Source organism: Flavobacterium adiutor (genome assembly GCF_048282555.1).
GTDB lineage: Bacteria > Bacteroidota > Bacteroidia > Flavobacteriales > Flavobacteriaceae > Flavobacterium.
In genome coordinates this window covers 3,282,501-3,340,171 of record NZ_CP182487.1, presented here as the reverse complement: position 1 = coordinate 3,340,171, position 57,671 = coordinate 3,282,501, and the positions used below count along the sequence as shown (strand labels likewise).

Genomic DNA, 57,671 nt, shown 5'->3' with positions numbered 1-57,671 from the left:
TTTAGAATATCTTCTGCATCATTTTCAACTTTGTTCATTTCTGAATTATATGTATTCCAAATACCAACACTATTAAAATTTTTCAAAGATTCACTATTTGGGAATTTTGTTGGCAGTTCTTTAGAAATATCGGTCAGTACTTTTCCAACTAATGTTAGGTTCTCGTGAATTTTCTTTTCAAATTCATTTATTTTTTCTTTAAGTTCTTCAGGTAAAAGAGGTGAGGCTGACAAGTTTTTTAATTTCTCAATTTCCTCACTATATTTAATTGTGAAATCAATTTTACCATATTCATATTCATTCCACTCATTCAAAATTATTGCTGGATTTGTAATTTCAATTTTCTCTTTTTTGCTTTCTTTTTCGTGGTAATTAGGTTTAGTAAAATGCTTTTCCATAAACTTTTGCGTAACAACTGAACCTGCTGAATTTTTGAGCATTTCATCAACTTTTTCAGCATCGATTTCTATTTCCTTTTTAAAAAAATGTTCAATAAAATCCAATTGTAAAAGTTGTGCATTTATTTTCAAAATGTTATCAATATCAAATTGATTTGTAAAATCTGTTTCACCTTTATTTTGAAAGAATAATAATATTTCTTCAAATGCTTTAATTTGCATTTTAAAAGTCTCAGTTTTAATCGGTGTAAACAATGACTTTTTTGCTTGTAAATAACTTAAAATTGTAATTGTTAAAACGCCACCAAAGAATAAAATGTTAAATAAATCTTTTAATGTTGTAACAAAAAAAGAAATTTCAATATTACTTAATTTTCCTTCACAATATATTTTGTAAATAATTTCAAAAAATAAAAGGAATATTGTCAGGAATAATATTGAGTAAGTAATAATTCTAAACATTTTTTCATTCCATATTTTTTTCAAAAAGTTCTTTATTTTCATAATGTTGTTTTTAAGCTTGCACACAACTAATTTATATGCGAATAAATTCAACATGTTTTATTCCAAATTGGTATGTTATGCGCATGTTTTGGTTCGTATTATTTTTTCAAATATAATTTATTTATAACGAAAATTCATCAAATAAATCTTTAAAGTATTATTTTACAATAACGGTTTTATGAAACCAAAAACCCTAGCCCTGATAGAAGGGAAAATCCTTTTGTGCCGGGGTTCGGCACAAAAGATTGGAATGATAGCAGGAATCAGCTCCATAAAAAAATGCTGCAAAACCTAAGTCTTACAGCACTTTCAAACAAATCAATAATTAATTAAAGCGTACAGGTTATTCGTTTATGACATCGCCTTCCTTAATTTCTTCGCTGGCGATTTTTATCAGTTTGTCTTTCGGGTTCAGGTCTCCAAATATTTCAATTTTATCGTCTATTTCCCTTCCTTTTTTTACATCCACTCTTGTGGCTTTGTGATTGACCACTTTGATGACAAACATCCCTTCGGCAGAACTCACCAAAGCCGATTTTGGTACTACAAACGTACTGTCTTTCGCGTTAAGCGGCAATAAAACTTCGGCTACCATTCCGGGTAATAAATTGCCTTTGGTGTTGTGCACATCCATTTCGACACGTTCAGAACGTAATTTCAAATCCAATGCTCCTGACATTCTGGTGATTGTCGCTTTAAACGTTTCCGGCAATGATTTTACGTTAAAACTCATTTCGTCGCCATTGTGTAAATAGCCGGTGTACAATTCGGGAACAGAAACTGCCAGACGCAATTTGTTTTGCTGCTGAATCGTCAATAATGGCGAACTTGAACTAGGACCAACAAAGGTTCCTAAATTCACGTTTCTGGATGCCACAACTCCATCAAACGGAGCACGGATTTCAAGATAACTTCTCATGATTTTTACCTCTTTATGCGCTGCAACGGCTGCCTGATATTGTGCGTAGTCAGAGTTCTTTTTTCCGCTAGCCATTTCCAGGTCGTTTTTAGAAATCGTTCCTTCGACCTTGCTCGTTTCGTACAAACGGTTGTAGGTACTTTTGCTGGTCGCATAAATCGCTTCCATAGATTTCAGCCTTGATTCGGCTGCAGCCAGTTGTGAACTGATTTCCGGAGCTTCCAGAACAATCAAAAGCTGTCCTTTGGTTACTTTTGAACCAATATCTACTTTTAATGTTTTTACGAAACTGCTCACTTTGGCATACAAATCTACCTGTTGGAAACCGGTTAATTCGGCCGGTAAACGCAATTCGGTAGTCAGTTTTTCTTTCTCTAAAAGAAACGTTTCTGTTTTAGGTTCGATTGCTGCCGTAACCACTTCTTCCTTTTTGGAATTACAGCTGTTCAGGAAAAATAATGCTGCAAAAAACAGCGGGCTGTATTTTATAATTTTAGTTTTCATTTTTTGGTTTTATATAAAATATGATATAATGTCTTATTTAAACTGTTGGGTATAATTAGTTTTGGATGATAATTTTTCGTCAGTTCGAGTGATCCCGATTTTTCATCGGGATTGTATCGAGAACAGAAAAGTTATCATTAAAAACGGTTCTCGATATATTTTTTGTTCCGTTTCTCTGCACAAAAAACACTCGAACTGACGTTTTTAATAATTACACCCAACGGATTTCTTATTTAATAAAATAAAAGGAAAAGATAAAAGTCTGTCGAAGAACTTGCACCACCAAGTGACTTTCGACTTATAACTTTTTACTTTTCACTCTTCACTTTAGACTTATTTAAAGATGAAATATAATGAATGCTTTCTTCGTCTTCAGGATCAAGAGAAACAGATTGTGTCGTGGTATGTTCCTGCGCCCAGGCGAAAATCAACGGTAAAATCAATAATACGGCAAAGGTCGAAAATAATAGTCCGCCAATTACGGCTCTTCCCAACGGAGAAACCTGATCGCCTCCTTCGCCATGACCGATTGCCATAGGTAACATTCCGGCAATCATCGCCACCGAAGTCATGATAATTGGACGCAAACGCAGTGCTGCAGCCTCACGGGCCGACTCTAAGGCGTTTCCGTTTATTTTTCGCAATTGTTCGGCATTGGTAACCAGTAAAACGGCGTTCGCAATCGAAACCCCAACGGACATGATGATGCCCATGTAGGATTGTAAATTTAAGGTTGAACCTGTAATCGTCAGCATTAACAACGCTCCTAAAACTACCGCCGGAACTGTGGTTAAAATCACCAGCGAAACCTTGAACGACTGGAAATTAGCGGCCAACATTAAGAAGATTACAAAGATGGCAACCAATAATCCTACTTGTAAACTACTTAATGTTTCCTCCAATACTTTACTCAGTCCAATTGGCGTGACAAACAAGCCACGTGGTAATTCGCCTAATGAACGGATTGTTGCATTAACATCTTTCGCTGCCGTCCCCAAATCGGTTTGATTGATGTTTGCTGTAACTGTAATGTATGGCATTGCCCCTAAATTGTCATTTTCACCGCTCACAAAGCCGGGTGTAATTTTGGCTACGTCACTTAAAACTGGACGAAGCGAGTTTTTCAATACCGGAATTTCACCGATATCGGTTTTGCTTTTCATTTGGTTTAACGGAACCTGAACCTGAACGTTTACAGATAAACCGGTTCGTTCGTCAATCCACGTATTTTTTTCAGTATATCGCGATGATGAGGTCGAAGCAATCAGCGAACGTGAAATGTCATTCATATCCACGCCTAATTCGGCAGCACGGGTTCTGTCAATATCAATGTTCATCGCCGGATAATGAATCGGCTGACCAATCTGCACATCACGGAAATAGTCTATTTTCTGTAATTTTTCAACGATTTGATTCGCATATAATTCATTTCGTTTTTTGTCTTTCCCTGCGATTCGGATTTCGATTGGAGTAGGAGACCCCTGACTCAAAACCTTATCCGTTAATTCGATAGGTTCAAAAGTTAGTTTGACATCAGGAAGCACTTTTTTGATTCTCGCTCTGAATTCGTCTTTAAAATCATCCATGTCGGTATGATATTCTTTTAAACTCACCTGAAAAACAGCTTCATGCGAGCCTGCCATGAACAAATAAATTGGGTTAATCGAAAACAGTGATGGGTGCTGACCCACATATACAGAAGATATTCCGATATGTTCATTTCTGACCATTTTCTTGAGTTCTTTCAGTACCAAAATGGCTTTTTCTTCGGTACGTTCCAAACGAGTTCCGTCGGGAGCACGCATTCTCAGCTGAAACTGACTTGAATTTACTTTCGGGAAAACATCTTTTCCAATAAATGATATAAATAAAACGGCAAGCGTCGTAGCTAAAATCAAATACGTTAAAGCAGCTGCTTTTTTGAACGGAAACAATCGGTCCAATGTTCGCATAAATCGGATTCGGAATCGTTCAAACGCACTTATTTTTCCGTTTCCATCCGTATCCGTTCTTTCAACATAATCCTTTTTTTGAGTAATCAGTTGTTTTTCAGATTCCGGGGTTAATCCGCAAGCGTTAAATTCGGCTTCATCGTCTGTAATTTCAGGTGTATGTTCGTGTTTTGGATGCGCTTTCATCAGCCAGTTGGCCATTACAGGTACAAATGTCTGCGACAATAAAAATGAAATAATCATCGAAAATCCAATCGCCAAAGCCAACGGCAAAAACAAAGCTCCCGGAATTCCGACCATCGTAAAGGCAGGTGCAAAAACCGCCAGAATACAAAGCAGAATCAATAATTTTGGCAACGCAATTTCCTGACAGGCATCCCAAATTGCAAGTGCCTTTGGTTTGCCCATGTCAAGATGTTGGTGGATATTTTCAATAGTTACGGTACTTTCATCCACAAGAATTCCAATCGCCAGCGCCAGTCCGCTTAAAGACATTAAATTGATGGTTTGTCCGAATAATTTCAGGAATAAAACACCCGAAATAATCGAAATTGGAATGGTCAGGATTACGATTAACGCTGCACGCCTGTCACCTAAGAATAATAAAACCATTAATCCGGTTAAAACCGCTCCGATGATTCCTTCGGTAATCAAACTTTTAACCGAGTTGATGACATAAACCGACTGGTCAAATTCGTATGATAATTGTACATCTTCAGGAAGTGTGCTCTGAATTTTAGGCAATTCCGACTTTAATTTCTGAACCACATCCCAGGTCGAAGCGTCTCCGGCCTTTGCAATACTGATATAAACCGAACGTTTTCCGTTGACCAAAGCATATCCGTTGGTCACATCGGCACCGTCTTTAACAGTGGCTACATCACCTAATTTCAGATTTTGAACCCCGCCTTTAAACAACGGAATCTGCTCAAAATCCTTAATTTCTTTAATCGTATTATTGGTTGGCGAAATGTAGTTGATATCGCCAATTCTCACGTTTCCGGATGGAGCCGTCTGATTGTTGATACGAATCGCTTCCACAATCTGATCGGGCGTCATATTATGTGAACGCAATAAATCAGGATCTACATTAACTTCGACTGTTCTTGGGCTTCCGCCAAAGGGAGCTGGAGATAATAAACCCGGAATCGAAGTAAACGACGCACGTACATAAACGTTCGCTAAATCCTGCAATTCGTTGTTCGAACGTATTTTACTGCTCAAAACCAATTGTCCGATTGGTAATGACGAAGCATCAAAACGAATGATAAACGGAGGCTGAGTTCCTGGAGGGAAAGCCGCCTGAATCCGGTTCGAAAGCGCTCCTAATTCGGCAGCAGCCTGCGCCATATTGGTGTTTTCGTAATAGGTTAATTTCATAATCATTAACCCCTGAATGTTCTTGGTTTCTACCGATTTTATACCATTGGCAAAAGGGAGGATGTTCACGTAATTTTTGGCAAAATAAGCCTCCATCTGATCCGGTGTGTAACCACCAAAAGGATGCGCAATATAAATTACCGGCAAATTCATCTTTGGAAGAATATCTACCTTGATGTCTTTGATGGCACCAATTCCGAAGAAAAATAAACCGGCCACCAATACTAATATGGAGATGGGTTTGCGGAGTGCAAAACGTATTAAATTCATTAGGCGCTATAATTAAAATTCATTTATAAATAAGTCAAAATTGCCTGTTGCGGCTACTTTTAGCAAATATGATTGCCACACATTATTATTGACAATGTCACGGTCGATTTCGGCGCGGTTTAGCGTGTAAATCGTCTGGGTCAGGTCGGTAAGATCTGTCAATCCGTTTTTGTATAAAGTCGATTTTTGCAGATATGCCCTTTGCGCTGCATTGACCTGAATGGGTGCTTCTGCATAATTTTCCAGTGTGATTTTTATTTTATCCTCGGCAAAATTCAATTGCGACTTCAATTCCCTGTCGGCCTGATTGTATTCTTCCTGCAAAGCCTGAGAAACAAATTTTTCTGCGCTGACCTGTTTGCTCATTCGGAACGGTGTGGTCAGATTCCACGTAATTCCAACTCCAATCAAATAATTGGTACGATCTGGATTTACGCCATCCCAGTAATTTCGATTAAAGGCTGTCTGGTCTGTTGCGTAAGCCGAGTCAAACCCCGAGGCTCTTGTCTGCAAAATCCCAAAAGCACTCATGGTTGGATAATAAAATCGCTTGTATAATTTCGTCTGCTGATTGCTGTAATCGATTCTGGTTTTATATAATTGCAATAACGGGTGGAGGCTGTCAGTTGTTTTTTCGGCCAATAATAAGGCTTTCGGAATCTGCGTAACAAAAAGGGTATCAGTGACAAAATCCTGAGGCGTAACGCCCATTAAATCGACCAGTTTATTGTTTTGCTCTTTAATGAAATTTTTAGCCAGATTCAACGCCATTTTAGCTTTCGAAACTTCGGCTGTAGCCAAAGTCGAATCCACTCCGGCCAGTAATCCGTTTTTAACTCTGGCTGCTGCGGTTCTTTTGAAAACTTCGGCGCGGTTTAAATTCTTTTGTTGTGAAATGAGTAATCTTTGGCTTGCCAGTAAATTGAGATAAGCGGCTGAGATTTTAATTTCCAGCTGGAATTTCTCCTGATTCAGATCCTTTTCTTTGGCCTGAACGTCAATTTTAGACAGGTTGATTTTTTCTTTTGCTTTTCCGAAAGTGAAAAAATCCCAGTTCATATTTACTAAATAAAGCGCCCCAAAAGCCGAATTCCAGTTTTGTTCCGGAAGCGGCAATCCTGATGAAGCGACTCCCAATCCTCCGAAGCCATAAAGCGGACCGTTTTGCCCGTTTACGGTTCCGTAATCCTGCTGTGCCGATAAATTAAGGTTGGGCAGGTAATCGCGTTTGGACTGTTTTAGTGTTTCCCGTGAAGCATTCGTATAATTGGTTTTTGCTCTGATCGATCCGTAATTTTCAAGGCCTGTTTTAATAGCGTCCTTTAAAGACAACGTTTGTGAATAACCGATTGAGGCAAAAATCAAGAAAAATAAGAAAGTAACTCCAAAAACGTCAGTTCGAGTGTTTTTTGTGGAGGGAAACGGAATAAAAAATGTATCGAGAACCGTTTTTAGTTTTAATTTTTCTTGTCCTCGATACATTTTTGTATCGAAAAACACTCGAACTGACGAAAAATTAAAACTAAAAACTAATCGTATCCAGGGAGTTAAAGTAGTTTTTTTGAAATACATATAATTTAGATGTGATATTACACTCCAAAATTATTTCAGTTACATCGATAAAAACCTTTATAAATGATGTACTGCAATAATAAATGACGAATTGAATTGGTCATTTTTTGGAAAAAATAATTAAATATTTGTTCGTACTTTGTAAACTATTTAAGTGCAGAACATGAATAAAAAGCTGAGTAACATGATGGAAAACAAATGGTGGCAGGAAATTGCCGTTGTTCTTTTTTCATTCACGGTTTATACCCTAAAAAATGACTGGATGCTGTTTAGTTCTTTCATTTCTATTTTGATGGGGATATTTTTTTACTGTATTTTATACATGCATGCCCAGTTCAACCGGTTTTTTATACTTCCGGTTTTATTCAAAAACAAAAGACCGGTAACATACGTTTTTTTAACGCTTTTGGGAGTATTTCTTTTTTCAGTTGTTTTGTACCAGATTACTTCTTTGAGTATTTTTGCAAATTGTCGTTTATACCAGAATTCGCATCAACGGAGCTATATCTATCAATTGGCCAGTGTTTTAGGAACTTTAGTTTGTATTTTGAGTCCGATTATTGTTTTTAAATTTTACAGAATCAATAAAAAACAGACAGACGAAACCTTGCTTTTCAACCAGATGCAGCTGAATTCGCTAAAAGGACAACTAAACCCGCATTTTTTATTCAACACCTTTAATACGCTTTACGGAATTAGTTTAGAGTTTCCCGAAAGAACACCAGATCTGATCATGAAAGTATCACAACTGATGCGTTATCAGCTGGAAAGTAATAACAAACAATGTGTGTCTCTTGAGGCGGAACTGGAATTTATAAACAGTTATGTGCAGCTTGAAAAAGAGCGCGTAGGCTATCGCTGCGATATTACATACGATTGTAAAATCGATAACAAAAACGCCTATAAAATATCGCCAATGTTACTGATTGCCTTTATAGAAAATGCTTTCAAGCACGGAACCTGCGCCATCGAAAAATGTTTTGTTCGCATTATTATTACAGTAGAAAACGGATTGCTGCACCTGCATGTTGTCAATTCCATTCCGAAGAAAACGGATGTCGTTTCGACTAAAATTGGCTTGAAAAACACTGTAGAAAGATTAAATCTGATTTACGGAAAAGAATATAAATTAAACATTCAGGAAGATAACAACACTTATATAGCAGATTTGAAAATACAACTGAAAAAGTTGGTATGATGAAGGAAACCAAAAAATGTATTATCGTTGATGATGAGCCGGCAGCACATTATGTCCTGGCCAATTATATCAAACAGAATCCACAGATGGAACTCGTTTTTCAGGGCTATAATGGCGTTGAAGCGATGGATTATCTACGCGAAAACAGAGTCGATCTGATGTTTCTCGATATCAATATGCCTGAAATCTCAGGAATGGAACTGCTGAAGATTATTCCAACGCATCCCAAAACCATTTTAACTACAGCTTATTCTGAATTTGCATTGGAGAGTTATGATTACGGCGTTATCGATTATGTGTTGAAGCCCATTTATTTCCCCCGATTTTTAAAAGCGATTGACCGTTTTTTTGCAGCAGAAAATGTAAAAAGCAGGGAAGAGGAAGTAGTCAATTCTGTTAATGTAAAAGTAGATGGTTATTTTATGGATATCGAATTAGACCAGCTTTTGTTTGCCCAAAGTTTTGGCAATTACGTAAAAATCCACACTTTAAAAAGAACCTATCTGGCTTCTATCACTACAATCGAACTGGAAAAATGCCTGCCAGAAAAAAACTTCATGCGTATTCATAAATCCTATATCGTAGCATTGGATAAAATCGAAGAAAGTGAAAAGGATTTTGTAATCATAAAAAATGAAAAACTTCCGGTTGGAATTACCTATCGGCGAGAACTGACTGACCGACTAAAAAATTAAGACCCTACTATAAGAGTTTAGAAATAAGTGCTTACTAATTCAGTTATTTCAAAAAAGAGCCTGCTAAGATTCATTTCCTGCAGGCTTTTTAGATGCTGATTTTATTTCAGATTAATTAACGGTTAACTTTTCTTTCCAAACATGAAGATTTACACCTTTAAAAATAAGCCATAAGCTAAGCGCTAATTCTGCGATAAGGCAAGGCATCAATAATAGAATACTGGAAAGCTTCGGAAACAGAATTAAAGCAAAACTGTTTGTTAAATAGCAGAATCCTGCAATTGACATCAGTACTCCAAATATTTTTGGAAAATAGCCTGACTTGTAAATTAAATATCCTTCGATCAGGCATACAAACCCAAAAAAGATTAATCCAACGCCGAAGCCAAAGTCGTGTAATTTTATAGAAAGATAAGACATCGTATGCAATTGATCGGTACTAAAGGATTTTAAATAAGCAGCATCACCCAAAAAGAATAAGGCTGCCAGCAGGTTTAATTTGTTAGCCACTAAAACAGCTGTCTGGATGAGATTAAAAGAAAGATTTAAAAGTGCCAGTTTTTTGTTTACAGGTCTAAGTAAATAATAAAGAATTATCATTACAGGCAGATCACAAATCTGCATGATCAGATCTGCGGTAATGCCAATTTTCCATAAAAATTCAGAATGTATAATGTTGTTTGCAGTAGCAGTTGCATCTCCATAAACAACTAGTTTATTTCGGACAAAGGTTTCAGCAAAAGCACCGGCTATGATGATGAGTAAATAAAATAACCCTGCGATTCGGGCATAAAGTTGTGGAGAAGTTTCGAATTTTGTATTGTCTTTCATTGTTTATGATTTGGTTTGAAAATTAGACGGGTAATAGGGGGAAAAGTTACCTGCTTAACTTAATAAAATCATATTAATTTTTTATTCAGGCTTAAATTTTCATTGCATCTTTATTTTTAATTCATTTATAAGTAGTAAATTTATTACCTTTTTTTCTGGATTATTAATTTTAATGATTGAAAAATGAGAAGAGTATCTTTAATTTTTGCATTGTTTAGCTTCAGTTTTTTAGTGGCACAGGAAGGAACGAATATGAAAAAAACAGTAACACCTCCTGAAGTGGTAAAAGTTGCTTTTGAAAAAGAATACCCTGGAAAAATACCGGTCTGGTCTGAAGAATATGTGGGTGATGATAATGATGAAATACGCTATGAAGCGAAATACAACGTAAACAAGACAACAAAAGCACTAGCGGTTTATGATAACTCTGGAAATATGAAAGCGTATGAACTCCAGATTCCGTTAAGTAAACTCCCGCCAAAAACACAAGCTTATCTGAAAAAAAATTACCCGTCAAAAGCAATAAAAGAAATTGCAGTAGTGGTTGATGATAAAAATCAAACTACTTATGAAGTGGGAGTCGAAAAAGATTCAAAGTTTTACGATCTCATTTTTGATAAAAACGGAGGATTCGATGTCAGTATCGAAAAAAATTAAATGTGCTTACTTACTAATTCAGATATTTAAACGACAAACCCGATAAGTTTTTGCTTATCGGGTTTTGTTTTTTATAAAATTAATTATTAGGTTAAATCTTCAAATGATTCACTTTCTAACCTCTAACATTTTACAAAATCAAAACAAACTTCCCTGTACAAACTCAGGCTGTGTATTTCCATTAAAAGTAAAAGTATCAATAACAAAAAACTGTTTTTTAACAGAGTCCAGCTCACGTAAAACAATTTCTTTACATAAAAAATCAATTTCAATAGTAGTAAAAAGTTGTGAAGCTATTTTGAGATTTGCAGCTGTGAGTTTTCTTCCAATCGACAGGTGCGGATCATCACTTTTTTTTAGTTTTAAAGATTTCAAAGTTTCCTGAATCTTTTTCATGACTGGTTTCAGCTTATTTTTCGAAACTTCATTTGGGGCAATAAAAAAGGCTCCGCTATTTTCATAAGAAGAAAAATGATCCAGATAAACGGGGAAAGGCATAAAAGTATCGCAGGTTTTAAAAAGTTTTTGTTTAAAAATATCGATTTGAGAATCGTCAATTGTGAATTCGCAAATCGTAATATGTGTTACAGAATTACAACTGTTATACCAGTTGATTTTGCTTTTTAAATACTCCTTCATTGTTTTGACAGCATCAATAACATCCTGCGAAGGATAAATCGCAACTGAATACTTTTTCTCCATTTTTTAAAGTTCCCCTTTTTTAAATAGACGATCATAAATTTCTGACTGCAATAATCCACTACCGCCACCAAAATGTTCAATGATTTCAACTCCTGGATGGGCTTGTAAACAAAATGCAGCAAATTCTTTTTCGACATGGTCTTCAATAGCAGAACTTAATAAAACAAAATCGACCTTGTGCTGTAAAAAATAATCCTTGGCCAATTCTTCATCATGAAACCCAACGGCATTCCAGTTCTCATTAGCATTTACCAGCCTAAGCAAAATTTCAAGTATAGACTGATTTTTACCCAATATTAAAAAGTCATATTTTTTCATGATAACATGTTTAGACCACAAAAATAATCTATATAAGTGAAAACCAACTTAATCTATATTAAGAATAACATTCGATAGAGATAAAAAAATAATGTTTTGAGTTAATCGAATTCTTGTTAAAATATGAAATTTGAGTAACAAACAAAATCAGTATTAACTAATAAAATCAATATTATGTTACGTTGGACAGTCATTTTTATTATTCTGGCGATAGTAGCCGGAATATTTGGTTTCGGAGGAATAGCTGCCGGAGCTGCAAGTATCGCAAAAGTATTATTCTTTATATTTATCGTATTGTTCCTGTTGTCTTTGATTAGCGGCAGAAGAAAAATTTAGAGCAATATTTCGAAATAATCTTAAAAACGGCACATATATTTCGGTAAATGTGTCGTTTTCAATTTAAAAAATTAAATGCTTTAAAAGTGGAATTGGAGCAACGTAAAATCAAGGATGTAAATGTAACGAATGATCATTCTTTTTTAACAGCTATGATTGCAAGGGCTCATAAGAAAGAAAGCCTGACGTATTATAAAAGATCAAAAGTGATGGAGACCGGATGTGAAATCTATGAAATCATGCGTAAAATTGAAAATTCAGAGAGTTTTGAAAAAGACAAATGGAGAAGGAACAAATTAAAGCCTAATAAGAACTTGCTGATGCAAGGGCTGGTTGAGCAGAAAGCCTGGGAAAAATGAATGATATTCCGCCTCTTGAAAAGATTGCTGATTAATCGCTATAAAAAAGGGTAGATTTCTAACGTTTTTTAGTATGCTATTTATAAAGAAAGGGTGCTTAAAATTGCTAAAAAAACCGTTAGGATTTGTAACGGTTTTTTTAGGATACTATCTCAAAAATTGTGTAAGTAGAAAAGTCACGGCTTCGTAATTATCCTATTATTCAATTTTTACCTCATTCTGATCGATTTCTTCCAGGTCTTCTTCTGTTTCATCAAAGGTGTTTTCGAATGCATCAGAAGGATTGTCAAACTCGTCATTAACGACCTTTTCATCACCGTCAAGATCGATTTCTTCATCCATGTCGTCTAAATTGTCGTCTCCTTCCAGATCTCTATCGGAATGAAAATCATCATTTAAGTCGTCTAAATCGTCTTCATCATTTGTGATTCGTTCATCCGGATCTGGTTTGTTTGGGTCATGACCATTTCGAACCGCAAATCCCTGTTCTGCAATTTCTTTGTTGGTTTGTTTCTGATCATTGTTCTGATATAATTCCTCATTCATAAGGTTATTTTTATCTGCAGTATTTTGATCTATAGTGTTCATAATGATATTTTTTTAGTGTTCTTAATTAATTTAGCTTATAATCATTCATTTCGTTGTTTTAACTCGTCATAATCTAAGTTCTCATCATTTTGTATGCCTTCATCTTCTTGTTCCGGTTTTTCAGGTTGGTAATAATTATCGTCTTCCTGATGTTTTTTTACATATTCTTCTTCGCTGATGCTTCCGTCATTCGGAATGTTCTCACTTCTAACTATGTTGTCCTTTTTAAGAAGTTTATCAATCTCTTTTTCGATTAGCAAAGCGGCCTCAGGATCTAAAAAACCTCCCTGAAATTTTTTTTGAAAGTATAGCTGCGCATTTTCGTAATCATTGTATTGGTTTGTATGATATATAATATGTGTTTTCATGGTATTTATTTTTAATAAATTGATAGTACAAATTTATCTATCATTTCAAGCGAAAACCTTACAGTATTTAGCAGTCTCGTTTCATAATATACAGGTGTTCATCTTGAAATTTTAAACCCAGAGTCCGTATTAGACATTGTTATGAAGCAGAATTATTCAATAAAAGCAAGTGCTCACGGACTATTTTTAAATGAGGAATACTGTTGTATTTTGATTATAAAAATTGCACTAAGTGTCTGTTTTTGAAGGAGAATTCGGATGTAGTAGATTTCTAATGCGGATGCTGGGTTAAATCTAAATCATAATAAAAAACACTGGCTTGTTCATACAAAAAGACTTGTGTACGTTCTGAACTCCCGCTTTTAAAGAAATTCCTGAAATGACATTGCTCCTGATTGCAATTTTCCGTTCCTATTTGTACAAAGCTTACCATTTTTTATATCTCCAGCAAATGTTTTATTTTTTCAGCTGCAAGAACTATTTTTAAGGTCTTTTTGGTTCTCCTCAATGATTTTATTCTTTAAAAATTAAAAGCAGAGTTTCCTTTTTAAATAGTTAAATAATTCATTTTAGGAGGATGATATTTCTATTTTTCAACTTATCAAAAAATATGAATTTATTGATAATTCTATTTAATTATATATCTTTGAAATCCATTTATTAATTATTAATTTCAAAAATACTTATGAATGCTATAACTATATTCTACACGGATGATGACGAGGATGATTTAAGTATTTTTGCAGACGCTGTAGAGTCATTACAAAAAGAAGTAGTATTACAAACTTATACCGGAGGCGAAAAATTATTAGCAGCAATTTATAATCCGCCGCCTACTCCAAATGTTGTTTTTTTAGATTTGAATATGCCTGGAAAGAACGGTTTTGAAGTTTTGTCAGAACTGCGTAATAATCATTTAAAAACAAAAAATATTCCTGTTATTATTTTTTCTACTTCAAATGAACCCGGAATCATTGAAAAATGCCGCGTTCTGGGAGCGAATTTGTTTATAACTAAGCCTGTATTAATGAAGGATATTGTAGATTCAATCAATCATGCACTAGAAATTGACTGGGAAAATTTTGTTCCGACAACAGGTAATTTTGTTTATAAATCGTAAAACCTTTTTTTTATAGCTCTGGTAAATAAATATCAAAGGTAGCGCCTTTATCTTTTTCGCCAGTAGCAGTAATGATTCCTTTATGGTTTTCTACAATCTTCTTAACTATAGCCAGTCCAATTCCCGTACCGGCAAATTCACTTTCAGTATTTAGACGTTGAAAAACTTCGAAAATACGGTTTTTGTATTCCGGATCGAAACCAATTCCGTTGTCAGATATTTTAAGATGATAGTACATTTTATTAGGATAATCAATTTGCATATTTATTTCGCTTCCCATAATTCTGTCTGCCTTGATTTCTATAATAGGAGGAATTCCTTTTCTTGAAAATTTAAGGGCGTTTCCAATCAGGTTATGTAATAATTGTCTGAATTGAAAAGTAATAATGGTAGCTTCGCCTAAAGGGTGAAAGTTTATAATGGCCTTTTTTTCTTCAATACGCTCATAAAAATCACTTTGAACTTCTTCAGCAATTTCATCTAAATTTGTTTTTACAAATACTCTCTCAGCCGAATTAGTTCGGGAATACATGAGTAAATCCTGAATTAAAGTTTGCATTCTTTTGGCAGAAACTTCAATCCTTCCTAAATATGTTTTGGCTTTAGCCGAAATGTTCTGTTCGTCAAGGTCAGACAAGCGGCTGGCAAAAGTCTGAATTTTTCGAAGCGGCTCCTGCAAATCATGGCTTGAGATATAAGCAAATGACTGTAGCTCAATATTCATATTGATGAGATCACGGTTTTTAAGTTCTAATTCTGCGGTACGCTCAGAAACCTCTTTTTCAAGTTTGTCTGTAAAGTTTTTCTGGTCCTGAATATCTGTGCTCGTGCCTACCCACATTTGTATATTTCCATATTCGTCTTTTTGAGCTACAGCCCGGCTTAACTGCCATCTGTATTCTCCGTCATAACGTTTGAAACGGTGTTCGAACAAAAAGTCGTTTCCGGTTCGTACGGCCTCCATCCATCTATTGATATTTTCTTTCTGATCATCAGGATGCACAATTTGAATCCATCCCTGTTCTTCCAGATCATTTTTACATAATCCTGTGTATTTATAAACAGATTCATTAAAGTAATTCAAATTCCCGATAGGGTCGCTGGTCCATATATGCTGAGGCATAGAATCTGCAAGAAGCCTGAATTTTTCTTCACTTTTCATTAAAGTATGATGGCTGTTTTTTTCATCGGTAATATCTAAAACAGTTCCCAGCATTTTTACCGCATTTCTTTTTTCATCAAAAAAGACTTTACCATGTACTCTGATCCAGCAGACTTCAGCGTACGGTTTGATAATTCGGCATTCGTATTTGTAAATACCGGTTTGAAGCGCAAATCCAAATGCTTTTTCCAAAATAGCTAAATCATCCTTGTGTATCTGGCTTTTGATTTTTTGACGTGTTATGATGCTGCCTTTTTCCTGCCCGAAAATTTTCGGTAAATTTTCAGAATAAATAATAGCATCGGTTAAAAAATCTAAATCCCATGTGGCAATTTCGGCAATTTCTATAGCCAGTCTTGTTCTTTGTTCAGCAACTTCCAGTTTTTTACGGGCTTCCACCTTATTTGTTACATCATAAACCGTAATCATTATTCCGTTTACTTGCCCATTTTTTTCAAAAAGCGGCGTATATTGATAATCCAGATAAAATTTTTCTAGTTTTTCTTTCTGTCGAATGTAAGCTACTGCTTCATTTTCACGAATTGTTATTCCTTTAGAAAGGACATCATTTAAGAGTTCAGGATATTTTTGATCTAATAGTTCAGGAAATACCTCCAGAATAGGTTTCCCAATTGTTTCTTCTGTATTTCTTTGCCAGATTTTTTCCATCATTGCGTCATTTGCTATTTCAATAACATGGTTTTTCCCCCTGAAAATAGTCATAGCTATCGGCGATTCCATTACAAATTTCCGGAACGCTTTTTCACTTTCTGCCAAAAGATGACGTGATTTTACAGCTTCTGTTACTTCATAGCAAACGATGATTACACCGGTAATCTGATCATTTTCTTCCCGTAAAGGATAGAGAACCAAATTAAAATAACCAAGTTTTTCTTTGCCATGGCGATTTAAAGTTATCGCAAGTTCATCAGTATAATAAGGTGTTCCAGTTTCATAAACTTTAGAAAGCAAAGGATAAACTGTTTTTCTTGCTTCTGGTACTGCTGCAAAAACCGGCTTTTCGAGAATCTCATCCTTGCTTTTATCCATAATCGTAAGGTAAGTGTCGTTTGCTGTTTCTACGATTAAATCGGCACCTTTTAAAATTGCAATTCCAACAGGAACCTGTTTTATAGTGTTCCTGAATTTTTTTTCACTTTCTTCCACTTTATTTCGGGCGGAAACCTGTGTCGTAACATCATTTGCAATCGCTACAATTCCTGAGATAGTTCCGTCAGGCTCTTTTAAAGGTTCATAAACAACATTTATAAAAGTATTTTCAATTTTGCCGTTTCTTTTTAACCGTACCGGGAGTTCATAATTCCTGAAAGTTTCACCATTTGTGTATACGTTTTCTAAAATAGCCTCCAGTCCCTGACCTCTAACTTCCGGAAGTGCTTCAAAAATGGGTCTGTTGATAACTTCATGTTCCTTTCTTTCCCAAATTTCCAGCATACGTTCATTGGCTATTTCAACAATATATTCCTTGCCTCTAAAGATACACATTGCATTTGGTGTCTGAAGAATGTTATTAAGATAACGTTTGTTGCTTTCCTCTAATTTTTTGACCAGATTAACCTTTTCTGTTGTTTCATTGCAAATAACTAAAACGCCTGCCGGTTTACCTGTTTCGTCGTTTACCGGGCTGTAACTGAAAGTCCAGTACACATCTTCTATTTTGCCGTTTCTGTAAATGGGCAGCAATTGATCTTCATGCCAGGTTGCTTCTCCATATATAAGCACCTGATCAATAAGAGGTTTTATGAAGTTCCAGATTTCAGGCCAGAAATCAGCTCCTTTTTCACCTAAAATAAAAGGATGTTTCCCATCGTTTCCAAGGCTTGGGCGGTACGCATCATTATAAAAACAAATATGTTCAGGTCCCCAGAATAAAAACATAGGGAATTTAGAATTTAAAAGTGTGCCAAGTGTAGTTTTTAGACTTTGTGGCCATGTTTCCACAGGACCTACTAAAGTTTTACTCCAGTCTTTAGTTCTTGTTAATTCTCCCATTTCCCCGCCTCTTGCTAGGAAATCCTGATTTGTATGAATCATTTTAATTGAATATTATAAAAAAAGATATGATGCTTAGAGTCAATAAATGTAGTGATTTATAAATAAATTCTTAGGCAATAAAGTTTTTAAAATGCTACTTTTTTTCAATTTTCACAGAGGATCTGAATGAGATAAAAAAAAAACTTTTTGAGTCAAAAGGTCGGTTTAAAAAAGGTGAAATTTGTTAAATAAGTTTTTGGAAACTTTAAATAAATCAAATAATCCAAATTGTCATGAAGAACGAACTTTCAAAACATGAATTAGAATATCTTGATGAATATCAAAAAAAAGGATATTGCTGTAATTTTTTATTTCAGGACGGAGCTCTTGTAGAAACCGAATCCAAATATTCGTATCAGCCTGAAGAAATTTTTATAGTTGCCCATCACCGATATGAAGGAATGAGTAATCCTGAGGATATGTCTATTTTGTATGTTATAGAAACAGGAGATGAGAAAAAAGGCACATATTTATTAGGATATGGACCTTCAGCAGATTTGGAAGCAGCTGAGTTTTTTAAAGACATACCAGAAAAAAACTATTCGGGGAATGCGGATATACAAAAACTCACTTAAAAGTAATTTAGATTTATAGATATAGGTTAAGGATTTTTTTATTTTGCTGAAAAAACAGCTGTTTCGGACACTAAGTCTGGAGCAGCTGTTTTGTTTTTTTTAATAAATTTCTATAACGTATTAATTATGAAAGTTGTACGAAAAATTATATAACACTAAGTTTCTGTAGTTGAACGAAATTTGAATTGTTCAAAAGAAGAGGATGATGTAATAGTTAAAAATTTGAACGCTTATTTATTTACTTTTTAATTATTATCAAATGAAAAAACTTTACTTAAATACAGGCGGAATTAATGCCATTTTTAATGATCTTAAAAATAGCTTTAATGGAACTTTGGCTTTAGAAAATAATCAATATAACTTAAAAGTTACGTCTAAAAGTGCAAATGGCACTATAAGCGGTATTACGTTTAATAAACAAATTTCATATATCCAGTTTGATATTGTTTTTAATGAAGATATTGAATTGAGTATGGAGTCATTCGCTAATTCGCCAATTTTATTTACGTATTGTTTTGAAGGTAATCTGACACATAGTTTTGGAAGTAATGGTGAAAGAAAAACAATAAAACCGAATCAAACAGGTATCATACGAAATACCTCTAACATTAACAGTGTTTTGTATTTTGAAGCCTATAAGCATATAAGGTTTGTTATGATTTGTAATACTACTTACCATGCGGCCGTATCTGAAAACAGTACATTGTTTTTGGATTTAAAAAAGAAATTCATAAGCAAGTCGGGGAATTATATCTATGTTGGTCAGCAAAATTCAAAAATTACTCAAAAAATTAAAGAGTTTAATACCCTTCCTCAAAAAGGAATCGTTAAAAACCTGTTGAAATATCAAATTTTAGAAAATATCCTTCAAATCGAACTTGACCAGCATACTTATGGATATAGAAAAAACATACAGCCAATTTTATCATTGGCAAACAGACAAATAGTAGAGCTCAAAAGAGTTTCCAGTTTTAATGTTCTTGAAATATTCTCAGGAGCCGGTTTATCAGGACGAAATTATTTTCCAAGGTTATTAAAAGAAAAATATCATTTGTCTTTTAATAAATCGTACAATCAAAAACTAGTTAGCTAATAAGCCATATATATTGAAAAAAAACAGCTTTTATTGAAGCTGTTTTTTTTATTTACACAAGTTTTGAACTATTGTTCTTTTTCGTAATAAAAGGTAAAATAAACCATAATTAAATTGAAGAGCAAGCAAACATTATTCGTAACAATGATAGGTAAATCTTTTTTCAGAATCCCGTAAACAATCCATATTGCGATTCCAAATGTCAGGATGCCAAAGGTTAGCAGTGAAATTTGCTTTACCTTTTTTGTTTTCCAGACCTTGATAATTTGTGGAATTACCGAAATGGTTACGCAAATACCCGCAAAAAGACCAATCAGATCAATGTAATTCATAATTTTGATTTTCTAGTTAGCCTCCTACAAGTTCACCGCCGTTAATGTGAATAAATTGACCGGTAATGTAGCTGCTGTCCTCAGAAGCTAAAAAAACATAAGCCGGACCAACTTCGGAAGGCTGGCCTGCACGGCCCATAGGGTTGTCTTTTCCAAAATCAGAAACCTTATCGAATGTTGCAACAATCAGCGGTGTCCAGATAGGTCCGGGAGCCACTCCGTTAACCCTGATTTGCCTTTTTGCCAGCATGGTTGATAATGATCTGGTAAAAGTTAGAATGGCACCTTTTGTACTCGAATAATCCAAAAGATGTTCGCTTCCTCTGTAAGCAGTAACCGAACTTGTATTTATAATGCTGTCGTCTTTATCTAAAAAAGGTAAAGCAGCTTTGGTGATATAAAAATAAGGGTAAATGTTGGTCTCAAATGTTTTTTGAAGCTGTGCCGCAGTAATCTTTTCAAGTTCATTCTGTGGAAACTGAACTGCTGCGTTGTTTACAATTATGTTTATTTTGCTAAAAGTTTTTACACAGTTTTTTATGGCGCTTTTACAGAATTTTTCATCTTTCAGATCGCCACTTATGAGCAGGCATTGCTGGCCTTCTTTCTCCACAAGCTGTTTTGTTTTTTGAGCATCTTTATCTTCTTTGAGATAAACGATAGCTATGTTAGCGCCTTCTCTGGCAAAATGAACTGCAACACTTCGCCCAATTCCGCTGTCACCCCCGGTTATAAAGGCTACTTTTCCCAAAAGTTTTCCGCTTCCATTATAATTTTCTTTAATAATTTCTGGTTCGGGATTCATCAAATGTTCGTTTCCTGGTAAATTTTGTTTTTGTTCAGGAAATGTTTTTGTCTTTTTCATAACTCTTTGTTTTTAGATACTATTACTAAAATAACCCTAAACCCAAGTAGTTATTGACTTAAAAGAATTTTAGATTGTCGCAAAAGGTCTTTTGGTTTTATAAATAATACTAATGTGGGAATTATGTAATTAATATATTTTTAAATAAAAAAAGGGTTAATATTTTTTTGGATATATTTGAGATTTTATAAACTTTAAATTATAAACTAAATTTTAAAAAATTACTGTAAATATAACGCTTTAGCTTTCAAATAAATGGTATTAATTGTAGACGATATAAAGGCTAATATACTTGCCTTGAAAAAGACTTTAGAGCTGCATAATATCGATGTAGACACCGCAGAATCAGGTGAAGAGGCATTAAAGAAGATTTTACAGATAAACTATTCCCTCATCATAATGGATGTTCAGATGCCTGGACTGGATGGTTTTGAGGTAGTGAAAATCCTTTCGGGAAATAAAAAAACAAAAGACATTCCTGTTATTTTTCTTTCAGCACTTAATATAGAAAAAAAATATATTTTTAAAGGTTATGAAACCGGTGCGGTTGAATATATTACGAAGCCGGTTGACTCTGATTTACTGATCTTGAAAGTAAAAACATTCCTGAAGATTTATGAACAGCAGAATCAGTTAAAAGAAATGAAAGAGCTTCTGTCTAAAGAAATCAAAATCAGAAAAGAAGCGCAGGATAATCTGGAAATAAAAATTACAGAAAGAACCAAAGAATTAACCTTAAAGAATGAGGAACTCGAGCTTAAAAACCATGAACTTCAACAGTTTGCATGGGTAGTTTCGCATGATCTGAATGAACCAATCCGAAAGATTCAAATTTTTATTAAAATTATTAAAGATTTATATCTTGTCAAAGACGAGAAAGCGGTTGATTATGTAAACCGGACGATTAAATCAGCTGAAAGAATGCAGACTTTAATAACCGATTTACTAGCTTATTCAAGATTATCGGCAAAAGTACAGCCTGAAAAAACAGATTTAAATGAAGTCTTACAAGAAGTTCTTTCTGATTTTGATTATCTGATCGAGCGTAAAAATGCAACAATAAAAACAAATGTACTTCCTACTATTGACAGTATTCCGAGCCAGCTGAGGCAGGTTTTCCAAAATTTGATCGGAAACGCACTTAAGTTCTCAAATAATGCCGAAAGCCCGGTAATCGAAATTACTTCAGAATTGATTGAAACCAAAGATTTTGATGCAAACCCTTCTCCAAACGGAGACTATTGCCGTATTACTGTAAAAGATAACGGAATTGGTTTTGATGAAATTTATCTGGACAGGATTTTTATCATTTTTCAGAGTCTTAATGATCGTCAAAGCTATGAAGGAACAGGTATTGGACTCGCGATTGCAAAAAAAATAATCGAAAAACATAACGGACTCATTACTGCCAAAAGCCAAATTGGCAAGGGAGCAAGCTTTATTATGGTTTTACCTTTAAAATATCAGGAAATAAAATAATTTATATGAAGCAAAACAACTTTAAAAGGAATTTATTAATCAGTTCATTAGTTTCTTTATTTATTTTAATGATAAGCTCGACTGCTTCATTTTTAAGTATAAGAAGTCTTTTAAACAGTAACTACTGGGTAAACCACACTCAGGAAGTGATTTATAATCTTAATGAAGGGATATCAATACTTACAGATGCCCAGACGAGTATGCGCGGTTACTTAATAACCGGAAGTGAACAATTTCTGGATCAATATAATGATGCCGAAAAAAGATCGGATAAATATTTTAACATACTAGATGAACTTACACAAGATAATCCTTCTCAGCAAAAGAACCTAAAAGAAGTAAAGGCACGTACACATACTTTTTACAAATACCTTCACAATCAGGTGGTCAAAAAACGATTGGGCGGTCAAAACGTTACTTTTGACCTGAATGAAGGAAAAAAGATGATGGATGAACTTCGTTCGTACTATAGAAACATTGAAAATACTGAACAGATACTTTTAAAGGAACGAAATGCCAATTCTCAGCGATATGGTAACTATAGTTTTATTTTAATTATTGCAGCTTTTATAATTGCTTTTATTATAACGATTATGTTCTTTCTGCGTATTTTAAAAGATTATAATGAGCGTTGCTTACTTCAGGAAGAGTTAGAAAAAAAAGACAGGGAAACGGCTGAAAGAATTCACGCAATAAGTACAGTTGCCTCTAACATTTCAAATGGGAATTACGATATCAGAGTCGATGATACAAATTCTGATGCATTGGGTATTGTGGGAGAATCTTTAAATAGTATGGGAATTTCCTTAAAATCATCTTTTGATTTATTGTCTCAAAAAGAATGGCTGCAAACGGGTATTGCACAGTTAAATAATGTGATGATTGGAGATAAAGAACTCGAAACATTATCAAAAGACGTTATTGAATTTTTATGTCAATATACCAAAAGCAATGCTGGCGTTATTTATTCAACTGAGGGGGATGAGTTGTATGCAATTTCGGGTTACAGCTATCTTCCTAATAAAAGCAGGGTACACATTAAAAAAGGTGAGGGGTTAATTGGACAGTGCGTGGCCTCAAGAAAAATACTGGAATTAAAGTCCTTTTCTGAAAATGATGTTCAGATTACCTATGCCCTTGGTGAAATAAAACCCAAACATATTGTTGCAGTTCCTTTAATTGATACCAAAATTGAAGGTGCTTTTGAATTAGCAAATGTAAAAGAGTTTACAGAAATTGATTTAGAATTTCTAAAGACTGTTTCCAATAATATAGCGATTGCCATAAAATCAACCCGAAACAGAAAACGTGTTTTGGAACTCCTCGAAGAAACCCAGGCGCAATCAGAAGAGTTAAGAATTCAGCATAGTGAACTGGAAGCCATGAACGCCGAATTAGAAGCCCAGACTGAAAAACTTCAGGCTTCAGAAGAAGAATTAAGGGTGCAGCAGGAAGAGCTGGAACAAACCAATGAAGAGTTATCAGAACGAAGTGTTTTATTAGAAGAAAGAAATACTGAAATTCAGAAAAAATCAGAAGCGTTGGAACTTACCACACGTTACAAGTCGGAGTTTTTAGCTAATATGTCACATGAATTAAGGACTCCTTTAAATTCTATTTTGCTTTTAAGCCGTTTGTTAGCTGAGAATAATAACAAAAGCATGAATTCTGAAGAAGTAGAGTTTGCTAAAGTAATTCAGAGTTCCGGAAATAGTTTGTTAGGCTTAATTGATGAAATCCTGGATTTATCTAAAATTGAAGCCGGTAAAATGGAACTGGAGTTTTTAGATGTTTCAACAAAAGAAATAACAGATAATCTGTCTAATTTATTTTCGGTAGTAGCAAAGGAGAAAAAGATAGACTTTGAAATTATCGCTAAAGACGCACCTCTGCTTATAAAAACCGACAAAATGCGTCTGGAGCAAATCCTTAAAAACCTAATTTCAAATGCAATTAAATTTACAGAAAAAGGATCTGTAAGTCTGGAAATCAAGCTCAATGAAGATGATGATAAAATAATCTGTTTTATTGTAAAAGACACCGGAATCGGAATTCCACTGGATAAGCAACCATTGATTTTTGAAGCTTTCCAACAGGCAGACGGATCTACGAAAAGGAAATATGGCGGCACTGGTTTAGGTTTGTCAATAAGCAGGGAACTGGCAAAATTACTTAAAGGAGAAATTATTTTACATAGTAAATTAAATGAAGGAAGTACTTTTACCTTATGTCTTCCTGTTTTTGGCTCTGAAATAAAAAAAATAACAGTCGAAAAAACACCTCCAATAGAAATTGAACCAAATGAAACTGCTAATGCAGAAAATCAAAAATACAAATATATCAGTACTGTTATTCCGGATGAAATCGAAGATGACCGAGATTTGATTTCACAAAATGATAAAGTTATTCTGATTGTTGAAGACGATATCAATTTCGCAAAATCATTGTTGAGTTTTACCAGGGAAAAAGGATATAAAGGAATAGTTGCTGTACGAGGCGATTATGCGTTGAATTTTGCTTTACTATATAAACCAATAGGTGTTTTACTTGATATAGAGTTGCCTGTAAAAAGCGGATGGGAGATTTTGGAAGAACTTAAAAATAACTCGCAGACCAAACATATTCCGGTACATATTATGTCTTCGCATAAACTGAAACAGGAAAGTTTACTAAAAGGAGCTGTTGATTTTCTGGATAAGCCGGTAGCTTTTGAAAAAATCCCTGATGTTTTTATGCGAATAGAACATATCATCAATAAAGAGGCTCAAAAAGTGCTGATTATTGAGGATAATCCTAAACATGCCAAAGCTTTGGCTTACTTTTTAGGAAGCAATAATATCAATTCTGAAATTAAGAGTGAAGTTTCTGAGGGATTAAAAGCACTCAATAAAAGTGAAGTAGACTGCGTAATTTTGGATATGGGAATTCCTGACAAACAGGCTTATGAAATCCTGGATAGTGTCAAAAAAAGTCCGGGCTTAGAAAATCTTCCTGTAATTGTGTTTACCGGAAAAAGTTTATCCCTTAAAGAAGAAGTGAAAATTAAAAAATATGCAGATTCTATAATTGTTAAAACGGCTCATTCGTATCAGAGAATGCTCGATGAGGTATCTCTTTTCCTGCATTTGGTAGAAGAAAATAAAGGTTCGGAAGGCAAAAAGGAAAACCATAAAAAACTGAATTTATTGAATAATATTTTATTTGATAAAACGGTTTTAATCGTAGATGATGACGTTCGTAATATTTATTCCCTGACAAAAGCGCTTGAAGTATTTAAAATGAATGTAATAACTGCATTTGATGGTAAGGAAGCCATAAAAGTGCTTGAAGAAAATCCAAATACTGACATTGTTTTACTGGACATGATGATGCCTAATATGGATGGATATGAAACAGCAGAAAAAATAAGAAGCACCCCAAAATATTTAACTTTGCCATTAATTGCCGTTACAGCAAAAGCGATGACTGGAGACCGGGAAAAATGCATCAAGGCAGGTGCTTCAGATTATATCACGAAGCCTGTAGATATTGACCAGCTGCTTTCATTGCTGCGGGTATGGCTGTATGATAAAGTTTAATTAAAAAGTAAAAATATGCATAAAAAAAGGGTTTTGATAGTGGATGATGATTCCAGAAATATTTTTGCTTTAGAAAACACGCTGCGTGCCAAATCGTTTGAGTGTTTATCGTGCCTAAGTGCCGAAGAAGCTTTAAAAATATTAAGTTCGGATCAAAATATAGATGCTGTTTTAATTGATATGATGATGCCTGAAATGGATGGCTACGACGCCATTCCTTTGATAAAGAATATACCTTCGCACGAATCAACTTTTGTTGTGGCAGTGACGGCTCAGGCTATGAATGGGGATAAAGAAAAATGTTTGGAGGCTGGTGCAGATGATTATATTTCTAAACCGGTAGATGTGGATAAATTGCTTTTGATGTTAAGCAGAATTTAGAATTTTATGATAGAAGATATCGAATTAGAAACCTTTATAAATGAAGTGTATGAATATTATGGTTTTGATTTTGGTAGTTATTCAAGAGCTTCGTTAAAAAGACGTGTAAACAGAATATATCAATTGGATGGATTCATTCATTTTGGTGAATTTTTATCTAAGGTCAGATACGATCCTGACTATTTCAAGCATGTTATTGATGAAATTACAGTTAATGTTACCGAAATGTTTCGGGATCCTGCTTTTTATACTGTCATCCGCAACCAGGTTCTTCCTTTATTAGGTACAAAACCTTTTATTCGTTTATGGCATGCCGGATGTTCTACTGGCGAAGAAGTGTATTCAATGGCCATTTTATTGAAGGAAACAGGGTTACTACATAAATCTCTAATTTATGCTACGGATATAAATGCAAAGGTACTTGATACAGCCAAAAAAGGAATCTTTCCATTGAGAATGATGAAGGAGTATTCAGAAAATTATCGGGATTCAGGAGGGAAAGAAGATTTCTCAAGTTATTATACGGCTAATTATGGTATTGCAAAATTTAATGAAGAACTATCTCAAAAAATGGTTTTTTCGCAGCATAATTTGGTTTCTGATACTTCATTTAATGAATTTGATATAATTTTTTGTCGTAATGTCCTGATTTATTTTGATAATGATTTACAAAAAAGAGCAATTAGTTTATTTGATGATAGTCTGGCGGTTTTAGGGTTTTTAGCTTTGGGTACAAAAGAAACCATAAAGTATTCAATAGCTCCAGGCAAGTACAAGCAATTAGATAGGGAAAAAATATGGAGAAAAATCAAGTAAATCCAGATTTTAAAGTTGTAATTATAGGAGGCTCAGCCGGAAGTTTAAATGCGCTAATGCAAATCTTACCTCAGTTGGCTGTTATTAAATCTTTTGCTCTCGTTATTGTGGTACATCGAAAAAGCACAGATGAGCAAACTTTTGAGGAACTGATTGAAATGAAATCACCTGTTAAAGTAAAAAAGGTTGAAGATAAAGTAATGTTAATACCCGGATTTATTTATATAGCTCCGTCAAATTATCATTTATTATTTGAAAAAAATCAGACGCTGTCACTTGATACCTCTGAAAAAGTAAATTACAGCAGACCAAGTATTGATGTGTCGTTTGAGTCAGCTGCTGAGATATATAAAAAACAGCTAACAGGGATTTTGTTGTCTGGTTCAAATTCCGACGGGACAGAAGGATTAAAAGCGATTAAAAATCAAGGAGGAACTATAATTGTCCAGAATCCGGATTCTGCTGACATGCCATTTATGCCCAATCATGCTATCCAGAATACAGTGCCAGATCATGTTTTAAATATTCAGGAAATTCTACAGTTTATTCTTTCAATTGATGATTAAGTTTAATTATTTTAGTGGTTTAAAAAGTAAACTATAAAAATCTTGACTTAATGAATTCACCTGTTTATGTTCTAGGTACCGGACTTTCGCACAACGGATCGGCAGTTTTATTAAAAGATGGACGTGTTTGTGTAGGGATTGAAAAAGAACGGCTCAGCCGCATTAAACATGATGGTGGAAATGATAATCTTGCAATCCAGTATTGCCTGGATGCCGAGGGGATTCAGCTAAAAGATATTTCGCTTGTAGTACAGTGTGCAAATTTCGACATCCCGAATCGCAATCAGTTTAAAGGAAAAAGACTTTTTGCAGAAGTACCCGATTTGAAAATAGTTGATATTTCACACCATCTGGCTCATGCCTACAGCGCTGTCGGAACTTGTCCTTTTTCTGAATGTGCCGTCATGGTAATAGATGGCTGCGGGAGCCCGCTTGACCAGTTTCTAAAATTGCATCCTGAACAAAAAGAATATGTAAGCCCTGAATTTCTTGATGAAATTCAGATGGTGTGCGAAAAAGACAGTTTTTACCATTTTGACGGGCAAAAATTAACACCTTTGATTAAGGATTTTAGTAAAATGGCTGAAAAATCAGGCGGTTTATTTTCACTTCCTACTACACAGCATTCTATAGGAGGGTTCTATGCTTCTGTAAGCTATTACGTTTTTGGTGATATGGATGATGTGGGTAAATTAATGGGACTTGCTCCATTTGGAAAATCAGGAATCTATGATTTTGAAGCTTTTCAATTTAAATCCGGGAATCTGTTTGTAAATGAAGACTGGAAAAATCAGTTTACAAATCCGTCAGAAGGGTATGAGTATTTCAAAAACAACTTTGAATATTACGCCAATGTAGCCAAATGGGCTCAGGAACAGGTAGAAAAAGCAGTTTTAAAGTGTATTTATAACCGTCTGGCACAATTTCCTCATAAAAAGCTATGTTATTCTGGCGGAGTTGCTCTTAATGCAGTGGCAAATGCAAAACTTCAGGATAGTAAAATAGCTGAAAACATTTATTTTGAACCCGCAGCAGCAGATAATGGTCTGGCACTTGGCTGTGCATTTTATGGCTGGCTGGAATATTTGAAGATGCCAAAGGTTGCCCATGACGGAAATACCTGCTTTGGCAAAACGTATAGCAATCCTGAAATTGAGTCAGCATTTGAAAAGTGCGAATATAAAAAATACAATCCTAAAAAGTTTTCTGATGAAAATGATTTGGTAAAGTATTGTGCGGAAAAATTAAATGAAGGAAAAACAATTGCCTGGTTTCAGTCAGGATCAGAATTTGGACCTCGTTCTTTAGGAAGAAGAAGTATTTTAGCACATCCGGGAATTGAAGGCATGAAAGATCATATCAATCTGAATATTAAATTCAGAGAAGATTTTCGCCCTTTTGCGCCGGCGATTTTAAAAGAAAAAGTACATGAATATTTTTTGCATGGAAGAAATAGTCCCTACATGATTTTAGTGGATAAAACAAAGCCCGAACAACTCGAACAACTTAAAAACGTTACACACCGCGACGGATCTGCTAGAGTTCAGACAGTTGAAGAAAGCTGGAATACAAAATTTGCAAAGTTGCTTGCTGCATTTTATAAACAAAGCAGAATACCTGTTTTACTCAATACAAGCCTCAATAAAAAAGGGATGCCAATTGTTGAAACACCCGAAGAAGCACTTCATTTATTCGAAATTACAGCTTTAGATATTTTAGTGATTGAAAATTATGTAATTGAAAAATAACAGCTATTCTAAATCTTTCAATATAGTATCTAAATTTGGCAGGTTCATACGTCTCAGTTCAGCAATTATAAGCTGTTTCTCTTTTTCAGAAGTTTGTGCAGGTGGACGTATAAATTCATTTTGACTGGCATGCTTAAAAAATAAATTATCGGTCCAGTCATTTCGAAGTCCGTCAATAACCAGATGAATTCTGTCTTCAGTTCCGCGATTGGCTACCGAATGGGTGAAATTAGCATCAATATACCAGCATTCTCCTTCGTTCATAATCAAGCGGTTTCCGTCTAAAATGAATTCAACTGCGCTATTGGTAATAATTGGAATATGCAGTCTGAAACATCCGTCTTCATATCCCAGGCAATTATCAGTATGTGGTTTCACTTCGGCACCAACATCTAATTTCAGCAACCTGACAGCGGTTTTTTCAAATAAAAAACTATCCAAAATTTCCTGGAAATAAGTACAAGATGCCAGAATTTCGGTAGACACTAGTTTTTCATCACCTTGTGGAAGTGCAAAAATAGAATCGGATTTTCCATTTTGTGACATTAAGGCAATCGAAGTCCATTTTCCGGAATAATCATTTGTATTGTAGTGGTTTGTCCATTTTTTATTAATGATTTTTCGAACATCCGCTTTAAGTCTTTCAGGATCAAAAAACATCGGGAATTTTATTGAGCGTACTAATTTATCCATAATTTAATCTCTTAACCATTTGACCATTTTAGGAAAAGGTTCTTTGCCTTCTTTTTCAGCATTTACTTTTCCTAAGGCAAGTCCGGCCCACTCCAGAAAAGGTAATCCGATATAATTTTCATTGGTAAAATTTGAAATGAGCCATTCTGATTCATTTTTGTATCCGTTTGGATGGAATACAAATTCAACAGGTAATTCTAAATGTTTTGCAGCTGCAAAAGACCATAGAATGGCACCCAATTCTTCTCCCTGAGAAGGCCAGTCAGCAGCCATTTCATCTGTACCAGCAATTTTTCTTTCTGCTGAAGTTGTTACGGCCAAATGTCCGGCTTCATGAAGGATATCACCCGGATACAATAATTTTTCAAAATCAATATAAAGGCAGTTTGGTCCTAAACTCAATCCTGGTAAAAAGCAATTTTCCAGCTGTTTTTCGATAATATCAATTCCGATTTCGTTTAAAAATAAAAGAACTTTTTCTAATTCGGCAGATTGTTTTTCTACGATCATAATTATTTCGGGATTAAGTCAGTATACCAGAATCCGTAATCAAAAGCATCTGATTTATTGGTGTCACAGGCGGTATTTGAGGATTCTGTTTTTGGTTTTTCATATTTTCGATATACGGTTTCTCCAATTTCAAAATTGATGTCCTTAGAAAAAATGGGACCGTCAAAAGTAAAAGTATGAAACTCACCGTTTTCGCCACAAACATCAACATTTTCAGGTAAATCCTTTATAAAATCCTGATCTATAATGCGACCGACAAAACTTTTATCCAGATAGCGTTCATTTACACAGACTACAATTGTTTTGAATCCTAAACCAATGAATTCCTGAATCAAATCGGAAGTCGGGATTTTCCAGATGGGAAAAACACCTTCAAAACCCATTTTGGCTAATTTATCTTCGCGGTATTCTCGTAAATCTTCTAAAAAAATATCCCCAAAAACAGAATGGGTAATGCCTTCATTTTTCAACTGGGATAAAGTTTCAGTCATGACATCTTCATACACTTCCATAGTTGGCATTTCCGGAATCTGCATTATTTTCAATGGCAAACCAATGCTTTTGGCTTGTGCTTTGAGTAATTCTACACGAACACCATGCATTGAAATTCGTTGATATTGCTGATTGACACTTGTTAGCAAACATTCAATTTTATAATCAGGATTCTGAAGAATTTTATATAAAGCGAGGGCAGAATCTTTTCCGCTGCTCCAGTTGAATAAGGCTTTTTTAGGTGTTGACACGTTCTTGTATTTTCTAATGTAAACATACAAATTTCATTCGATTTGTTGATGAAACCTTTGTAACTTTGGATTTTGCCTTCAAATTTATTTCAATGAAATACATCTTATTATTTTTCATCTCCTTCGGTTTTGCACAACAAACTCAATTTGTTGATTTTAAATCGGTTTCCGCACAATTAAAATTAAATGCCAGTGAAAAATCGGTTTCAGGTTTGGTTAATTATCATTTTAAAGTTTTAAGACCAATCGATACTATAAAGATTGATGCGAAAAATATGGAATTTTCCAAAGTAGCAATCAATCAGAGAGAAGTGGTTTTTATCAATACAGGCAAGCAATTGCAAATCGTTGATCATTTTAAGGAAGGCGAAAATCAATTGACTTTTGAATATGTTGTAAAGCCTAAACAGGCTTTGTATTTTGTAGATGTTGAAAATGCCGAGGTACAAGTCTGGACACAAGGGCAGGGAAGATACACGAGTAACTGGTTTCCGAGTTTTGATGATGTGAATGAAAAATTGGTTTTTAACCTCGGAATTTCCTATGATAAAAACTATCAGGTTATCTCCAACGGGATTTTAAAAGAAAAGGCAGAAGAAAATAATCAGTTTCACTGGCAATATCAGATGGAAAAGCCAATGAGTTCTTATTTATTGATGTTGGCGATTGGGAAATTTGATAAAAAAGAATTCAGATCAAAATCTAAAATTCCGCTTGAATATTATCTGGAACCTAAAGATGCAGACCGTTTTGAACCGACATATCGTTATTCAAAGCGTATTTTTGACTTTTTAGAGAAAGAAATAGGAGTAAAATACCCATGGAAAATCAACAGACAAATTCCGGTTCGGGATTTTTTGTATGCCGGAATGGAAAATACGACCACAACACTTTTTGCTACGCGCTATGTCGTAGATTCTATAGGTTTTGAAGACCGAAACTATACTAATGTTGATGCACATGAGCTGGCACATCATTGGTTTGGAGATCTGATTACTGCTGAGAGCAGTACGCATCATTGGCTTCAGGAAGGTTTTGCAACGTATTATGCCTTATTGGCCGAAAAAGAAATTTATGGCGACGATTATTTTTATTCTAAATTATACGATACGGCCCAACAGCTCAAATTTGCTTCCAGAACCGATTCAATTCCGGTTTTGAATCCCAAAGCCAGTTCACTGACTTTTTACGAAAAAGGAGCCTGGGCGTTATTTGTTTTGCATGAATCAATTGGTGATAAAGCCTTTAAAAAGGCTATAAAAAGCTATTTAAAGAAGTATGCTTATCAAACGGTAAATACACAGGATTTTTTTAACGAAATTAAAAAAGTATCTGATTTTGACTTGGATAAATTTCAGAAAACATGGCTGGAAACTACTGCTTTTGATACTCCAACGGCAAATGCTTTACTGAGTAAAAATAAAGCAATTCAGGAACGTTTGGAAATTGATAAGCTTAAAAAAGCACCCTTGGCAGAAAAGCAGGGTTATTTTTTGAAGGTTTTAAATTCTGATGCTTATCAGTCTGTAAAAATATCCGTTGTCGATCAAATTGCAGCCGAAAAATATGAAGCTAAAAAAACACTTTTAACCGCAGCTTTGCGAACACAAAATATTAAAGTTCGTCAGGCAGTTGCTGAGAATTTATCGAAAATCCCGGAAGATTTTAGGGTAGAATATGAAACTTTGCTAGGAGATAAATCCTATCAGACACAGGAAATAGCGCTGTATTTTTTGTGGAAGAATTTTCCAGAAAACAGAACAGTCTATCTTGATAAAACAAAAAACTGGATTGGTTTTAATGATTATAATCTTCGTACCCTATGGCTTTCATTGGCATTATCCACAGAAAATTACAGCAATAATCCTGAGATTTTGATTTCAGAATTAATTGCTTTTTCATCTGTAAAGTATGAGGCCACAACCAGACAAAATGCTTTAGAAAAATTAATTGCATTTAAAATTATTAACGATCAGGTGCTGAGTAATTTAGTTGGCGCGACAACACATCATATGTGGCAATTTTCGAAATTTGGAAGAGAAACGATTCGATTGTTATTAAAAAATTCTGAAATGCGTGCTTTGTTTGAAAGAATTTTGCCTAATTTGACCCCCGATGAACAATTTCAATTGAATCGTTTATTGAAAGAATAAAATAGTGATGAAGCATAGATATATAGAAGAAAAAAAACAAGATACAAGAATGCAAAAATCTTTATTCTATTTTCTTTGTTCTAAAAACAAAACCTACAATTAATTTATGAGAGCATTGGTTATTTCCGGTGGCGGCAGTAAAGGCGCATTTGCCGGCGGTGTTGCACAATATTTATTAGAAGTAAAAAAACATCAATACGATTTATTTCTTGGCACTTCAACCGGAAGTTTATTGATTCCGCATCTCGCACTCGGAAATATTGAGCAGATTCACTCGATTTACACCAATGTTAGCATGTCTAAAATATTTAATATTTGTCCTTTTGTAGTCAAAGTTAAAAACGGGGTAGATATTGTAACCATTAATCACTTTAATGTAATCCGTCAGTTTTTTAAGGGAAAAAGAACATTTGGGGAAAGTAAGGGATTGAGTAAATATATTAGAAGTAATTTCACTTTATCTGATTTCAATCAGTTGAAAAAACTTAAAAAGGATGTTGTCGTTACTGTAACCAATTTTACAAAAAACGAAGCCGAATATAAATCGATTAAGGAATGTACTTATGAAGAGTTTTGTGACTGGTCCTGGATTTCGAGTAATTATGTCCCTTTTATGAGTCTTGTTGAAAAAAACAACTGCGAATATGGGGATGGCGGTTTCTCAAGTCTGGTTCCTATCCGGGAAGCAATCAACCGCGGAGCAACAGAAATCGACGTCATTATTCTGGAAACAGAAGTCAACATGGAGAAAACGGTTATTGGTAAAAATCCATTTTCATTGATGATTGATTTGTTTAGAATTGCTTTGGATCAGGTTGAAAAACATGATATTGCTATAGGGAAACTAATAGCAAATAATAAAAATGTAAAACTTAATTTATACTACACACCTACCAAACTGACGAATAATGCTTTGATTTTTAATAAAGAAGTAATGAAAACCTGGTGGGAGCAGGGATATGAATATGCTCAGAATAAGTCTGAGATTATGAGTGATAATAAGTAGTCTTTTAGTCCCTAGTTATTAGCAGTTAGTCTTTTGTTTTTAAAAAAGAGACATTAATGACTAAAGGACTAAAAAACTAAGGACTAAGTACTAATAAAATATTACCAAAGCTCTGCAACCTCATTTTTGATAAATCCCAAAGCCGCGTTGCTAGGTGATTGTTTTTCTAATAAATCATTTAAAATTACTTCGCGCAATTTATCAGCATTTTCTACACGGTCACTCATGGCAGCTTTACGAATCATTTGTATAGTCGAGTTTTTAGCAGTAGTAATAATAGTCCAGCATTCATCAGACATATAAATCTGCTGAGTTAAGTTATGCTCAAATTCCTGTTCGATCTGGTCAATGATGAAATTTTCATAATCGTGTTTTTGCTGTGAAATTGGTGCAACACGAATTAATAATTTTGTCAGGTTGATACGTTCTAAAAATAAAGTCATACGTTCGTATGCCTGTAAACGAATTGGTAAAGATTGTTTTTGGTATTCTCTGCTTAATAAAAAAGCACGTTTTTTGTCGTTATTTTTAATATGCAGCTCAAAAAAACGGTAAGCCACAAATCCGGTAACAATGGCTGGTAAGGTATAACTCGCTAATTCTATAATTCGTGTAAAATCCATTTCAATATTTTTTAGGCAAAAATATACTTTTTGACGAGAAATCCGCTTTAAATTTTCAGCAATAAACAAAATGGAAGATGTATTTTTGCAACTTGTTTTTTAAACAGATCAAATACGATTTTAATGGATTCCTATAGTATATTTTTTCTTTGTCTGGCTGCATTTGCAGCAGGTTTTATTGATGCAATTGTGGGCGGCGGCGGACTGATTCAAACTCCAATGGGCTTGGTTTTATTACCTAATCTGCCTGTTTCTACAGTTATAGGAACATTAAAGATTCCAGCTTTTAGCGGAACTGCTTTTGCTGCTTTTCAATACCTTAAAAATGTCATCATTCAGTGGCGGTTATTAATAATAATGATGTGCCTGGCTGTTCCATCAGCTTTTTTGGGTTCGACCATTTTAACTCTTGTGAGCAATGATTTTATGAAACCGCTTTTACTGGTGGTTTTATCTTTATTGTTTGTATATACTTATTCAAAGAAAAACTTTGGTCAGCATGTGGCTAAAGATCATTCTCCATCAGTCCAGATTATGTATGCCGTTGTAATTAGTATCATTATTGGTTTTTATGACGGATTCATTGGTCCGGGAACCGGCAGTTTTTTTGTGGTTGCTTTTATCGCCTTATTAGGGTTTGACTTTTTACACGCTTCTGCAAATGCTAAAATGGTAAATCTGGCAACCAATTTTGGTTCGATTTGTTTGTTTATGATTAAAGGAAAAATTATCTGGAGCATTGCAATTCCGATGGCTGTCAGTAATGGAATTGGAGGCTGGCTTGGTGCAAAACTGGCCATCAACAAAGGAAATGGTTTTATCAGGATTTTCTTTTTGGTCGTTGTTGTAGGAACTTTGATTCGGTTTGCTTATGATGTTTTTTACAAATAATTTTAGCAGAAAAACAATGACAGCATGATTAAATATAAACCAAAGGCAGTATTAAGAAATGAAAAATAAATTAGGCGTCTTATTTTGTGGTTTATTACTTTTCCCACTTTTCATGTTTTCTCAAATCTATGTTTCTCCGGCAGGAAAATTGGATAATGATGGATCCATTGGAAGTCCGACAACCCTTCAGAACGCTATTCATACAGTTGCCCCGGGCCAAACGATTTATATTCGTGGCGGGATTTATTCGATCGCTTCAACTATTCTTATTACCAGAGAAAATAGCGGATCTGTCGGGAAATTTAAGCGAATAGAGGCATATAATGATGAAACCCCAATTCTTGATTTTTCGGCACAAAGGGAAAGTAACGAAAATAAAGGAATTGTTCTGGATGGATTCTATTGGTATTTTAAAGGAATAACGATTAGAAAGGCTGGGGACAATGGCATGCTTCTTTCCGGAAATAACAATATAATAGACAATTGTATTTTTGAAAAAAACAGAGACAGCGGTCTTCAGATTAGCAGATATTTTGCTGCTTACACATCAATTGAGCAATGGCCTTCCAATAATTTAATCCTGAACTGCGAATCTTTTGATAATAAAGATTCATTAGCAGAAAATGCAGATGGATTTGCTGCAAAGTTAACTTGCGGACATGGTAATGTTTTTCGTGGATGCATTTCACACAATAATAGTGATGATGGATGGGATTTGTACACCAAGAAAAAAACAGGACCAATTGGTGCCATACTATTCGAAAATTGTGTTGCCTATAATAATGGAACACTCACAAATGGCAGTACGACAATAACCGGCGATAAAAATGGTTTTAAATTAGGCGGAGAAGGAATTCCTGTAAATCATATTCTGAGACGTTGTATCGCTTTTGGAAACGGGCAGCATGGCTTTACGGACAACAATAATCTGGGGGCCATTGAGATGACCAACAATACTTCTTACAATAATAAAAGTAACGGATTTAGTTTTCGTCCGGGAGGGAAACATCAATTTAGAAATAATATCTCTTACAAATCATTTAAGGATAAAAACTTTGTTAAAGATGTCGAAAATTCAAATGTTTGGTGGATTAAAGGAAGTACTAATGGTAGATCACCTGCGCTTGTAATCAGCGATGATGATTTTGTTTCTTTGGAAGAACCTGCTGTTCTTAAAAATGAAGATGGAAGCCCTAATTTAGGTGATTTTTTAGCATTGAAAGCAAACAGTGATTTTATAGACGCAGGAGTACAGGCAAACGGAATAGAGTTTAGCGGAACTGCGCCAGATCTTGGAGCAAGGGAGTCAGGATCTCAGCAAACAACAGATTTTGTATTAAAAGTCATAGGAAAACCAATTGCCGGAGGAACAGTGACTGTTAGTCCCGTTAAAAAAAGTTATGAGGCAGGAGAGGTTGTAACCCTGAACGCAATGCCATCTTCTGGTTATACATTTAAATCATGGAATGACGGGACAACTGCAGCCACTACAACGGTTAAAATGGATGCCAATAAAACGATTACGGCAAATTTTAAAGGTACATTACCGGCTGCTTATATTTTGACAACATCTGTTAGTCCAATTGAAGGCGGAACAATTGTAATTAATCCAAATAAAGAAACTTATACGGAAGAAGAACAGGTAACTCTTAAAGCAATTCCTTCAAAAGGATATGAATTAAAATCATGGAGTAATGGCAGCAACGAAGAAACTACCACAATTTCAATGACTAGTGATACAGGTATTATGGCAAATTTTGTCGAAAAAATTGAAGGTACTCATACGTTAAGAATTGAAGAATCAGCTTTGGGATATTGCGCTTATGATGGAATCATTGCAATTAATTCAAGTGCAGACAATAAAAAAGTTACCAATATTACCGATGCTCCTGGTAAAGGAATAAATTATAGTATTAAAGTCCCAATCTCTGGTTTTTACACAATTTTATTTCGATACGTTCACAGAGGCAAAGCTACATCAGCAAAACTTAAGATAAACGAAACCGAAATGGTGGATTTGCTATTTCCTTTAACATCAAGTACCACAAAGTTTACAACGACAGAACCTACAAAAATTAAATTGAACAAAGGTGTAAATACAATTCGGTTAGAGACTATTGATGCATTGCCCTTTGCAAATATAGACTGGATGGAAATTACAGGAGGAGCACCAATGGCCGAATCTTGTTATTAAAATGCAATTTACTTATTGTGAAGTGAATTTATTTTGTCTTTTTTATTTTAAGTCAAGTTTGATTTTTACAGAATTAAAATACTATGAGTTTAATTCTTATTTTTGCATAAAAGGAGAACAATTTCATGCAAAATTATATTGACCAGCTCAACGAAGCACAACGACAGCCTGTTTTACAAAAAGATGGGCCAATGATTATTATAGCAGGTGCAGGTTCGGGAAAAACGCGTGTTTTAACAATTAGAATTGCTTATTTGATGCATCAGGGAGTTGATGCTTTCAATATTTTATCGCTTACATTTACGAATAAGGCTGCCCGCGAAATGAAGCACAGGATTTCTTCTATTGTAGGAGCCAGTGAAGCGAAAAATCTGTGGATGGGAACTTTTCACTCTATTTTTGCGCGTATTCTTCGTTCAGAGTCCGAACATTTGGGATACCCTTCCAATTTTACCATTTATGACTCTCAGGATTCGGCAAGGCTGATTTCTTCTATTATAAAAGAAATGCAGTTGGATCGTGATATTTATAAACCGAAACAAGTTTTAGGACGAATTTCTACGTATAAAAATAGTTTGATTACCGTAAAAGCGTATTTTAATAATCCTGAATTGATGGAAGCGGACGCAATGTCAAAAAAACCTCGTTTAGGCGAAATCTATCAGCAATATGTAGAACGCTGTTTTAAAGCCGGAGCAATGGATTTTGATGATTTGTTATTGAAAACCAATGAATTACTGACGCGTTTTCCTGAAGTTTTGGCGAAATATCAAAATCGTTTCCGATATATTCTGGTTGATGAGTACCAGGATACGAACCACTCTCAATATTTAATTGTCCGGGCTCTGTCAGATAAGTTTCAGAATATTTGTGTAGTTGGTGATGATGCGCAGAGTATTTATGCTTTCCGTGGGGCAAACATCAATAATATCCTGAATTTCCAAAAGGACTATGAAGGGGTGAAAATGTTTCGCTTGGAGCAAAATTACCGTTCGACACGAAATATTGTGGAAGCAGCAAATACTGTAATGGAACATAATAAAACCAAACTGGACAAGGTTGTCTGGACAGCAAATGAGTTTGGTCCGAAAATAAAAGTCCACAGAAGTTTGACAGATGCTGAAGAAGGGCGTTTTGTTGCCAGTACGATTTTCGAACAAAAAATGCAGCATCAGTTGCATAATGGCGCTTTTGCAATTTTATATCGTACGAATGCACAATCACGTGCCATGGAGGATGCTTTAAGAAAAAGGGATATTCCATATCGAATTTATGGCGGGCTTTCCTTTTACCAGCGTAAGGAAATTAAAGATGTTTTATGCTATCTCCGTCTGGTAATTAATCCAAAAGATGAAGAAGCACTGATTCGTGTTATCAATTATCCCGCACGTGGAATTGGCGATACAACTGTTGAAAAGCTTACTATCGCTGCCAATCATTACAAACGTTCGATTTGGGAAGTAATGGTGAATATTGATAAAATCGATTTAAAACTGAATGCAGGTACCAAAAACAAACTGAATGATTTTGTAACCATGATTCAGAGTTTTCAGGTTATTAACGAAAATCAGGATGCTTTTTATATTACTGATCATGTTGCCAAAAAAACAGGTTTAGTTCAGGAACTGAAAAAAGATGCTACACCGGAAGGAATGGCGAAAATCCAGAACATTGAAGAGCTTTTAAATGGTATTAAAGATTTTACAGAAGGGCAAAAAGAAATTGACGGTGCAAGAGGTGCTTTATCTGAATTTATGGAAGATGTTGCTTTGGCGACCGATTTGGATAAGGACACATCAGATGAAGACCGCGTGGCCTTAATGACAATTCACCTGGCAAAAGGATTGGAATTTCCTCATGTTTTTGTGGTGGGAATGGAAGAAGATTTGTTTCCGAGTGCCATGAGTATGAGTACAAGGAGTGAATTAGAAGAAGAACGCCGATTATTTTATGTAGCATTGACACGAGCAGAGCATCAGGCCTATCTGACTTACGCACAATCACGTTACCGTTGGGGAAAACTGACAGATAGTGAACCTTCTCGTTTTATCGAAGAAATAGACGGTCAATATTTAGAATATTTAACGCCTTCAGAAAGTAATTATCGTTATAAACCAACCATTGACAGCGATATTTTTGGAGATGTGGATAAATCGAAATTGCGTTTATCGAAACCGATTGGCACTACGCCTCCTAAACATATTACAGCTAACAGTCCGAAACCGGATTTAAACATCAGAAAGTTAAAACCTGTTGCAGGAAATAATCCAAATACTGGTTCAGCAAACTTATTCGATAACAAACTCACTATAGGCAATATAGTAATGCATGAACGTTTTGGAAAAGGTCAGATTATAAATTTAGAAGGTGTCGGAGCTGATAAAAAAGCCGAAATAAAATTTGAGGTAGGGGGAATCAAGAAGTTACTTTTAAGGTTTGCTAAACTGGATGTAGTAGGATAAAAAATTAAAATTTATAATTACACCTCATAAATATGAAACATGAAAAGTAAAAATTATAATGTTTTAAGGCTGTATAAAATCTAACTTTAAACAAAAAATATGGCCGAATTTATAAAAATATACCCTGACAAACCTAGTGAAGCTGCAATCGCAAAAGTAGTGAAAGTACTTCAGAATGGTGGATTAGTTATTTACCCAACAGACACTGTTTACGGTTTGGGTTGTGATATTACCAATTCTCGGGCTTTAGAAAAGATTGCAAAAATTAAAGGAGTAAAATTAGAAAAAGCAAATTTCTCTTTTATCTGTCATGACTTGAGTAATTTATCAGATTATGTGAGACAGATTGATACTTCTACTTTTAAAATATTAAAAAGAGCACTGCCAGGTCCTTATACCTTTATTTTACCGGGTAATAATAATTTACCTAAAGAGTTTAAAAAGAAAACAACTGTAGGGATACGTGTTCCGGATAATAATATTATTCTGGAAATTGTACGGCAATTAGGCAATCCTGTGGTATCTACTTCAATACGGGATGAAGATGATGTAATTGAATACACAACTGATCCGGAATTGATTTTTGAGAAATGGCAGAATCTTGTCGATATGGTGATTGATGGAGGTTATGGTGATAATGTTGGTTCTACAATCATAGATTTGTCTGAACATGAGCCGATAATTATAAGACAAGGAAAAGGAGATATTGATGTTTTGTAAAAAAATACTTTAACAGAGTGACTATTCAAAAATATTAAGTAATTTTAGAATTAGTTAAATTTAGTTAGTTAATTAAAAAAAGTGATGTCCTTGTATCGGTTAGGATAAAAAAAGCAGGTCTTAAATGAACCTGCTTTTTTGTAAAATAATATGATGCTAATACTTATTGCTGTTGTTTTTTCATTTCTTTTTCAATCATATCATAGAACTGATCGATTTTTGGCATTACAACAATACGTGTTCTTCTGTTTTTACCTTTGTTTTCAGGAGTGTCGTTTGCTACTAATGGTACATAAGAACTTCTACCTGCTGCAATTAATTTAGCAGGATTTACTCCTAAATCATTAGTCAATACTCTAACGATAGAAGTAGAACGTTTCACACTTAAATCCCAGTTGTCAAGTAATACACCGTTACTTCTGTAAGGAACGTTGTCTGTATGACCTTCAACCATACATTCAAAATCAGGTTTGTCGTTCACAACTTTTGCTACTTTTGCTAAAACTGATTTAGCTTTATCAGTTACATCGTAGCTTCCGCTTTTAAACAGTAATTTATCAGCAATAGAGATAAATACAACTCCTTTTTCAACGTTAACTTCGATATCTGGGTCGTTGATTCCCACAGCACCTTTTAAACTCGTAACTAATGCCAGAGTTACACTGTCTTTTTTAGTAAGAGCATCTTGAAGTCTGGATATCTTAAGATCTTTCTCTTTTAAGCTTTCTAATGATTTCTCAAGATTTTCAGCTCCTTTAGTAGTTAAAACTGTTAGATCTTTGGAACTATTTATTAAATCCTGATTGTGCTCTTTATAGCTTGCAGCTGTGGCAGCCAGACCAGCTTTTTCTTCAAGACAGGCATTCAGTTTAACTGTGCATGAATTTAAAAGGTCTTGAGTTTCTTTGTTTTTAGCTTCCAATTCAGCATATTTCTTTTTAGAGACACATGATGTCAGAGCCATTAGGACTGTTAAAGCAATTGCTATTTTTCTCATAATGTTAAATTTAATTAGACGTTGATTTACAAATTTAATTCTTAATATTTTGATTAGTGTTAAAGATTTCTTTAAAAAAAGTCAATTTCTTTATATAATATATGAAAACGATACTTTTTACAGTGTAGTATTTCTGTATTTGAAAATCTTTTCTCTTTTTTAGATAAGATACTGACATGCAGTAAAATGAAAAATGCGCATGTAAAACTGCCAGCGTATGTTTAAGTTTTCCTTGTGTTAAAAATCGGATTCCGGCAATCCCGTCTAAGATCATTCTGAATAAAATAATAAAAAATAATTCCCTTTTCGGAAGATTTTTCACCAGCATCAAAAGTGAATTTCTAAAATTCAGATATGTTTTTTTGGGGTTGCCTTGTTGTAAAGTTGCCCCTCCAACATGGTAAACAACAGATTTAGGATGATATTTAATGATATGTCCTTCATTTGCTGCACGCCAGCATAAATCAATTTCTTCCTGATGAGCAAAAAAAGATTCATCGAATCCTTCCAGCTCATCATAAACTTCTTTCCTGATAAAGAAACACGCTCCAGAAGCCCAGAATATTTCACAAGCATCATCGTATTGACCCTTATCTTTTTCGATAGTGTCAAAAATGCGCCCCCTACAAAATGGATATCCGTATTTATCAATAAAACCACCCCCAGCTCCTGCATATTCAAAATATTCTTTATTCTTAAAATCAAGGATTTTAGGCTGGATAATAGCCGTTTGTTTTTCTGCTTCGAAAGTTTCAATTATGGGTTTAAGCCAGTTTTCTGTTACTTCAATATCCGAATTGACTAAAGCATAAATTTCAGCATTAACTTCTTTCAATGCATCATTGTATCCTTTAGCAAAGCCATGATTGCCAGTATTTTTAATGATTTTTACGGTTGGAAAATGGTGTTGAACAAACTTCAGAGAATCATCTGTAGAGGCATTATCTGCTACATATATTGCAGCATCGGGAGAAAACCGAATTACTGATGGCAAAAATTGTTCTAATAATTTTATTCCATTCCAATTTAAAATGACAACAGCAATTTTATCCAAAAGTAATATTTTTATAATTTAATAAATTTCTTTGTAATCCGGTAGGGATTTTAAAAACTCATATTTTTCATTTTCAAAATCCATCTGACAATAATAATGATGCAGACCATTTGTGACTTCCAAAAACCGTGCCTGCATTGTCATGTTATAACGGGCAATCTGATCAAAAGTTGCTTGCGATATTTTTACTTCGGGTGCTTTGCATTCTACTAATATATGAATAGAGCCATCCGGATTAAAAACGACAACATCATACCGTTTTCGTAACCCATTGACCGTTAAAACTTTCTCTACGTTTATGAGTGATCTGGGGTATTTTTTTTCATTCATTAAATAATGAACAACATGCTGACGAACCCATTCTTCGGGGGTAAGAATTATAAATTTTTTTCTGATTTCATCAAAAATGGACACTTTATTTTCGTTATTTTTGAATCGAAAATTATAGATTGGAAAATTTAATCGCTGCATAAAGCAAAAATATTAAAATAGTTTCAGGTTTCAGGTTTAAAACTTGAAACTTTAAACTTGAAACAAAATTTGGATGGACGAAGTTGTAAAAATTGTTAATGATATAAAAGCAGGAAATATAAAGCCAATTTATTTTTTAATGGGTGAAGAACCTTATTATATTGATAAATTATCGGAATATATTGAACAAAATGTTCTTTCAGAAGAAGAGAAAGGATTTAATCAGACGGTTTTATACGGAAGGGATGTTTCTGTAGAAGATATTGTTTCAACAGCAAAGCGCTATCCTATGATGGCAGACCGCCAGGTTGTTATTGTAAAAGAGGCCCAGGAATTGTCAAGGACGATTGATAAAATAGAATCTTATGTCAATAATCCAATGGAAACAACAGTTTTGGTTTTTTGTTATAAGTACAAAACACTTGACAAACGTAAAAAAGTGACTAAATTATTAGCACAAAACGGAATCGTATATGAAAGTAAAAAATTATACGAAAATCAGGTAGGAGACTGGATTAAGCGTGTTCTGGCCGGAAAAAAATATACTATTGACCCTAAAGCAAATGCCATGTTAGTAGAGTTTTTAGGGACAGACTTGAGTAAAATCAATAATGAACTTGAAAAACTACAGATAATTTTACCTCAGGGTACTATGATTACGCCCCACCATATTGAGGAAAATATTGGTTTCAGTAAAGATTATAATGTTTTTGAACTGAGAAAAGCAATTGGGGAACGCAATCAGTTGAAAGCGTATAAAATTGCCGAAAATTTCGCTCATAATCCAAAAGAATATCCACTTGTCATGACAACGGGATTGGTTTTTGGATTTTTCGTACAGCTTTTAAAATACCATGGACTAAAAGATAAAAATCCAAAAAATGTAGCTGCTGCAATAGGAGTAAATCCTTATTTTTTAAAGGAATATGATTTGGCCATAAAGAATTACCCCATGCGAAAAGTAAGTCAGATTGTTGGGGCTTTGCGGGATATAGACATAAAAAGTAAAGGTGTTGGAGCCAATGCTTTACCCCAATCTGATCTGCTAAAAGAAATGCTGTATAAAATTTTTAATTAAGCCGTGAAAATTCACGATATTTGCATTTCACAAAAAATACCTCTTTAAATTAATTACACAATTATGGGAATGAATAAGAATACCGTTTTAGGATGGGCTACTTTTATAATGGTACTTATGGGATTGTTGCTAATAGGTCTTGGGATTTTTAGATACAGTGATGTGTCTGGCTGGGGCTTTGGTGCTGTTGGTGTTGGTTTTTTTGCTAATGCCTGGGTTTTTAATGCTTTAAAAGGCAGGGTTTAGGTTTGTTGTTTATAGTTTGTTGTTATGGCGAGAATAGATAAATTTGAAGATTTAGAAATTTGGCAGAAAGCAAGAGAATTATGTGAATATGTTGAGTTATTATCCAAACAACAACTTTAAAAACAAATTATTCACTAAAAGATCAAATAGATAGGAGTTCAGGATCTGTAATGGATAATATTGCAGAAGGTTTTGAAAGAAATGGGAATAGAGAATTTATACAATTTTTAAGTGTAGCAAAAGGTTCAGCTGGAGAAGTAAAGTCACAATCTTACAGAGCTTTTGATAAAAAAATGATTTCAGAAGAACAACATTTGAAATTAAATGAAATGACTGAAATTAAAAAAAATAAAATAGGAGCAATGATGAATTATTTAAGAAATTGTGAAATCAAGGGGCTTAAATTTAAGTAATTTAACAATAATAATAAACTAAAAACAATATACATAATATGTCAGACGATAAGAAAGTAATTTTCTCAATGCAGAAATTGAGTAAAACCTATCAGGGAGCAGACAAACCGGTTCTTAAAAATATTTACTTAAGTTTCTTTTACGGAGCCAAAATTGGTATTCTGGGACTTAACGGTTCCGGAAAATCTTCTCTTCTAAAAATTATTGCAGGTGTTGATAAAAACTATCAGGGAGATGTAGTTTTTCAGCCTGGATATACTGTTGGATATTTAGAGCAGGAACCAATTCTTGATGATTCTAAAACCGTTATTGAAATTGTTCGTGAAGGAGCGGCAGAAACTATGGCAGTTTTAGAAGAGTACAATCAAATTAATGATTTATTTGGTCTTGAAGAAAACTATTCAGATCCGGACAAAATGGATAAACTGATGGATCGTCAGGCGGCTTTGCAAGACAAAATTGATGCTCTTGGTGCGTGGGAAATTGATACCAAATTAGAAATCGCAATGGATGCTTTACGTACACCGGAAGGAGATACACAAATCAAAAACCTTTCAGGAGGTGAGCGTCGTCGAGTAGCTTTATGCCGTTTGTTATTACAACAGCCGGATGTATTGCTTCTGGATGAGCCTACCAACCACCTTGATGCAGAATCTGTACTTTGGTTAGAGCAGCATTTAGCCCAATATTCAGGAACTGTAATTGCTGTAACGCACGATCGTTACTTCCTTGATAATGTTGCGGGTTGGATTCTTGAGTTGGATAGAGGAGAAGGTATTCCATGGAAAGGAAACTATTCTTCCTGGTTAGATCAAAAATCAAATCGTTTGGCTCAGGAAGAAAAAGTAGCTTCTAAACGCAGAAAAACGTTGGAGCGTGAGCTGGAGTGGGTTCGTCAGGGGGCTAAAGGACGTCAGACGAAACAAAAAGCACGTTTGCAGAGCTACGACAAATTATTAAATGAAGATCAAAAACAATTAGACGAAAAATTAGAAATTTATATACCGAATGGTCCTCGTTTAGGAACTAATGTTATTGAAGCTAAAAATGTTGCAAAAGCTTTTGGTGATAAATTATTATACGATAATTTGAATTTTACTTTGCCACAAGCTGGTATTGTTGGAATTATCGGACCTAACGGTGCTGGTAAATCGACTATTTTTAAAATGATAATGGGTGAAGAAACTACTGATAGTGGAGAATTTACTGTTGGTGAAACAGTAAAAATCGCTTATGTAGACCAGTCACACGCTAACATTGATCCAAATAAATCGATTTGGGAAAATTTCGCAGATGGTCAGGAGTTGATCATGATGGGTGGAAAACAGGTAAATTCAAGAGCTTATTTATCACGTTTTAACTTTGGTGGCGGTGAGCAGAATAAAAAAGTATCGATGCTTTCTGGAGGAGAACGCAACCGTCTTCACTTAGCAATGACGTTAAAAGAAGAAGGAAACGTATTGTTACTGGATGAGCCTACGAACGACCTTGACGTAAATACGCTTAGAGCTCTTGAAGAAGGTCTGGAGAATTTTGCCGGTTGTGCTGTAATTATTTCGCACGACAGATGGTTCTTAGATAGAATTTGTACGCATATTTTAGCTTTTGAAGGTGATTCTGAAGTTTATTTCTTCGAAGGAAGTTTCTCTGATTATGAAGAAAACAAAAAGAAACGCCTTGGCGGTGACTTAACTCCAAAACGTTTGAAATACAGAAAATTGATTAGATAGTTTTCTAAGATAAATTCCAATTTTTAAAATCCCAAATTCCAAATTGTAAAAGATTTGAAATTTGGGATTTTTTGTTTTTTGTCATTTCGACCGAAGGGAGACTCGAGCGATAGCGAATAGGCGAAGCAAATTACACTATTGAATCCACAAAGATTGATAATTTAGATTACGGATTTTTGCGTGTAAATGACAAACTTTTCGATAATTTAATTGGAATTTGGAATTTTTGATTTGGAATTTTATAAAAACTTAGCTTTCAATTCAGGAGTCGGAATCATACAGCTCTCTTTTTTACCATACCATTTATACCTGTTCTTGGCAATATAATCGTAAATGTAATTTCGAAGTTTTTCTGGTAGAATTTTAAAAACAGAAATTAAACTGTAAATCCCGCCTAATTCTTCTGCAATTTCAATAGCTGCAGATGATTTGTAATAATAAGCGACTCCGGGATTGTACAAAATGATACTGTCAATTTTAGTTTGATCGACTCCAATATAACTGCAAATTTCTTTTCCCAAATCAGATTGCAAAGCAACAAACCTAAAAACATCTTTTTTATCGTGTTTGATAATGAATTGTACAGCAGAGTTACATAAGTTGCAAACGCCATCAAAGAGGATTATTTTTTTGTTCCCGACAGTCATTGCGAGGAACGAAGCAATCTCACTATGTACTTCCATTTTAATTTGTATTATTCAATCATTATATTTTCTATTTCTTCAAACAAATCTTTCCAGCTTGGATTCATCGAACGAATTAAATCATTTTTTGCTTCTCTTGAACCTGCTTTGATTTGTTTTTCTCTTGTAATCGCATCTTCAATCCATTGAAATTGCTCATAATAAACTAAAATATTTACATTATAACGAGCTGAAAATGAATTTGGATATTTTTGTTTTTATGTTCTAAAATTCTTTGAGGAAGATTTGAAGTTACACCAGTGTAAACAACTGTTTGGTATTTATTGGTTATGATGTAAACAAATCCTGGTTTCACTTTTTTGTCTTTGCGAGGAACGAAGCAATCTCATTCCTATTGATTATTTATACTATTTTCTACTTTAATGAAATAAACAAAGCAATCTCACTTCTCTGTATTCTAGACTTACTCATTTTAGTGTGGTTGCTTCGTTCCTCTCAATGAACTTTACGGGTGTTATTTTTTAACCGCTTCTACCAATTCCAGTTCATCCAGACTTACTTTCGATGTAAAAATCCCGTAATTTACTGTTGCTTTATTTTTTTCAATAGCATCAATACTTCCGACAGATCTTCCTTCAAGCATTCGCACACGATCACCGACTTTTAAAATTGGTTTTGGTTTTTCTACAACCGGTTTAAGTTTCTTCTCTTTTTTCTCTTTTCGTATTTCTTCAACTTTTACATGTACTTCAGCAATAATTTCTTTTTGTTTTTCAACTTTAGCCTTGGTTTCTTTTGGAGTTGCTTTTTTACGTTTGGAGTTTTCTATTTCAACAATTTTCAGGAATTCTCCAATAAGTTCTTTTTTGTTTTTATTGTTGAAATATTTCTCAGCAATATCATCGATTTTTTGGCCGATGTAAATTATTTTTTGATTACTATCATACAATTCCTGGTAACTTTCCAGTTTTTGCTGGATTCGGGTATTGATGTTTTCCATCTTTTTACTTTCTTCACGAGCTCTGGTTTCTTCTTCTTTTAAAATCAAAGAAGTTTTTTCCAGTTTCGATCTTTCTTTCTGAAGTGTTGCGATAGTTTTATCAAAACGGACTTTCCCCACTTCAATTTTCTTTTTCGCACGATTAATCAGTCCAAAAGGAATACCATTTTTCTGGGCAACTTCAAAAGTAAACGAACTTCCGGCCTGACCTAAAGCTAATTTATACATTGGTTCCAATGATTTTTCATCGAACATCATATTCGCATTCGTTGCGTAGGGCAGTTCGTTAGCCAAAATTTTTAAATTAGAATAATGCGTTGTGATAATTCCGAAAGCTTCTCTGTGATAAAATTCTTCAAGGAAAATTTCTGCCAGAGCACCTCCAAGTTCAGGATCAGAACCTGTACCAAACTCATCAATTAAAAACATAGTCTTATGATTACATTTCTTCAAAAAGTAATTCATGTTTTTTAATCGGTAACTATACGTACTTAAATGATTTTCGATAGACTGATTATCTCCAATATCGGTTAAGATTCTGTCAAATAAAAATGTTTCACTTCTTTCATGAACCGGAATTAAAATTCCGGATTGCAGCATTAATTGTAATAGTCCAACCGTTTTTAAGGAAATGGTTTTTCCTCCTGCATTTGGACCCGAAATGACAATAATTCTGTTTTCCTGTTTTAATTCAATAGTCTGCGGATGCGTCACCTCTTGTTTTTGTTTATTGTTTAGATACAAAATAGGATGATACGCTTCTCTAAAGAACAATCTTCTTTCTTCTGTAATCGTTGGTAAAATTCCGTTGATTCTGTTAGCGTATTTTGCTTTTCCGGCAACAACATCAATGTCACTTAAAAAATCCTGATATTCAATCAATAAAGGGAGATATGGTCGGATCACATTGGATAAGTTTTTTAAAATTCTCGTAATTTCTTCTTTTTCTTCGTATTCTAAATTCGCTAATTCTCTTGAATATTTCAAAGTAGCTTCAGGTTCGATATAGGCTATACTTCCGGTTTTAGAACTTCCTAAAATAGAACCTTTCACTTTACGACGATACATGGCTAAAACCGCTAAAACACGACGGTTTTGTACAAAGCTTTCTTTAATGTCATCCAGATATCCTAAACCATTATATTGAGTAAGTGCAACACCAAAACTTTGGTTTACTTTTCCACGAACCAAATTCATGTTCTGACGAATTCCGGAAAGAGTTGGAGAAGCATTGTCTTTAATTTCTCCATATTTGTCTACAATGGCATCAATCGAAGTGATGATATCTTTAGTCAGTTCTACACGTGACGCTCTTGCATTTAAGTTTGGATAATAGTCATCGAACTTTCGTAAGAAATTCAATAAGACATTTGTCGTTGCAGAAAGATTGGCAATTTTTCTGAAACTTCCCACTTCCAGAAAACTGTCTTCAATGGCCAAAAACTTAATTTCATGCGAGATGGCGTCAAATCCGTGATTCGGAATGGCGTTGTTATTTTCAAAAGACGAAACATATTCTGAGGTCTGCATTAAGGCCTGCATCAAAGTTTCTTTGTCTCTAAATGGTTTTATTTGTAAAGCTTTTTCTTTTCCAATATCGGTATTACAGCCATCTGAAATGGTTTCGAGAACGGTTGGAAATTGTAAGTCTTGTAATGTTTTTTCGGTAATACTAATCATTTAATTTCTTTAAGAAAGTGATGGCAAAAATACAAAAAATAGTAGCATTGAATACGGTAAAGTTCATATGAGTTATTTTATTTGCTCACAATATGATTTCAATAAAAAAATCCTGAAATTCGCATAAAAAAAGTATGGACGTAAAAGTGCATGATTCCTGGAAGCCGGTTTTGAATGAAGAATTTGAAAAACCATATTTCACCGAATTGATTTCTTTCGTAAAATCTGAATACACTACAAAAGTTTGTTATCCAAAAGGCAACCAGATTTTTTCCGCTTTCGATCATTGCCATTTCGATCAGGTAAAGGTGGTGATTATCGGACAAGATCCTTATCACGGACCCAATCAGGCAAATGGATTGTGTTTTTCTGTAAATGACGGAATCCCGTTCCCGCCTTCTTTATATAATATTTTCAGGGAAATTGAAACAGATTTAGGTAAACCCCTTCCTAAAACGGGTAATTTAGAGCGTTGGGCAGATCAGGGTGTTTTTCTTTTAAATGCTACCTTGACAGTCAGACAATCCGAAGCCGGAAGCCATCAGGGAAAAGGCTGGGAGAAATTTACGGATGCTGTTATTAAACAAATTTCTGCTAAAAAAGAAAATGTCGTTTTCCTGCTTTGGGGAGGTTTTGCACAAAAAAAAGCAACTTTGATTGATGATTCAAAGCATCATATTTTAAAATCTGGACATCCTTCGCCTTTAAGTGCTAACAGAGGATTTTGGTTTGGAAACAAACATTTTAGCCAGACAAATACTTTCCTGAAAGCAAAGGGACTAAAAGAAATTGAATGGTAACATTTTAAGCTAGATTGGATTTTTTTGTCAATCAAACTTACGAATCATCAAAGAATTAAAAAAAGGGATTATCTTTGCACCACATTCAACACAAACTAAGTTTCATGAGTTCAGATTCTAGCAAGAGGTACGCACAAAGAGGTGTTTCGGCATCAAAAGAAGACGTCCACAACGCCATAAAAAATATTGATAAAGGTTTATTTCCGCAGGCTTTCTGTAAAATCGTTCCTGATTATTTAACTAACGACGAAGAACATTGCCTGATTATGCATGCCGATGGAGCTGGTACAAAATCGTCTCTGGCTTATATGTACTGGAAAGAAACCGGAGATATTTCAGTCTGGAAAGGAATCGCTCAGGATGCTTTGATTATGAATATTGATGATTTATTATGTGTTGGAGCAACCGATAATATTCTGCTTTCTTCTACTATCGGAAGAAATAAAAACTTAATTCCTGCCGAAGTAATCTCTGCAATCATCAACGGAACAGAAGAATTAATCAACGAATTGAAATCTTTCGGTGTAACGATTCACTCAACAGGAGGAGAAACTGCCGATGTTGGGGATGTAGTTCGTACTATTATTGTAGATTCAACTGTTACAGCCCGTATGAAACGCTCGGATGTTGTTGATAATGCCAATATTCAGGCTGGAGACGTAATTGTAGGTTTGGCTTCTTTTGGTCAGGCAACTTACGAAAAAAGCTATAACGGCGGAATGGGAAGCAACGGATTAACATCTGCTCGTCACGATGTTTTTGGGAAATATTTAGCTAAAAAATATCCTGAAAGTTTTGACGCAGCCGTTCCAGAAGAGTTGATTTATTCAGGTCAGGTTAATTTGACTGATGAAGTTGAAAACTCTCCAATAAATGCAGGTCAATTAGTGCTTTCACCAACCAGAACGTATGCGCCAATCATTAAGAAAATTTTAGATACCTATACCCCAGACGATATCCATGGAATGGTGCATTGTAGTGGAGGAGCACAGACTAAAATTTTACATTTCGTTCAAAATTTACATATTGTAAAAGACAATTTATTTCCGGTCCCGCCATTGTTCAAACTGATTCAGGAACAATCAAAGACAGACTGGAAAGAAATGTATCAGGTTTTCAACTGCGGTCATCGTATGGAACTTTATGTGCCTGAAAATATTGCTCAGGATATTATTGCGATTTCAAAATCATTCAATGTTGATGCACAAATCGTAGGAAGGGTAGAAGCTGCTGATGTTAAAAAACTGACCATCAAAAGTGAATACGGAACTTTCGAATATTAAAATATATAACTATTAGCTTTATCAGGAGCTAATCCCGTTATTCGCTGTATCTTTTGTGGCGAACCCCGCCACAAAAGGATGCCGCTGCTATCGGGGCTAAAACACGACCTCGTTATGTATGAACTGCTTTTTTGGAGATATCTAGACGAAATTTACCTGAACAATCAGGAAGTTTATGAAACTTTACTTGAAAAGAAGGAAGTTGAAGGTCTTGAAATTCTTCCCATACAGGTAATCCTCAATAGAATCAGCTCAGTTTTCTCACAATGGGAAAAAGTGGATGAAAACAGCTGGAAAAATAATACCGGAAAAGGAGCTTTTCAAATTATTACTACACCACAAAGCATCAAAATAGACTGTTACGGAACCGAAGGCAAAACGATGAACAAACTGGTAGATTTACTGGAAGAGTTCAAATGTCCTTTATATGATCCACAAGTTCCGGAACGATATGACGAAATGTGCGAGTAACTTTTCCCTTTTATAAATTTAAAAATTCCTTCATGACATCAGATTTTAATTTCGCAGATAATATTGTTTTAGAAAATGATTTTGTTTTATTGCGCCCCTTAAAGGAATCTGATGTCGACAATTTATTAGAAATCTCAATCAACGAACCTGAAACATGGAAATATTCTTTAGTAGGCGCTGACGGAAAACAAAATCTCATCCATTATATTCAGTCTGCTGTAAAAGCAAGAGAAGCTGAAAAAGAATTCCCTTTCATAGTTTTCGATAAAAAATCCCAAAAATACGCAGGTTCAACCCGTTTTTATGATATAAATTTACATTTTAAGACCCTTCAGTTAGGATATACCTGGTACGGTTCTGCATTCAGGGGTACGGGACTTAATAAACATTGTAAATTTTTATTGCTTCAATTTGCATTTGAAACTCTCGGATTAGAACGTGTAGAATTCCGCGCTGATAATAATAACGAGCGAAGTATTGCAGCCATGAAAAGTATCGGCTGTAAAGTCGAAGGTGTTTTAAGAAGTCATATGCCGACATCAGAAAAAGGGATTCGCCGCGATTCTATTGTTTTAAGTATTCTTAGGAATGAATGGTTTGAAGAAGTCAAAGAAAAACTAAAACAAAAATTGAAAACTTTATAAAGAGTTCACGAAATTTACATTTAAAAAATTAATAGCGAAATATGAAAATAAATCTAAAATCAGGAATTGATAAATTGCTTTTTGGTATGAAGCAAAAGGATGTGACAGCTGCTTTAGGAAAACCTGATAAGAATTACAAGGATGAAGACGATAATGTCATTTTTGTTTACAATGCACATAAAATCAGATTAACATTTTACCAGGAAGAAGATTTGAAATTAGGATATGCAGTTGCTTCCAGTAATGATTTGGAGGTTTTCGGATTTAAGTTAATTGGGAGAAAAATTGCTGATGTAAAAAAAGATCTGGCAACTAAAGGAATTACAAAATATACTCAGGAAACTTTTGATACCTTCGAAAATTACTTTAATGAAGATAACTGGTTTATTTTGCAGACTGAATTTGATGAAGTGGTGAAATTTGAAATTGGTGCCATCATTAATAATAAAGATGAATTTGATTGGAAGTTCCCTGCTAAGAAATAAGATCTTGAATATTTACTAAAAACCAATCCCGATAGTTACTTAATACTATCGGGATTGTTTTTTATACATATATATAATAGTATAGCAGGAGAGTTTATGCAGTCTGATTGAAGTTTAAAAAAAAGGGTATTTACTTTTAATAAGGAGCTTTTTCCCGCTATTGGTTCCAATCTTTTGCTTTTTAAAGAAAAAAGCAAAAGTATTTTCACTTCTATCGGGGCTATGAAGTGCTTTTTAAAGAGAAATAGCTGTAGAAAAGATATAATCAAAGCTTTTCAGGGTGAAAAGAAGTTTTTTCAAAACATAACTTTTGTTCAGCAAACAGTATTAAAGATTAAAAACTCCTCAAAAACGGAATTCAAAAAGCATGCTGAAATAAGGGAAAATCAGTTTGTAGTAGAAAAAACTTACAATTTTTCAAAAAAGTCTAATCTGTAAGGAATTTGTTATGAGTTAGTTAATAAAAAAGGTTTAAAAAGATTGAAAAAATATAAAAAAAAGAGTTGTAAATGTAAATAAAGGTGTTACTTTTGCACCCGCAATAACGAAAGGCGTTCACTGAAATACTGGCAAGCACTCTGATTGAGAGAAAAAAGATTTTCAAAAAAAAAAGATTAGAAAAAGCTTGTGAGATTTGAAAAATGCTTTTACATTTGCACCCCGTAAAACACGGAAAGTTCGTTGAGAGATTGAAAGAAAAAGGAGAAAAAAGAAACGAAAAAAAAGTTTCAATTTTTTTAAATTTTTCTTGCAGGAAACAAAAAGAATTTTTACTTTTGCACCCGCTTTGAGAAACAAACGATAAGCGAAAAAAATAAAGAAAATTACGTTCGTAGACATATTGAATTGACAGCCGTTTTAACAGAGATGTTAGGACAAAAGAATAAGAGTAATGGAATCGATAGATTAGGGAAGAACCGATAGATATTCATCGCAATATAATATTAAAATATACGATGAAGAGTTTGATCCTGGCTCAGGATGAACGCTAGCGGCAGGCTTAACACATGCAAGTCGAGGGGTAGAAGTCTTCGGGCTTTGAGACCGGCGCACGGGTGCGTAACGCGTATGCAATCTACCTTTTACAGGGGGATAGCCCAGAGAAATTTGGATTAATACCCCATAGTATAGTGAGTTGGCATCAACCTACTATTAAAGTCACAACGGTAAAAGATGAGCATGCGTCCCATTAGCTAGATGGTAAGGTAACGGCTTACCATGGCTACGATGGGTAGGGGTCCTGAGAGGGAGATCCCCCACACTGGTACTGAGACACGGACCAGACTCCTACGGGAGGCAGCAGTGAGGAATATTGGACAATGGGCGCAAGCCTGATCCAGCCATGCCGCGTGCAGGATGACGGTCCTATGGATTGTAAACTGCTTTTGTACGAGAAGAAACACTCCTTCGTGAAGGAATTTGACGGTATCGTAAGAATAAGGATCGGCTAACTCCGTGCCAGCAGCCGCGGTAATACGGAGGATCCAAGCGTTATCCGGAATCATTGGGTTTAAAGGGTCCGTAGGCGGTTTAGTAAGTCAGTGGTGAAAGCCCATCGCTCAACGGTGGAACGGCCATTGATACTGCTGAACTTGAATTATTAGGAAGTAACTAGAATATGTAGTGTAGCGGTGAAATGCTTAGAGATTACATGGAATACCAATTGCGAAGGCAGGTTACTACTAATGGATTGACGCTGATGGACGAAAGCGTGGGTAGCGAACAGGATTAGATACCCTGGTAGTCCACGCCGTAAACGATGGATACTAGCTGTTGGGCGCAAGTTCAGTGGCTAAGCGAAAGTGATAAGTATCCCACCTGGGGAGTACGAACGCAAGTTTGAAACTCAAAGGAATTGACGGGGGCCCGCACAAGCGGTGGAGCATGTGGTTTAATTCGATGATACGCGAGGAACCTTACCAAGGCTTAAATGTAGATTGACCGTTTTGGAAACAGAACTTTCGCAAGACAATTTACAAGGTGCTGCATGGTTGTCGTCAGCTCGTGCCGTGAGGTGTCAGGTTAAGTCCTATAACGAGCGCAACCCCTGTTGTTAGTTGCCATCGAGTCAAGTCGGGAACTCTAACAAGACTGCCAGTGCAAACTGTGAGGAAGGTGGGGATGACGTCAAATCATCACGGCCCTTACGCCTTGGGCTACACACGTGCTACAATGGCCGGTACAGAGAGCAGCCACTGTGTGAGCAGGAGCGAATCTATAAAGCCGGTCACAGTTCGGATCGGAGTCTGCAACTCGACTCCGTGAAGCTGGAATCGCTAGTAATCGGATATCAGCCATGATCCGGTGAATACGTTCCCGGGCCTTGTACACACCGCCCGTCAAGCCATGGAAGCTGGGGGTGCCTGAAGTCGGTGACCGCAAGGAGCTGCCTAGGGTAAAACTGGTAACTAGGGCTAAGTCGTAACAAGGTAGCCGTACCGGAAGGTGCGGCTGGAACACCTCCTTTCTAGAGCCTCATATGTTAGTGGATACACACGTTGGGGATAAAAGATGATTATTTATAAAGTTCTGAATTGAAAGATTTGATTACTCTTGCTGTTAATTTAAAAAAATAATGAAAATTAAGTAAAAACAGAGTCTCGTAGCTCAGCTGGTTAGAGTACTACACTGATAATGTAGGGGTCGGCAGTTCGAGTCTGCCCGGGACTACTATTTAACTTAAAAAAAAGGAAATTTTAGAGGTTGAGTAACCGTTTTAAGTACTGTTAACTAAAAACTGTTAACTGACAACTAAAAAATGGGGGGATTAGCTCAGCTGGCTAGAGCGCCTGCCTTGCACGCAGGAGGTCAACGGTTCGACTCCGTTATTCTCCACGAAATAATTGAAAATTATCAATTGATAATTATTAATTGTTAAAGTTCATTGACATATTGAGATAAGAAAAAATTAAAAAGTAGAAAGCGTTTTTTATTATTAGTAGTAATACAAATAAAAGAAAACAAAAAAAACGGTCTTGTTTTAAGTAACAAGATTGGTACAATAAGCAAAATAAGGGCGTATGGGGGATGCCTAGGCTCTCAGAGGCGATGAAGGGCGTGATAAGCTGCGAAAAGCTGCGGGTATGGGCACACACCATTTGATCCGCAGATACCCGAATGGGGCAACCCACTATGTTGAAGACATAGTACACCGATAGGTGGGCAAACCCGCTGAACTGAAACATCTAAGTAGGCGGAGGAGAAGAAAACAAAAGTGATTCCGTAAGTAGTGGCGAGCGAACGCGGATTAGCCCAAACCAATGTTGTTATGGCAATGTTGGGGTTGTAGGACCACGATATTTTATGTACACGGAACCAGAAGTTACTGGAAAGTAGCGCCAAAGAGGGTGATAGCCCCG

Annotated in this window: 51 protein-coding genes, 2 tRNA genes, 2 rRNA genes and 1 pseudogene (2 of these 56 cut by a window edge); 33 read left to right on the top strand and 23 right to left on the bottom strand. The window is 34.8% G+C overall.

Annotated features, from left to right (window positions below):
• The 4 genes from ACNC7R_RS14075 to ACNC7R_RS14060 form a co-directional block, all read right to left on the bottom strand.
• A protein-coding gene (locus ACNC7R_RS14075; RefSeq protein WP_417941701.1) for a hypothetical protein crosses the window boundary here: on the bottom strand, positions 1-620 show its 5' portion. 43 nt of this gene lie to the left of the window's left edge; 620 of the gene's 663 nt are visible here — the first part of the coding sequence; it begins with the start codon at positions 618-620; its stop codon lies beyond the left edge, outside the window.
• A gap of 625 nt (positions 621-1,245) precedes the next feature.
• Positions 1,246-2,325, bottom strand: a complete 1,080-nt coding sequence (locus ACNC7R_RS14070; RefSeq protein WP_417941700.1) for an efflux RND transporter periplasmic adaptor subunit — start codon at positions 2,323-2,325, stop codon at positions 1,246-1,248.
• Positions 2,326-2,633: 308 nt separating this feature from the next.
• On the bottom strand, positions 2,634-5,927 hold the full coding sequence (locus ACNC7R_RS14065) for an efflux RND transporter permease subunit (protein ID WP_417941699.1): 3,294 nt from the start codon (positions 5,925-5,927) through the stop codon (positions 2,634-2,636).
• A 12-nt stretch (positions 5,928-5,939) separates the two neighbouring features.
• Positions 5,940-7,409 (bottom strand): TolC family protein, encoded by a 1,470-nt coding sequence (locus tag ACNC7R_RS14060; RefSeq protein ID WP_417941698.1) that lies wholly within the window; start codon positions 7,407-7,409, stop codon positions 5,940-5,942.
• Positions 7,410-7,662: 253 nt separating this feature from the next.
• On the opposite strand from ACNC7R_RS14060, the gene ACNC7R_RS14055 reads away from it, so the two are divergent.
• Positions 7,663-8,697: a sensor histidine kinase gene (locus ACNC7R_RS14055; RefSeq protein ID WP_417941697.1), complete on the top strand. Its 1,035-nt coding sequence runs from the start codon at positions 7,663-7,665 to the stop codon at positions 8,695-8,697.
• On the top strand, positions 8,697-9,392 hold the full coding sequence (locus ACNC7R_RS14050) for a LytR/AlgR family response regulator transcription factor (protein WP_417941696.1): 696 nt from the start codon (positions 8,697-8,699) through the stop codon (positions 9,390-9,392). The genes ACNC7R_RS14055 and ACNC7R_RS14050 overlap by 1 nt, the downstream gene beginning before the upstream one ends.
• Before the next feature lie 111 nt (positions 9,393-9,503).
• Here ACNC7R_RS14050 and ACNC7R_RS14045 read toward each other — a convergent pair whose 3' ends face one another.
• Positions 9,504-10,223: a DUF4386 domain-containing protein gene (locus ACNC7R_RS14045; protein ID WP_417941695.1), complete on the bottom strand. Its 720-nt coding sequence runs from the start codon at positions 10,221-10,223 to the stop codon at positions 9,504-9,506.
• A 183-nt stretch (positions 10,224-10,406) separates the two neighbouring features.
• Between ACNC7R_RS14045 and ACNC7R_RS14040 the strand changes: the two genes are divergently transcribed.
• Positions 10,407-10,880, top strand: coding sequence for a PepSY-like domain-containing protein (locus ACNC7R_RS14040; protein ID WP_417941694.1), 474 nt, complete (start codon positions 10,407-10,409; stop codon positions 10,878-10,880).
• Between the two features lie 138 nt (positions 10,881-11,018).
• On the opposite strand, the gene ACNC7R_RS14035 is transcribed toward ACNC7R_RS14040, so the two are convergent.
• Positions 11,019-11,582: a 2'-5' RNA ligase family protein gene (locus tag ACNC7R_RS14035; RefSeq protein WP_417941693.1), complete on the bottom strand. Its 564-nt coding sequence runs from the start codon at positions 11,580-11,582 to the stop codon at positions 11,019-11,021.
• A gap of 3 nt (positions 11,583-11,585) precedes the next feature.
• Positions 11,586-11,900, bottom strand: a complete 315-nt coding sequence (locus tag ACNC7R_RS14030; RefSeq protein ID WP_417941692.1) for a hypothetical protein — start codon at positions 11,898-11,900, stop codon at positions 11,586-11,588.
• Between the two features lie 174 nt (positions 11,901-12,074).
• Here ACNC7R_RS14030 and ACNC7R_RS14025 point away from each other — a divergent pair, with 174 nt between their 5' ends.
• Together ACNC7R_RS14025 and ACNC7R_RS14020 are read left to right on the top strand one after the other, a co-directional pair.
• Positions 12,075-12,236 (top strand): DUF1328 domain-containing protein, encoded by a 162-nt coding sequence (locus tag ACNC7R_RS14025; protein WP_078230027.1) that lies wholly within the window; start codon positions 12,075-12,077, stop codon positions 12,234-12,236.
• An 86-nt stretch (positions 12,237-12,322) separates the two neighbouring features.
• Positions 12,323-12,595 carry a hypothetical protein gene (locus ACNC7R_RS14020; RefSeq protein WP_417941691.1) on the top strand — a complete coding sequence of 91 codons (273 nt, stop codon included), beginning with the start codon at positions 12,323-12,325 and terminating at the stop codon, positions 12,593-12,595.
• A 198-nt stretch (positions 12,596-12,793) separates the two neighbouring features.
• On the opposite strand, the gene ACNC7R_RS14015 is transcribed toward ACNC7R_RS14020, so the two are convergent.
• The 3 genes from ACNC7R_RS14015 to ACNC7R_RS14005 all read right to left on the bottom strand — a co-directional run bounded on the left by ACNC7R_RS14015 (position 12,794) and on the right by ACNC7R_RS14005 (position 13,984).
• The gene (locus tag ACNC7R_RS14015) at positions 12,794-13,183 is read right to left on the bottom strand and encodes a hypothetical protein (RefSeq protein WP_417941690.1); all 390 of its coding nucleotides are present in this window, start codon (positions 13,181-13,183) and stop codon (positions 12,794-12,796) included.
• Between the two features lie 41 nt (positions 13,184-13,224).
• Positions 13,225-13,551 (bottom strand): hypothetical protein, encoded by a 327-nt coding sequence (locus ACNC7R_RS14010; protein WP_417941689.1) that lies wholly within the window; start codon positions 13,549-13,551, stop codon positions 13,225-13,227.
• A 271-nt stretch (positions 13,552-13,822) separates the two neighbouring features.
• Entirely contained in the window at positions 13,823-13,984 is a 162-nt protein-coding gene (locus ACNC7R_RS14005) for a hypothetical protein (RefSeq protein ID WP_417941688.1), read from the bottom strand.
• Positions 13,985-14,236: 252 nt separating this feature from the next.
• Between ACNC7R_RS14005 and ACNC7R_RS14000 the strand changes: the two genes are divergently transcribed.
• Positions 14,237-14,671 carry a response regulator gene (locus ACNC7R_RS14000; protein ID WP_417941687.1) on the top strand — a complete coding sequence of 145 codons (435 nt, stop codon included), beginning with the start codon at positions 14,237-14,239 and terminating at the stop codon, positions 14,669-14,671.
• A 10-nt stretch (positions 14,672-14,681) separates the two neighbouring features.
• On the opposite strand, the gene ACNC7R_RS13995 is transcribed toward ACNC7R_RS14000, so the two are convergent.
• Entirely contained in the window at positions 14,682-17,888 is a 3,207-nt protein-coding gene (locus tag ACNC7R_RS13995; protein ID WP_417941686.1) for a PAS domain S-box protein, read from the bottom strand.
• Between the two features lie 233 nt (positions 17,889-18,121).
• Between ACNC7R_RS13995 and ACNC7R_RS13990 the strand changes: the two genes are divergently transcribed.
• Both ACNC7R_RS13990 and ACNC7R_RS13985 read left to right on the top strand, forming a co-directional pair.
• A complete protein-coding gene (locus ACNC7R_RS13990) occupies positions 18,122-18,463 on the top strand; it encodes a hypothetical protein (RefSeq protein WP_417941685.1) in 342 nt (113 codons plus the stop codon).
• A gap of 259 nt (positions 18,464-18,722) precedes the next feature.
• Positions 18,723-19,556, top strand: a complete 834-nt coding sequence (locus ACNC7R_RS13985) for a hypothetical protein (protein WP_417941684.1) — start codon at positions 18,723-18,725, stop codon at positions 19,554-19,556.
• Positions 19,557-19,624: 68 nt separating this feature from the next.
• Here ACNC7R_RS13985 and ACNC7R_RS13980 read toward each other — a convergent pair whose 3' ends face one another.
• Positions 19,625-19,888: a SemiSWEET family sugar transporter gene (locus tag ACNC7R_RS13980; RefSeq protein ID WP_417941683.1), complete on the bottom strand. Its 264-nt coding sequence runs from the start codon at positions 19,886-19,888 to the stop codon at positions 19,625-19,627.
• A 16-nt stretch (positions 19,889-19,904) separates the two neighbouring features.
• Positions 19,905-20,753: an SDR family oxidoreductase gene (locus tag ACNC7R_RS13975; RefSeq protein WP_417941682.1), complete on the bottom strand. Its 849-nt coding sequence runs from the start codon at positions 20,751-20,753 to the stop codon at positions 19,905-19,907.
• Between the two features lie 255 nt (positions 20,754-21,008).
• On the opposite strand from ACNC7R_RS13975, the gene ACNC7R_RS13970 reads away from it, so the two are divergent.
• Genes ACNC7R_RS13970 through ACNC7R_RS13945 form a run of 6 tightly spaced genes read left to right on the top strand, consistent with a single transcriptional unit; the run spans position 21,009 to position 29,321 of the window.
• Entirely contained in the window at positions 21,009-22,232 is a 1,224-nt protein-coding gene (locus ACNC7R_RS13970; protein ID WP_417941681.1) for a response regulator, read from the top strand.
• A gap of 5 nt (positions 22,233-22,237) precedes the next feature.
• Positions 22,238-25,810 carry a response regulator gene (locus tag ACNC7R_RS13965; RefSeq protein WP_417941680.1) on the top strand — a complete coding sequence of 1,191 codons (3,573 nt, stop codon included), beginning with the start codon at positions 22,238-22,240 and terminating at the stop codon, positions 25,808-25,810.
• A gap of 15 nt (positions 25,811-25,825) precedes the next feature.
• Complete coding sequence (locus tag ACNC7R_RS13960; protein ID WP_417941679.1) at positions 25,826-26,191, top strand: response regulator; 366 nt, start codon at positions 25,826-25,828, stop codon at positions 26,189-26,191.
• Between the two features lie 6 nt (positions 26,192-26,197).
• A complete protein-coding gene (locus tag ACNC7R_RS13955) occupies positions 26,198-27,007 on the top strand; it encodes a CheR family methyltransferase (RefSeq protein WP_417941678.1) in 810 nt (269 codons plus the stop codon).
• Positions 26,989-27,573: a chemotaxis protein CheB gene (locus ACNC7R_RS13950; RefSeq protein WP_417941677.1), complete on the top strand. Its 585-nt coding sequence runs from the start codon at positions 26,989-26,991 to the stop codon at positions 27,571-27,573. The genes ACNC7R_RS13955 and ACNC7R_RS13950 overlap by 19 nt, the downstream gene beginning before the upstream one ends.
• Before the next feature lie 50 nt (positions 27,574-27,623).
• Positions 27,624-29,321: a carbamoyltransferase gene (locus ACNC7R_RS13945; protein ID WP_417941676.1), complete on the top strand. Its 1,698-nt coding sequence runs from the start codon at positions 27,624-27,626 to the stop codon at positions 29,319-29,321.
• 3 nt (positions 29,322-29,324) lie between these two features.
• Here ACNC7R_RS13945 and ACNC7R_RS13940 read toward each other — a convergent pair whose 3' ends face one another.
• The 3 genes from ACNC7R_RS13940 to ACNC7R_RS13930 are packed head-to-tail and all read right to left on the bottom strand — an operon-like array spanning position 29,325 to position 31,267.
• The gene (locus ACNC7R_RS13940) at positions 29,325-30,014 is read right to left on the bottom strand and encodes an aspartyl/asparaginyl beta-hydroxylase domain-containing protein (protein ID WP_417941675.1); all 690 of its coding nucleotides are present in this window, start codon (positions 30,012-30,014) and stop codon (positions 29,325-29,327) included.
• A 3-nt stretch (positions 30,015-30,017) separates the two neighbouring features.
• Positions 30,018-30,524, bottom strand: coding sequence for a hypothetical protein (locus tag ACNC7R_RS13935; protein ID WP_417941674.1), 507 nt, complete (start codon positions 30,522-30,524; stop codon positions 30,018-30,020).
• Between the two features lie 2 nt (positions 30,525-30,526).
• The gene (locus ACNC7R_RS13930; RefSeq protein WP_417941673.1) at positions 30,527-31,267 is read right to left on the bottom strand and encodes a diphthine--ammonia ligase; all 741 of its coding nucleotides are present in this window, start codon (positions 31,265-31,267) and stop codon (positions 30,527-30,529) included.
• 92 nt (positions 31,268-31,359) lie between these two features.
• Here ACNC7R_RS13930 and ACNC7R_RS13925 point away from each other — a divergent pair, with 92 nt between their 5' ends.
• On the top strand, positions 31,360-33,420 hold the full coding sequence (locus ACNC7R_RS13925; RefSeq protein WP_417941672.1) for a M1 family metallopeptidase: 2,061 nt from the start codon (positions 31,360-31,362) through the stop codon (positions 33,418-33,420).
• 106 nt (positions 33,421-33,526) lie between these two features.
• Positions 33,527-34,426 (top strand): patatin-like phospholipase family protein, encoded by a 900-nt coding sequence (locus ACNC7R_RS13920; protein ID WP_417941671.1) that lies wholly within the window; start codon positions 33,527-33,529, stop codon positions 34,424-34,426.
• Between the two features lie 101 nt (positions 34,427-34,527).
• Here the strand turns inward: ACNC7R_RS13920 and ACNC7R_RS13915 are convergent, their stop codons facing one another.
• Positions 34,528-35,049, bottom strand: coding sequence for a hypothetical protein (locus tag ACNC7R_RS13915; RefSeq protein WP_417941670.1), 522 nt, complete (start codon positions 35,047-35,049; stop codon positions 34,528-34,530).
• 123 nt (positions 35,050-35,172) lie between these two features.
• On the opposite strand from ACNC7R_RS13915, the gene ACNC7R_RS13910 reads away from it, so the two are divergent.
• The 4 genes from ACNC7R_RS13910 (at position 35,173) to ACNC7R_RS13895 (ending at position 41,316) form a co-directional block, all read left to right on the top strand.
• Entirely contained in the window at positions 35,173-35,940 is a 768-nt protein-coding gene (locus ACNC7R_RS13910; protein WP_417941669.1) for a sulfite exporter TauE/SafE family protein, read from the top strand.
• Positions 35,941-35,998: 58 nt separating this feature from the next.
• Positions 35,999-38,134 (top strand): InlB B-repeat-containing protein, encoded by a 2,136-nt coding sequence (locus ACNC7R_RS13905; RefSeq protein ID WP_417941668.1) that lies wholly within the window; start codon positions 35,999-36,001, stop codon positions 38,132-38,134.
• Between the two features lie 125 nt (positions 38,135-38,259).
• On the top strand, positions 38,260-40,596 hold the full coding sequence (locus tag ACNC7R_RS13900; protein WP_417941667.1) for an ATP-dependent helicase: 2,337 nt from the start codon (positions 38,260-38,262) through the stop codon (positions 40,594-40,596).
• 99 nt (positions 40,597-40,695) lie between these two features.
• Complete coding sequence (locus ACNC7R_RS13895) at positions 40,696-41,316, top strand: L-threonylcarbamoyladenylate synthase (RefSeq protein ID WP_417941666.1); 621 nt, start codon at positions 40,696-40,698, stop codon at positions 41,314-41,316.
• Positions 41,317-41,479: 163 nt separating this feature from the next.
• Here ACNC7R_RS13895 and ACNC7R_RS13890 read toward each other — a convergent pair whose 3' ends face one another.
• Genes ACNC7R_RS13890 through ACNC7R_RS13880 form a run of 3 tightly spaced genes read right to left on the bottom strand, consistent with a single transcriptional unit; the run spans position 41,480 to position 43,838 of the window.
• Entirely contained in the window at positions 41,480-42,313 is an 834-nt protein-coding gene (locus tag ACNC7R_RS13890) for an OmpA/MotB family protein (protein WP_417941665.1), read from the bottom strand.
• Between the two features lie 34 nt (positions 42,314-42,347).
• Positions 42,348-43,367 carry a glycosyltransferase family 2 protein gene (locus tag ACNC7R_RS13885; RefSeq protein WP_417941664.1) on the bottom strand — a complete coding sequence of 340 codons (1,020 nt, stop codon included), beginning with the start codon at positions 43,365-43,367 and terminating at the stop codon, positions 42,348-42,350.
• 18 nt (positions 43,368-43,385) lie between these two features.
• Positions 43,386-43,838 (bottom strand): type I restriction enzyme HsdR N-terminal domain-containing protein, encoded by a 453-nt coding sequence (locus ACNC7R_RS13880; RefSeq protein WP_417941663.1) that lies wholly within the window; start codon positions 43,836-43,838, stop codon positions 43,386-43,388.
• Between the two features lie 73 nt (positions 43,839-43,911).
• On the opposite strand from ACNC7R_RS13880, the gene holA reads away from it, so the two are divergent.
• From holA to ettA, 4 genes and pseudogenes are all read left to right on the top strand, one after another.
• A complete protein-coding gene (gene holA / locus ACNC7R_RS13875) occupies positions 43,912-44,916 on the top strand; it encodes a DNA polymerase III subunit delta (protein ID WP_417941662.1) in 1,005 nt (334 codons plus the stop codon).
• A 63-nt stretch (positions 44,917-44,979) separates the two neighbouring features.
• Positions 44,980-45,162 carry a CAL67264 family membrane protein gene (locus tag ACNC7R_RS13870; RefSeq protein WP_163410748.1) on the top strand — a complete coding sequence of 61 codons (183 nt, stop codon included), beginning with the start codon at positions 44,980-44,982 and terminating at the stop codon, positions 45,160-45,162.
• A 24-nt stretch (positions 45,163-45,186) separates the two neighbouring features.
• A pseudogene (locus tag ACNC7R_RS13865) lies at positions 45,187-45,575 on the top strand (four helix bundle protein).
• Positions 45,576-45,613: 38 nt separating this feature from the next.
• Positions 45,614-47,305: an energy-dependent translational throttle protein EttA gene (ettA, locus tag ACNC7R_RS13860; RefSeq protein ID WP_417941661.1), complete on the top strand. Its 1,692-nt coding sequence runs from the start codon at positions 45,614-45,616 to the stop codon at positions 47,303-47,305.
• Positions 47,306-47,544: 239 nt separating this feature from the next.
• Here the strand turns inward: ettA and ACNC7R_RS13855 are convergent, their stop codons facing one another.
• From ACNC7R_RS13855 to ACNC7R_RS13845, 3 genes are all read right to left on the bottom strand, one after another.
• A complete protein-coding gene (locus ACNC7R_RS13855) occupies positions 47,545-47,988 on the bottom strand; it encodes a thiol-disulfide oxidoreductase DCC family protein (protein ID WP_417941660.1) in 444 nt (147 codons plus the stop codon).
• A 175-nt stretch (positions 47,989-48,163) separates the two neighbouring features.
• Positions 48,164-48,304, bottom strand: coding sequence for a GIY-YIG nuclease family protein (locus ACNC7R_RS13850; protein WP_417941659.1), 141 nt, complete (start codon positions 48,302-48,304; stop codon positions 48,164-48,166).
• Positions 48,305-48,463: 159 nt separating this feature from the next.
• Complete coding sequence (locus ACNC7R_RS13845) at positions 48,464-50,629, bottom strand: endonuclease MutS2 (protein ID WP_417941658.1); 2,166 nt, start codon at positions 50,627-50,629, stop codon at positions 48,464-48,466.
• Positions 50,630-50,763: 134 nt separating this feature from the next.
• Here ACNC7R_RS13845 and ACNC7R_RS13840 point away from each other — a divergent pair, with 134 nt between their 5' ends.
• From ACNC7R_RS13840 to ACNC7R_RS13800, 9 genes are all read left to right on the top strand, one after another.
• The gene (locus ACNC7R_RS13840) at positions 50,764-51,429 is read left to right on the top strand and encodes a uracil-DNA glycosylase (RefSeq protein ID WP_417941657.1); all 666 of its coding nucleotides are present in this window, start codon (positions 50,764-50,766) and stop codon (positions 51,427-51,429) included.
• 104 nt (positions 51,430-51,533) lie between these two features.
• A complete protein-coding gene (locus ACNC7R_RS13835; protein ID WP_417941656.1) occupies positions 51,534-52,712 on the top strand; it encodes an AIR synthase related protein in 1,179 nt (392 codons plus the stop codon).
• A gap of 114 nt (positions 52,713-52,826) precedes the next feature.
• On the top strand, positions 52,827-53,183 hold the full coding sequence (locus ACNC7R_RS13830) for a hypothetical protein (RefSeq protein ID WP_417941655.1): 357 nt from the start codon (positions 52,827-52,829) through the stop codon (positions 53,181-53,183).
• Between the two features lie 32 nt (positions 53,184-53,215).
• The gene (locus ACNC7R_RS13825; RefSeq protein ID WP_417941654.1) at positions 53,216-53,827 is read left to right on the top strand and encodes a GNAT family N-acetyltransferase; all 612 of its coding nucleotides are present in this window, start codon (positions 53,216-53,218) and stop codon (positions 53,825-53,827) included.
• Between the two features lie 41 nt (positions 53,828-53,868).
• On the top strand, positions 53,869-54,312 hold the full coding sequence (locus ACNC7R_RS13820) for a hypothetical protein (protein ID WP_417941653.1): 444 nt from the start codon (positions 53,869-53,871) through the stop codon (positions 54,310-54,312).
• Between the two features lie 953 nt (positions 54,313-55,265).
• A 16S ribosomal RNA gene (locus ACNC7R_RS13815) occupies positions 55,266-56,779 on the top strand.
• Positions 56,780-56,908: 129 nt separating this feature from the next.
• Positions 56,909-56,982 (top strand) — tRNA-Ile (locus ACNC7R_RS13810).
• Between the two features lie 91 nt (positions 56,983-57,073).
• Positions 57,074-57,147, top strand: a tRNA-Ala gene (locus tag ACNC7R_RS13805).
• Between the two features lie 164 nt (positions 57,148-57,311).
• A 23S ribosomal RNA gene (locus ACNC7R_RS13800) occupies positions 57,312-57,671 on the top strand; it runs 2,522 nt beyond the window's last position.
• Together the 16S and 23S rRNA genes with 2 tRNA genes alongside form the textbook arrangement of a ribosomal RNA operon.

What these genes read in the sequence shown, in the direction of transcription:
- ACNC7R_RS13845 (WP_417941658.1), bottom strand. Translation starts at nt 50,629, where the DNA reads ATGATTAGTATTACCGAAAAAACATTACAAGACTTACAATTTCCAACC.
- ACNC7R_RS14045 (WP_417941695.1), bottom strand. Translation starts at nt 10,223, where the DNA reads ATGAAAGACAATACAAAATTCGAAACTTCTCCACAACTTTATGCCCGA.
- ACNC7R_RS13820 (WP_417941653.1), top strand. Translation starts at nt 53,869, where the DNA reads ATGAAAATAAATCTAAAATCAGGAATTGATAAATTGCTTTTTGGTATG.
- ACNC7R_RS14040 (WP_417941694.1), top strand. Translation starts at nt 10,407, where the DNA reads ATGAGAAGAGTATCTTTAATTTTTGCATTGTTTAGCTTCAGTTTTTTA.
- ACNC7R_RS13950 (WP_417941677.1), top strand. Translation starts at nt 26,989, where the DNA reads ATGGAGAAAAATCAAGTAAATCCAGATTTTAAAGTTGTAATTATAGGA.
- ACNC7R_RS13830 (WP_417941655.1), top strand. Translation starts at nt 52,827, where the DNA reads ATGTATGAACTGCTTTTTTGGAGATATCTAGACGAAATTTACCTGAAC.
- ACNC7R_RS13840 (WP_417941657.1), top strand. Translation starts at nt 50,764, where the DNA reads ATGGACGTAAAAGTGCATGATTCCTGGAAGCCGGTTTTGAATGAAGAA.
- ACNC7R_RS13935 (WP_417941674.1), bottom strand. Translation starts at nt 30,524, where the DNA reads ATGATCGTAGAAAAACAATCTGCCGAATTAGAAAAAGTTCTTTTATTT.
- ACNC7R_RS14070 (WP_417941700.1), bottom strand. Translation starts at nt 2,325, where the DNA reads ATGAAAACTAAAATTATAAAATACAGCCCGCTGTTTTTTGCAGCATTA.
- ACNC7R_RS13910 (WP_417941669.1), top strand. Translation starts at nt 35,173, where the DNA reads ATGGATTCCTATAGTATATTTTTTCTTTGTCTGGCTGCATTTGCAGCA.
- ACNC7R_RS14050 (WP_417941696.1), top strand. Translation starts at nt 8,697, where the DNA reads ATGAAGGAAACCAAAAAATGTATTATCGTTGATGATGAGCCGGCAGCA.
- ACNC7R_RS13855 (WP_417941660.1), bottom strand. Translation starts at nt 47,988, where the DNA reads ATGGAAGTACATAGTGAGATTGCTTCGTTCCTCGCAATGACTGTCGGG.
- ACNC7R_RS13975 (WP_417941682.1), bottom strand. Translation starts at nt 20,753, where the DNA reads ATGAAAAAGACAAAAACATTTCCTGAACAAAAACAAAATTTACCAGGA.
- holA (WP_417941662.1), top strand. Translation starts at nt 43,912, where the DNA reads ATGGACGAAGTTGTAAAAATTGTTAATGATATAAAAGCAGGAAATATA.
- ACNC7R_RS14055 (WP_417941697.1), top strand. Translation starts at nt 7,663, where the DNA reads ATGAATAAAAAGCTGAGTAACATGATGGAAAACAAATGGTGGCAGGAA.
- ACNC7R_RS13900 (WP_417941667.1), top strand. Translation starts at nt 38,260, where the DNA reads ATGCAAAATTATATTGACCAGCTCAACGAAGCACAACGACAGCCTGTT.
- ACNC7R_RS13870 (WP_163410748.1), top strand. Translation starts at nt 44,980, where the DNA reads ATGGGAATGAATAAGAATACCGTTTTAGGATGGGCTACTTTTATAATG.
- ettA (WP_417941661.1), top strand. Translation starts at nt 45,614, where the DNA reads ATGTCAGACGATAAGAAAGTAATTTTCTCAATGCAGAAATTGAGTAAA.
- ACNC7R_RS13905 (WP_417941668.1), top strand. Translation starts at nt 35,999, where the DNA reads ATGAAAAATAAATTAGGCGTCTTATTTTGTGGTTTATTACTTTTCCCA.
- ACNC7R_RS13890 (WP_417941665.1), bottom strand. Translation starts at nt 42,313, where the DNA reads ATGAGAAAAATAGCAATTGCTTTAACAGTCCTAATGGCTCTGACATCA.
- ACNC7R_RS13970 (WP_417941681.1), top strand. Translation starts at nt 21,009, where the DNA reads ATGGTATTAATTGTAGACGATATAAAGGCTAATATACTTGCCTTGAAA.
- ACNC7R_RS14060 (WP_417941698.1), bottom strand. Translation starts at nt 7,409, where the DNA reads ATGTATCGAGGACAAGAAAAATTAAAACTAAAAACGGTTCTCGATACA.
- ACNC7R_RS14005 (WP_417941688.1), bottom strand. Translation starts at nt 13,984, where the DNA reads ATGGTAAGCTTTGTACAAATAGGAACGGAAAATTGCAATCAGGAGCAA.
- ACNC7R_RS13980 (WP_417941683.1), bottom strand. Translation starts at nt 19,888, where the DNA reads ATGAATTACATTGATCTGATTGGTCTTTTTGCGGGTATTTGCGTAACC.
- ACNC7R_RS14010 (WP_417941689.1), bottom strand. Translation starts at nt 13,551, where the DNA reads ATGAAAACACATATTATATATCATACAAACCAATACAATGATTACGAA.
- ACNC7R_RS14025 (WP_078230027.1), top strand. Translation starts at nt 12,075, where the DNA reads ATGTTACGTTGGACAGTCATTTTTATTATTCTGGCGATAGTAGCCGGA.
- ACNC7R_RS13985 (WP_417941684.1), top strand. Translation starts at nt 18,723, where the DNA reads ATGAAAAAACTTTACTTAAATACAGGCGGAATTAATGCCATTTTTAAT.
- ACNC7R_RS14065 (WP_417941699.1), bottom strand. Translation starts at nt 5,927, where the DNA reads ATGAATTTAATACGTTTTGCACTCCGCAAACCCATCTCCATATTAGTA.
- ACNC7R_RS13895 (WP_417941666.1), top strand. Translation starts at nt 40,696, where the DNA reads ATGGCCGAATTTATAAAAATATACCCTGACAAACCTAGTGAAGCTGCA.
- ACNC7R_RS13915 (WP_417941670.1), bottom strand. Translation starts at nt 35,049, where the DNA reads ATGGATTTTACACGAATTATAGAATTAGCGAGTTATACCTTACCAGCC.
- ACNC7R_RS13925 (WP_417941672.1), top strand. Translation starts at nt 31,360, where the DNA reads ATGAAATACATCTTATTATTTTTCATCTCCTTCGGTTTTGCACAACAA.
- ACNC7R_RS13880 (WP_417941663.1), bottom strand. Translation starts at nt 43,838, where the DNA reads ATGCAGCGATTAAATTTTCCAATCTATAATTTTCGATTCAAAAATAAC.
- ACNC7R_RS14030 (WP_417941692.1), bottom strand. Translation starts at nt 11,900, where the DNA reads ATGAAAAAATATGACTTTTTAATATTGGGTAAAAATCAGTCTATACTT.
- ACNC7R_RS13955 (WP_417941678.1), top strand. Translation starts at nt 26,198, where the DNA reads ATGATAGAAGATATCGAATTAGAAACCTTTATAAATGAAGTGTATGAA.
- ACNC7R_RS14015 (WP_417941690.1), bottom strand. Translation starts at nt 13,183, where the DNA reads ATGAACACTATAGATCAAAATACTGCAGATAAAAATAACCTTATGAAT.
- ACNC7R_RS13940 (WP_417941675.1), bottom strand. Translation starts at nt 30,014, where the DNA reads ATGGATAAATTAGTACGCTCAATAAAATTCCCGATGTTTTTTGATCCT.
- ACNC7R_RS13835 (WP_417941656.1), top strand. Translation starts at nt 51,534, where the DNA reads ATGAGTTCAGATTCTAGCAAGAGGTACGCACAAAGAGGTGTTTCGGCA.
- ACNC7R_RS13965 (WP_417941680.1), top strand. Translation starts at nt 22,238, where the DNA reads ATGAAGCAAAACAACTTTAAAAGGAATTTATTAATCAGTTCATTAGTT.
- ACNC7R_RS13920 (WP_417941671.1), top strand. Translation starts at nt 33,527, where the DNA reads ATGAGAGCATTGGTTATTTCCGGTGGCGGCAGTAAAGGCGCATTTGCC.
- ACNC7R_RS13945 (WP_417941676.1), top strand. Translation starts at nt 27,624, where the DNA reads ATGAATTCACCTGTTTATGTTCTAGGTACCGGACTTTCGCACAACGGA.
- ACNC7R_RS13990 (WP_417941685.1), top strand. Translation starts at nt 18,122, where the DNA reads ATGAAGAACGAACTTTCAAAACATGAATTAGAATATCTTGATGAATAT.
- ACNC7R_RS13995 (WP_417941686.1), bottom strand. Translation starts at nt 17,888, where the DNA reads ATGATTCATACAAATCAGGATTTCCTAGCAAGAGGCGGGGAAATGGGA.
- ACNC7R_RS14035 (WP_417941693.1), bottom strand. Translation starts at nt 11,582, where the DNA reads ATGGAGAAAAAGTATTCAGTTGCGATTTATCCTTCGCAGGATGTTATT.
- ACNC7R_RS13960 (WP_417941679.1), top strand. Translation starts at nt 25,826, where the DNA reads ATGCATAAAAAAAGGGTTTTGATAGTGGATGATGATTCCAGAAATATT.
- ACNC7R_RS14000 (WP_417941687.1), top strand. Translation starts at nt 14,237, where the DNA reads ATGAATGCTATAACTATATTCTACACGGATGATGACGAGGATGATTTA.
- ACNC7R_RS13825 (WP_417941654.1), top strand. Translation starts at nt 53,216, where the DNA reads ATGACATCAGATTTTAATTTCGCAGATAATATTGTTTTAGAAAATGAT.